The 56,833-nt window shown below is 55.0% G+C and carries 52 protein-coding genes and 1 tRNA gene (2 of these 53 only partly in view); 20 read left to right on the top strand and 33 right to left on the bottom strand.

Translation table 11 applies throughout. The annotated features are described in order from the left end of the window. The 6 genes in view from JT718_RS13555 to JT718_RS13530 are tightly spaced (at most 30 nt apart) and all read right to left on the bottom strand, a layout consistent with a single transcriptional unit that may run on beyond the window. On the bottom strand, positions 1-743 hold the 5' portion of the coding sequence (locus JT718_RS13555; RefSeq protein ID WP_205503246.1) for a DUF1972 domain-containing protein. 367 nt of this gene lie to the left of the window's left edge; the window shows 743 of its 1,110 coding nt (coding positions 1-743); the start codon lies at positions 741-743; the stop codon falls past the left edge of the window. Continuing rightward, positions 740-1,822 (bottom strand): glycosyltransferase family 4 protein, encoded by a 1,083-nt coding sequence (locus tag JT718_RS13550; protein WP_205503245.1) that lies wholly within the window; start codon positions 1,820-1,822, stop codon positions 740-742. The genes JT718_RS13555 and JT718_RS13550 overlap by 4 nt, the downstream gene beginning before the upstream one ends. Beyond that, entirely contained in the window at positions 1,822-3,039 is a 1,218-nt protein-coding gene (locus JT718_RS13545) for a YniB family protein (protein ID WP_205503244.1), read from the bottom strand. The genes JT718_RS13550 and JT718_RS13545 overlap by 1 nt, the downstream gene beginning before the upstream one ends. Next, entirely contained in the window at positions 3,036-4,031 is a 996-nt protein-coding gene (locus JT718_RS13540; RefSeq protein WP_205503243.1) for a glycosyltransferase family 2 protein, read from the bottom strand. The genes JT718_RS13545 and JT718_RS13540 overlap by 4 nt, the downstream gene beginning before the upstream one ends. Before the next feature lie 2 nt (positions 4,032-4,033). Further along, on the bottom strand, positions 4,034-4,909 hold the full coding sequence (locus tag JT718_RS13535) for a glycosyltransferase family 2 protein (protein ID WP_205503242.1): 876 nt from the start codon (positions 4,907-4,909) through the stop codon (positions 4,034-4,036). A 30-nt stretch (positions 4,910-4,939) separates the two neighbouring features. Further along, positions 4,940-6,220 carry an oligosaccharide flippase family protein gene (locus tag JT718_RS13530; protein ID WP_205503241.1) on the bottom strand — a complete coding sequence of 427 codons (1,281 nt, stop codon included), beginning with the start codon at positions 6,218-6,220 and terminating at the stop codon, positions 4,940-4,942. A gap of 225 nt (positions 6,221-6,445) precedes the next feature. Here JT718_RS13530 and JT718_RS13525 point away from each other — a divergent pair, with 225 nt between their 5' ends. Further along, the gene (locus JT718_RS13525) at positions 6,446-7,333 is read left to right on the top strand and encodes a chain length determinant protein (protein ID WP_205503240.1); all 888 of its coding nucleotides are present in this window, start codon (positions 6,446-6,448) and stop codon (positions 7,331-7,333) included. A 95-nt stretch (positions 7,334-7,428) separates the two neighbouring features. Here JT718_RS13525 and JT718_RS13520 read toward each other — a convergent pair whose 3' ends face one another. From JT718_RS13520 to JT718_RS13470, 11 genes are all read right to left on the bottom strand, one after another. Then, on the bottom strand, positions 7,429-8,982 hold the full coding sequence (locus JT718_RS13520; RefSeq protein WP_205503239.1) for a bifunctional GNAT family N-acetyltransferase/carbon-nitrogen hydrolase family protein: 1,554 nt from the start codon (positions 8,980-8,982) through the stop codon (positions 7,429-7,431). Between the two features lie 244 nt (positions 8,983-9,226). Further along, on the bottom strand, positions 9,227-9,880 hold the full coding sequence (locus JT718_RS13515) for a CoA transferase subunit B (protein ID WP_205503238.1): 654 nt from the start codon (positions 9,878-9,880) through the stop codon (positions 9,227-9,229). 30 nt (positions 9,881-9,910) lie between these two features. Next, positions 9,911-10,270, bottom strand: coding sequence for a four helix bundle protein (locus tag JT718_RS13510; protein ID WP_205503237.1), 360 nt, complete (start codon positions 10,268-10,270; stop codon positions 9,911-9,913). Between the two features lie 83 nt (positions 10,271-10,353). Beyond that, a complete protein-coding gene (locus JT718_RS13505; RefSeq protein ID WP_205503236.1) occupies positions 10,354-11,046 on the bottom strand; it encodes a CoA transferase subunit A in 693 nt (230 codons plus the stop codon). Between the two features lie 107 nt (positions 11,047-11,153). Further along, positions 11,154-11,558 (bottom strand): hypothetical protein, encoded by a 405-nt coding sequence (locus tag JT718_RS13500; protein ID WP_205503235.1) that lies wholly within the window; start codon positions 11,556-11,558, stop codon positions 11,154-11,156. Positions 11,559-11,653: 95 nt separating this feature from the next. Continuing rightward, on the bottom strand, positions 11,654-12,580 hold the full coding sequence (locus JT718_RS13495) for a bifunctional riboflavin kinase/FAD synthetase (RefSeq protein ID WP_205503234.1): 927 nt from the start codon (positions 12,578-12,580) through the stop codon (positions 11,654-11,656). Continuing rightward, positions 12,558-13,268, bottom strand: a complete 711-nt coding sequence (gene truB, locus JT718_RS13490; RefSeq protein ID WP_205503233.1) for a tRNA pseudouridine(55) synthase TruB — start codon at positions 13,266-13,268, stop codon at positions 12,558-12,560. Before truB ends, JT718_RS13495 begins: the two co-directional genes overlap by 23 nt. Continuing rightward, positions 13,268-14,110 (bottom strand): undecaprenyl-diphosphate phosphatase, encoded by an 843-nt coding sequence (locus tag JT718_RS13485; RefSeq protein ID WP_205503232.1) that lies wholly within the window; start codon positions 14,108-14,110, stop codon positions 13,268-13,270. The genes truB and JT718_RS13485 overlap by 1 nt, the downstream gene beginning before the upstream one ends. Next, a complete protein-coding gene (locus JT718_RS13480; RefSeq protein WP_205503231.1) occupies positions 14,111-14,332 on the bottom strand; it encodes a DUF3098 domain-containing protein in 222 nt (73 codons plus the stop codon). 12 nt (positions 14,333-14,344) lie between these two features. Further along, on the bottom strand, positions 14,345-15,244 hold the full coding sequence (locus JT718_RS13475) for a cell division protein FtsX (protein ID WP_205503230.1): 900 nt from the start codon (positions 15,242-15,244) through the stop codon (positions 14,345-14,347). A 213-nt stretch (positions 15,245-15,457) separates the two neighbouring features. Continuing rightward, positions 15,458-20,053 carry a translocation/assembly module TamB domain-containing protein gene (locus JT718_RS13470; RefSeq protein WP_445380963.1) on the bottom strand — a complete coding sequence of 1,532 codons (4,596 nt, stop codon included), beginning with the start codon at positions 20,051-20,053 and terminating at the stop codon, positions 15,458-15,460. A gap of 6 nt (positions 20,054-20,059) precedes the next feature. Between JT718_RS13470 and tsaD the strand changes: the two genes are divergently transcribed. The 7 genes from tsaD to JT718_RS13435 all read left to right on the top strand — a co-directional run bounded on the left by tsaD (position 20,060) and on the right by JT718_RS13435 (position 28,082). Continuing rightward, the gene (gene tsaD, locus JT718_RS13465) at positions 20,060-21,064 is read left to right on the top strand and encodes a tRNA (adenosine(37)-N6)-threonylcarbamoyltransferase complex transferase subunit TsaD (protein WP_205503228.1); all 1,005 of its coding nucleotides are present in this window, start codon (positions 20,060-20,062) and stop codon (positions 21,062-21,064) included. A gap of 370 nt (positions 21,065-21,434) precedes the next feature. Next, a complete protein-coding gene (locus JT718_RS13460; protein WP_205503227.1) occupies positions 21,435-22,934 on the top strand; it encodes a M14 family metallopeptidase in 1,500 nt (499 codons plus the stop codon). Between the two features lie 96 nt (positions 22,935-23,030). Next, entirely contained in the window at positions 23,031-24,104 is a 1,074-nt protein-coding gene (locus JT718_RS13455; protein ID WP_205503226.1) for an N-acetyltransferase DgcN family protein, read from the top strand. Next, on the top strand, positions 24,101-25,168 hold the full coding sequence (locus JT718_RS13450; protein ID WP_205503225.1) for a mandelate racemase/muconate lactonizing enzyme family protein: 1,068 nt from the start codon (positions 24,101-24,103) through the stop codon (positions 25,166-25,168). Before JT718_RS13455 ends, JT718_RS13450 begins: the two co-directional genes overlap by 4 nt. A gap of 106 nt (positions 25,169-25,274) precedes the next feature. Beyond that, positions 25,275-26,507 carry a spore maturation protein gene (locus JT718_RS13445; RefSeq protein WP_205503224.1) on the top strand — a complete coding sequence of 411 codons (1,233 nt, stop codon included), beginning with the start codon at positions 25,275-25,277 and terminating at the stop codon, positions 26,505-26,507. Positions 26,508-26,689: 182 nt separating this feature from the next. After that, positions 26,690-27,679, top strand: coding sequence for an MBL fold metallo-hydrolase (locus JT718_RS13440; protein WP_205503223.1), 990 nt, complete (start codon positions 26,690-26,692; stop codon positions 27,677-27,679). A gap of 163 nt (positions 27,680-27,842) precedes the next feature. Beyond that, entirely contained in the window at positions 27,843-28,082 is a 240-nt protein-coding gene (locus tag JT718_RS13435) for a hypothetical protein (protein WP_205503222.1), read from the top strand. Between the two features lie 63 nt (positions 28,083-28,145). Here the strand turns inward: JT718_RS13435 and JT718_RS13430 are convergent, their stop codons facing one another. Further along, the gene (locus JT718_RS13430) at positions 28,146-29,414 is read right to left on the bottom strand and encodes a serine hydrolase (RefSeq protein WP_205503221.1); all 1,269 of its coding nucleotides are present in this window, start codon (positions 29,412-29,414) and stop codon (positions 28,146-28,148) included. A 76-nt stretch (positions 29,415-29,490) separates the two neighbouring features. On the opposite strand from JT718_RS13430, the gene JT718_RS13425 reads away from it, so the two are divergent. From JT718_RS13425 to JT718_RS13410, 4 genes are all read left to right on the top strand, one after another. Further along, a complete protein-coding gene (locus JT718_RS13425; RefSeq protein WP_205503220.1) occupies positions 29,491-29,886 on the top strand; it encodes a thioesterase family protein in 396 nt (131 codons plus the stop codon). Next, a complete protein-coding gene (gene smpB / locus JT718_RS13420) occupies positions 29,887-30,360 on the top strand; it encodes an SsrA-binding protein SmpB (protein ID WP_205503219.1) in 474 nt (157 codons plus the stop codon). 137 nt (positions 30,361-30,497) lie between these two features. Beyond that, positions 30,498-31,274, top strand: coding sequence for a C40 family peptidase (locus JT718_RS13415; protein ID WP_240337088.1), 777 nt, complete (start codon positions 30,498-30,500; stop codon positions 31,272-31,274). Positions 31,275-31,373: 99 nt separating this feature from the next. Beyond that, positions 31,374-31,892, top strand: a complete 519-nt coding sequence (locus JT718_RS13410) for an HNH endonuclease (protein WP_205503218.1) — start codon at positions 31,374-31,376, stop codon at positions 31,890-31,892. Between the two features lie 105 nt (positions 31,893-31,997). Here JT718_RS13410 and JT718_RS13405 read toward each other — a convergent pair whose 3' ends face one another. The 3 genes from JT718_RS13405 to JT718_RS13395 all read right to left on the bottom strand — a co-directional run bounded on the left by JT718_RS13405 (position 31,998) and on the right by JT718_RS13395 (position 36,007). Further along, positions 31,998-33,320, bottom strand: coding sequence for a hypothetical protein (locus tag JT718_RS13405; protein WP_240337087.1), 1,323 nt, complete (start codon positions 33,318-33,320; stop codon positions 31,998-32,000). Positions 33,321-33,327: 7 nt separating this feature from the next. Next, on the bottom strand, positions 33,328-34,482 hold the full coding sequence (locus JT718_RS13400) for a serine hydrolase domain-containing protein (RefSeq protein WP_205503217.1): 1,155 nt from the start codon (positions 34,480-34,482) through the stop codon (positions 33,328-33,330). A gap of 319 nt (positions 34,483-34,801) precedes the next feature. Continuing rightward, complete coding sequence (locus tag JT718_RS13395; protein ID WP_205503216.1) at positions 34,802-36,007, bottom strand: C45 family autoproteolytic acyltransferase/hydrolase; 1,206 nt, start codon at positions 36,005-36,007, stop codon at positions 34,802-34,804. A 291-nt stretch (positions 36,008-36,298) separates the two neighbouring features. Here JT718_RS13395 and JT718_RS13390 point away from each other — a divergent pair, with 291 nt between their 5' ends. From JT718_RS13390 to cphA, 5 genes are all read left to right on the top strand, one after another. After that, the gene (locus JT718_RS13390) at positions 36,299-37,231 is read left to right on the top strand and encodes a helix-turn-helix domain-containing protein (protein WP_205503215.1); all 933 of its coding nucleotides are present in this window, start codon (positions 36,299-36,301) and stop codon (positions 37,229-37,231) included. Positions 37,232-37,548: 317 nt separating this feature from the next. Then, positions 37,549-39,435 (top strand): 30S ribosomal protein S1, encoded by a 1,887-nt coding sequence (rpsA, locus tag JT718_RS13385; protein WP_205503214.1) that lies wholly within the window; start codon positions 37,549-37,551, stop codon positions 39,433-39,435. A 297-nt stretch (positions 39,436-39,732) separates the two neighbouring features. Next, positions 39,733-39,803 (top strand) — tRNA-Cys (locus tag JT718_RS13380). 679 nt (positions 39,804-40,482) lie between these two features. Next, on the top strand, positions 40,483-41,382 hold the full coding sequence (locus JT718_RS13375; RefSeq protein WP_205503213.1) for a cyanophycinase: 900 nt from the start codon (positions 40,483-40,485) through the stop codon (positions 41,380-41,382). Positions 41,383-41,421: 39 nt separating this feature from the next. After that, complete coding sequence (gene cphA, locus JT718_RS13370; protein WP_205503212.1) at positions 41,422-44,052, top strand: cyanophycin synthetase; 2,631 nt, start codon at positions 41,422-41,424, stop codon at positions 44,050-44,052. Between the two features lie 198 nt (positions 44,053-44,250). On the opposite strand, the gene JT718_RS13365 is transcribed toward cphA, so the two are convergent. Beyond that, entirely contained in the window at positions 44,251-45,192 is a 942-nt protein-coding gene (locus tag JT718_RS13365; protein WP_205503211.1) for a DUF8428 domain-containing protein, read from the bottom strand. A gap of 107 nt (positions 45,193-45,299) precedes the next feature. Between JT718_RS13365 and JT718_RS13360 the strand changes: the two genes are divergently transcribed. Both JT718_RS13360 and kdsA read left to right on the top strand, forming a co-directional pair. Then, positions 45,300-45,917 (top strand): methyltransferase domain-containing protein, encoded by a 618-nt coding sequence (locus JT718_RS13360; protein WP_205503210.1) that lies wholly within the window; start codon positions 45,300-45,302, stop codon positions 45,915-45,917. Positions 45,918-46,104: 187 nt separating this feature from the next. Beyond that, a complete protein-coding gene (gene kdsA, locus JT718_RS13355; RefSeq protein WP_205503259.1) occupies positions 46,105-46,917 on the top strand; it encodes a 3-deoxy-8-phosphooctulonate synthase in 813 nt (270 codons plus the stop codon). 77 nt (positions 46,918-46,994) lie between these two features. On the opposite strand, the gene JT718_RS13350 is transcribed toward kdsA, so the two are convergent. Together JT718_RS13350 and apaG are read right to left on the bottom strand one after the other, a co-directional pair. Then, positions 46,995-47,780 (bottom strand): O-methyltransferase, encoded by a 786-nt coding sequence (locus JT718_RS13350; RefSeq protein ID WP_317195511.1) that lies wholly within the window; start codon positions 47,778-47,780, stop codon positions 46,995-46,997. Between the two features lie 13 nt (positions 47,781-47,793). Then, positions 47,794-48,180, bottom strand: a complete 387-nt coding sequence (gene apaG / locus JT718_RS13345) for a Co2+/Mg2+ efflux facilitator ApaG/CorD (RefSeq protein WP_205503209.1) — start codon at positions 48,178-48,180, stop codon at positions 47,794-47,796. Positions 48,181-48,287: 107 nt separating this feature from the next. Here apaG and ung point away from each other — a divergent pair, with 107 nt between their 5' ends. Beyond that, positions 48,288-48,950, top strand: coding sequence for a uracil-DNA glycosylase (gene ung, locus JT718_RS13340; protein WP_205503208.1), 663 nt, complete (start codon positions 48,288-48,290; stop codon positions 48,948-48,950). A gap of 125 nt (positions 48,951-49,075) precedes the next feature. Here the strand turns inward: ung and JT718_RS13335 are convergent, their stop codons facing one another. The 9 genes from JT718_RS13335 to JT718_RS13300 form a co-directional block, all read right to left on the bottom strand. Beyond that, positions 49,076-49,798, bottom strand: a complete 723-nt coding sequence (locus JT718_RS13335; protein ID WP_205503207.1) for a class I SAM-dependent methyltransferase — start codon at positions 49,796-49,798, stop codon at positions 49,076-49,078. A gap of 118 nt (positions 49,799-49,916) precedes the next feature. Further along, complete coding sequence (locus JT718_RS20545) at positions 49,917-50,558, bottom strand: polysaccharide deacetylase family protein (protein WP_374729169.1); 642 nt, start codon at positions 50,556-50,558, stop codon at positions 49,917-49,919. Positions 50,559-50,614: 56 nt separating this feature from the next. Then, positions 50,615-52,438 carry a glycoside hydrolase family 9 protein gene (locus JT718_RS13330; protein WP_240337086.1) on the bottom strand — a complete coding sequence of 608 codons (1,824 nt, stop codon included), beginning with the start codon at positions 52,436-52,438 and terminating at the stop codon, positions 50,615-50,617. Positions 52,439-52,589: 151 nt separating this feature from the next. Beyond that, positions 52,590-53,696 carry a signal peptidase I gene (gene lepB, locus JT718_RS13325; protein ID WP_205503206.1) on the bottom strand — a complete coding sequence of 369 codons (1,107 nt, stop codon included), beginning with the start codon at positions 53,694-53,696 and terminating at the stop codon, positions 52,590-52,592. Between the two features lie 10 nt (positions 53,697-53,706). Continuing rightward, positions 53,707-54,423, bottom strand: coding sequence for a 4-hydroxy-tetrahydrodipicolinate reductase (dapB, locus tag JT718_RS13320; protein WP_205503205.1), 717 nt, complete (start codon positions 54,421-54,423; stop codon positions 53,707-53,709). 4 nt (positions 54,424-54,427) lie between these two features. Beyond that, positions 54,428-55,084, bottom strand: coding sequence for a DUF5683 domain-containing protein (locus JT718_RS13315; protein ID WP_205503204.1), 657 nt, complete (start codon positions 55,082-55,084; stop codon positions 54,428-54,430). 1 nt (position 55,085) lies between these two features. Next, on the bottom strand, positions 55,086-56,012 hold the full coding sequence (locus tag JT718_RS13310) for a ParB/RepB/Spo0J family partition protein (protein WP_205503203.1): 927 nt from the start codon (positions 56,010-56,012) through the stop codon (positions 55,086-55,088). 23 nt (positions 56,013-56,035) lie between these two features. After that, a complete protein-coding gene (locus tag JT718_RS13305; RefSeq protein WP_205503202.1) occupies positions 56,036-56,815 on the bottom strand; it encodes a ParA family protein in 780 nt (259 codons plus the stop codon). Between the two features lie 8 nt (positions 56,816-56,823). Further along, on the bottom strand, positions 56,824-56,833 hold the 3' end of the coding sequence (locus JT718_RS13300; RefSeq protein ID WP_205503201.1) for a metal-dependent hydrolase. It continues 671 nt past the right edge of the window; the window shows 10 of its 681 coding nt (coding positions 672-681); its start codon lies beyond the right edge, outside the window — the gene reads right to left on this strand; its stop codon occupies positions 56,824-56,826.

Raw genomic sequence — 56,833 nt, 5'->3', positions numbered from 1 at the left:
AACTTGATCCGCTTGTCGGGGAATCTGGCTTGCAGGGTTTTGCCCAGCCTGGTGTTCAACCCGCCAATGACCAGCAAAGGCCTGGTGGAGGTGCTGCGGGTAAGCCCTTCCAGAATGGTTTCAATGCTGTTCTCGGGCTCCAGGCGCGCAATCAAAAGATCATACCCGTAGGGCGTTACCCCATAGGGTTGCAGGGCGCTGGGGTTCTTTTCATTGAAGAGCGTGGCGCCGTAGGCAATGTAGTAGGAGGGAACCCCGTACTTTGCCTGCAGGTACTTCTCAATGCCCTTGGAATCAGAAACCAGCACATCGCTTTTGGCCACCGCCAGTTTTTCGGCTATTTTCAGAAACTGTTTGGTAAACCGGCCATACTTTGACCTTTTCCACTCCAGGCCGTCCATGTTGGTCACTACCAGCGAATGGCCAGGGAACAAGTCGCTCCAGATGGAGCTGCTGGTGTAGCCCAACTGCAGGATAATATCAAACCGCTGGGTTCTGGAGTGCCGGATGCAGTTGAGGTCATAGAAAAACTGGCCAGCCGTGCCCAGCTTGTGCTCCGGGTCATACTGGTGCACAATGGTCACGCCTTTCCACTGGGGCTGCTGGTACGGGTGGGAATGGGAGTTGTACACCGTGACCTGGTGCCCTCTTTCCACCAGGCCCAGAGAGAGGTATTCTGCCAATTGCTCAAAACCACCGTAGTGGTTGGGAACGCCCCGCGTGCCTAAGATTGCAATGTTCATTGCTGTAATGCTAGTTTATAAGCCTCCAATGTTTTAGCGGCGGTAATCTCCCAGGTATAGTTGTTCAGGATCTTTTGCCGCAAGCCCTCGGTAAAGGGAGCCGCCATGGCCTGGTCAATCGCTGCCCTGATTGAGGCCGGATCTTCTGGGTTGCAGTAGAAGGCGTAGTCTTCAAAGTATTCCTCCGTGTCGCCTTTGTCGGTGATGACCACGTTGCAGCCCATCACGGCCGCCTCCAGGCTCGCCAGCCCGGTGGTCTCAAAGAAGGAAGGCAGCACGTGCACCTTCGCGGAGTTGAACATCTGGTAGAGTTCCTCCTCAGACACCCGGCTCACAAACTTCACGTTGGCCGTTGCCTCTGCCTTGCACCGGTTGTAGTAGCCAATGTTGTTGGGCGATGGCAAGCCCAGGATGACCAGCTGGTAAGGAGCGTCTTTCATGGCCCGCACCAGGTTTAGCTGGTTCTTGCGGCCCTCAATTCTGGCCACGCAGATAACGGTGTCTTTGTACTCTTCCAGCACCTTGGTGGTGCTGTAATACATAGCAGGGTCAATGGCGTTGGGAATAACCATGCAGGTGTTCTCCATGCGGTACTTGTCTACCAGCCGCCGGTACTCGTTCAAAGAATTGGGCAGCAGGACCTTGGCCTGCCTGATCAAGCGCTTCACCGATTTCCTATGGCCGTGCCACAGGTAGCTGGGGCTGATGATTTTCTCGCCGTTTTTCAGAAAACGGGCAATAACCTTTAGGTACTCAATAGAGTCCTCAGAGAAAAAGGTGTTTAAGAACCGGCCCAGGCCTTCGCGGTTTTTCTTCTCGTAGCCGCCGTAATCCAGGAAAATGGTGGAGATGACAAAGGGCTTGCCCGATGCCTCGGCGTGGTGCAGGAGGTCGGCAGGCCTGATGATGTTGAAGAAATGCAGCAGGTCATACTGCTGGTAGTCAACGGGCTCATTGCTTAGCTTAATGTCTACCTGCACGCCTAACTGGCGCATGTAGTGCGCCGTTAACTCAATTTGTTTGGTATCGCCGCCCGGCGAGGAAAACAGGGTGGATCTGGAAATATAGGCAACTTTCATTAGGACACGGTGGAAGGGGAGGCCGGAAGTTTCTTTCTCTCAAACTGGTCAAAGCAAGGCACAAAGGCCAGCACCCAAATGGTGTATTCGGCCACGTTGGTGACGTAACTTCCGGTAAACTGGTAAATAAACATGTAAATGAACAGCATGGAGCGGAAGGTGCTGTCATAGGTTCTGGTCTTGTAGAAGAAGTAGAACAGCAGGAAAAACCTGAGCCCAAACCCCAGAAACCCAAAGATAGCAATGGTTTCGGCCGCCGCGCAGGGAATGTACACGATGGGCACGTCTTCGCGGGTGTAGTTGTAGTGGTTTCTGATCACAGGGTCTCCCACCACTTTTATCTGGCCTTGCCCCACCCCAAACGCAAGGCTTTTGAGCTCGGCAATCTTGTAGGAAAGCAGAAAGGCCTCGTAGGTTCTTCCCTTCCCAGAGGCATCCCTGCCTTCAATAAAATTCTCGATGCGTAGGAACAACGGATTTTTGGGGAAGAAGATAAAGGCAAACAGGGCACCAAGAAGCGCCACCGAGGCCATAGTACCGGTAATCCTCAGGAAGTTCTTTTTTAGGATATAGTGCCTTAGCTTGAAGAGGAAAAAGAAAAAAACACTCAGGGCCAGGCAGATCCAGATGCCCAGGGAAAAGGCCAGCCCCACGGAAAGCAGGAGTGTCAGGAGCAGGTACAGGTACTTTTTCCGGGGGCTATGAACCAACGAGGCCACATAGTACAGCACCAGCGGAACCAGCAGGGTGGAGTAGTACGAGGGCTCATAGGTAAACATGGCCAGGCGCCTGTAGCCGTCCATCTTGTCTGAGATGTTGCTGATGCTCCAGAAGGTCCTTAGATAGGGCGTATTGAAGTACGCTAAGGCTATAAGGGTCAGGGCAAAGTTGATGAGGGTGAGCCGGTCAAAGAGCGCGTTCAACCCTTGCTTCTTCTCCAGGTAGGTTTTGAGGGCATACGTGTAGATATAGCACGAAAGCAGCAACACCGTGGAGAGCGCGTAGTACTTGAGCACCACGCCGTTTATAAGGTGGATTACCGCAAAAGGGGCTAAAAACAGCAGAAACCTGACAATGACGTATTTCTTTTGGTTTAGCAGAAGCCATACATAGAACAGGGGCGACAGAATGCCGGTAAAGAGCAACCCGTACGGCAGCCAGGTGCTATTTATGAAGAAATAGATGTAGGCGAAAGGACGGTATTTGTTGATTTTCATGGACGCGCTACCCCCGGTTTACCATTGAACAAAAAGTCTCTGGTGGCCATCACTACCGCCTTGGCCCGGTCAAACTTGAAAAGCGCCGTCCGTTTGGCCACCCTGATCAGGTTAGAGGCAACCACAAAGGGTACCTTTCCCCTCAGATTTCTATGGGTGAACCGCAAAGCGTTAAGGGTGTAGTAATACTCCGCCAGGTATCCCCGGCCAATAGACGTACTTATTTTATCATAGACCACGGCATCCTCGCAAACCTGTAACCTGTATCCCTGCCGCTTGGCGCGGTAACACCACTCGGTCTCTTCCCAGTACAGAAAAAAGCTTTCCTCCATTAGGCCCAGGTCCCTGAAGCTGGCAGCGGACGTGAAAAGCGCCCCACCCGAGATATAGTCAATCTCTGCCTGCTCAGAAGCGGAGTGTACCATAGAAACCGTACCCGTGTAGGAGTTGATCTTGCCGGCCCCCAGGTTCAGGGTGTGGGTAGGCGCCTCGTAGCTTTTTACCCGCGAGCCCAGGATAACCTTTGCGGGCTGGTGTTGGGCACAGGCAACCAGATGACGCAGGGTGTCTTCCTCCACCACCATGTCGGGGTTCAGCATCCAGACGTAACTTTCGGTTGTCAGGAGCTTTTTAAGAAACAGGTTATTGCCCGCGGCAAAGCCATGGTTATTTCTGGCCTGCACAAGGGTGAGCAGGGGGGCAGGTGCTGATACATCAACGGCCTCCAATTCTTCCTCGGTCAGGGTGCAAAAGGTAAGCTCCTGTTTGCGAGGAGAAGAGAAGAGGTGCTGCAACCGGGGGTTAGGGCAGGTAAACGCCTGCTTGCCGGCTGCCCAGTCCGCCAGGTGTTGCACAGAGTTGTTCTGGGAGTCGTTGTCAATGACCACCACCCTGAAATGCGAGTAGGTGCTTCTCAGCAGGCTTTCCAGACACTCCATAGTATCTGTCCACCGCTTGTAATTGACAATAACAATATAGACCAGGGAAGACATGGCTATTTACTGGTTAATGGAAAAAAAGCACCTGCTCTGTAATCTTGGTATCCCTTCAGGATAAACTTCAATTTCTGGCCTTTATTTTCCTCAAAGAGCAAAATGCGGGCGAAATCTACCAGAAGGTGCTTCCATTCTGCTTTGTAGTACTCCGGAAACTGCTTTCTGTACTTGTGCATCACATACAGCCGGTTACGGGTAATGTAGTACCTTCTCTCCGGCGAATGATGGGTGGTGGCTACCTGCACGTGCAGCAGCCGGTGCACCTTCACCGCCCCTAAGTTATGGTAAAGGATGCTTTTGTTTGACTGCAGGACCTTGTACCCCTGGCTTTGTAGCCTAAGGCAGTATTCATGGTCTATGTAGTCAATGAACAGCTTGGTCTCAAAGGGGCCCACTTTCTGGTAAGCCTGCAAGTTAAGCAGGTTCCCGGAGGTCATAGCAATTTTTGTTTCGGTAACGGCGGCCTGGGGTACTGAGGTAAGGGCGGCGTGCTTGTCTACGTGCACCGGCGAGACAAGCCCAATGGGGGCAGCGGCGTGTTCCCGAATGGCTTCCTGCATGGTTGCCAGCATAGTTGGGGCGGCTTTGCTGTCCTGGTCCATGGTCAAAAGCCAGCGGTAGCCCGTGGCTAGTGCCTTCCCGGCTCCCTGGTTCAGGGCAAAGGCAAGTCCTTTGTTTTGTCGGTTTTCCAGCAGGGTTACCTTGGGCTGTGCTTTTAGAAACGTATACAGCGGGTCTGGTACGTGGGCTGAGTTCAGCACCACAAACAGCTCGGCCACGGCATCCAGGTAGGAGAGGATGTTCTCCTTTACTTCTGGGCTGGGGTTGTACAAAACCACTACGCCGGCCGTGTTCTCAGGTGTGCTTAGTTCCATGGTGGATGCTGAATGTGGGCCTAAAATTACTTACCGCAGGTGGGGTTTTGCTCTAAGCAGCGCAACAATAATCCCGGCGGTGATGAATACCTCGGTGACCAGGACCGTTACGGCGGTGCCGTACGCCAGAAAGTGCCTGCTTAGCAAAAGGTTGAGCCCCACGTTAAGCACAGAGCCCGTCACCATCACAGCGCTGTACAGTTTCTTAAGCCCATAGGCCAGGAGCAATTGGTTGGCCCATATGTTCAAAGATACAATAAAGGGTACAACGCTTAAAATGCGCAGCAGGTCCATAATGGCAGGATCATAGGTGTCAGTGAAGTAGAAGACAATAGGCCCGGCAAAGGCGAAAGTACCCACGCAGGCCACCAGGATCATGAGACTGAAGGGAAGGTACAATCGTTTGACAAACCTTTTCAACTCTTCAACCGATTTGGTTGCCATGCCGCACAAGGCGGGATACGTGACCTGGTAAAAGATCACCAGCAACTGCCTGATGGAATTCACCACCTTCTCGGCCACCCCGTAGATTCCCACGGCTACTTCGTTGCCGGTGTATCCCAAAATTACAATGTTGGAGCTGATGTACAGGTTCACGGTAAGGTTAGAAAGAAAAATCTGCCAGCCTTCCTTCAACTGGTGCACCACACTGCCCGGAGTACTGAGGCTGAAGTGGAGGGCATCCCTTTTAGAGGCAATCAGGATGCCGATAACCCCGATCAGGATGGCCCCCAAACCGTAGATCAGGTTAATGTAGAGGTAATCCTCCTCGGTTTTCAGGACCAGCAGAATCAGGATCACCGAAACCACTTTGGACAGTAAATTGAAGTAGGAGAGCACCTTGATGTTCTCAATGCCCTGGAAATACCAGATGGGCAACAAGGCCTGCCCAATGACCAAGGTGTACGTGAGCAGGTAGAGTTTCAGCAGGGCAGGGTCGCCGTGCCAGAGCAACCCCGCTAGCAGCAGCACAAAACCGGCCATGGTGAGAAAGGCCTTGGTGGTGAAAACGGTACTGAAGATGGCCTGCAGTTGGGCTTTGTCTTCGCGGTGCACCGAGATATCACGGGTAGCGGTCAGGTTAAACCCGTAATCGGTGAAAATGATAAAGTAATTGATGACAATCTGCGCCACCGTGATCACCCCAAACTTTTCAATCCCTATTTTCTTGATGATGTAGGGGGTGAGGAGAATAGGAATGAGGAAATTGATCAGCTGTACAGACCCTAAGGACAGAAAATTCTTGGCTATTCTGCGTTCAGACAGGTTGAAACTGTTTAACTTAAGCAGGCTGCTTTTAAGAAAATCCATTGAGGTTGGATAAGCAAAGTCTAAGGGGTGACGAACGCAGGTGCCGCGGGGCAGTTGCTTTAACGTACAAATATAGCCTCTTTCCTGCTAACCTCACCAGTATTCCTGCACGGGAGGGGCCGCTCAGCCCCGGGGCACTGACCTGTACAAAGGCTTAAATAGACTTCTGCCTTTGTAAGTATTCCTGTTTTCCATAGTTTTGTCAGGCAGTAAGTGATGTACCAAATGCGTGAGACTGATAAAATGAGCAGAAAAGTAAGCGAAGACGAGATTGACTTAGATGTCCTGTTTGGCAGGATGAATCGCTTCTTCAGCAGACTTTACGGAGGGATAAAAAGTGTTTTCCGGTTTCTTAGAAGGAAGGCGCTGACGCTCCTGCTTTTCACGCTGGTGGGCCTGGCGGCGGCCTTCGGACTGCATACAGTCTCGCGGCCGTACTACTCTTCTGATATGACCATGGTGCTGCCCGAGGTGAGAAATGAGTACGTAGAGGACCTGGTCTCTAACCTGAACCTGATGGTGAAGGAAAAGAACAGCAAGCAGGTCTCCAAACACCTGGGCATCAGCGAGCAGACGGCCCTCGACCTTAAAGGGGTGACCTATCAAACCCTGGATCAGGGCATTCCCCAGGACAGCGTACTGGAAGGCGGGCCTTTTATAGTCACCGTGGAGGTGTACAACAACCAGGTGTTCGACTCGCTGCAGACTGGCATTGCCCGTTACCTGGGCAACAACCACTACTTCAACAAGCAAAGACAGATCAAACAGGAGCATCTGGGCCGCCTGGTAGACAAGCTGAAAGAAGACATCGCCTCACTGGACAGCGTAAAACGGAAAGCCATAGAGTTGAACGGCCCCGCCAACGGGCTTGTCTACGGCGAAGCGCTTGACCCCTCACAGCTGTACCGCGAAAGCCTGAGTTTCTATGAAAAACAGACGGGCATAGAAGCCGAGATCAAGCGTTTAAATAACATTGAGGTGGTGGTAGGGTTTATTCCGCGCCTTGCCCCGTCGGGCCCCAGCCTGGTGAAATACCTGCTGGTGGGTGCCTTGAGTGCTTTTCTTCTGGGCTGCCTGGTGGCCCTGTATGCAGATAAAAGGAGGGTGGCCTAAGCCCCACCGTTTTGGGCCGCTTTCTCAAAAAACAGCCCTGAAACAAAAAAAGCCGGTAATGGATACCGGCTTTTTTTGTTTCAGGGCTGTTTTGTTTAAATCTCGGTTAAATCGTCTTCCTTCTGGTGCAGCCAGCTCAGGTTGTACAGGTCTTTGCGGCGGTCTCTGAGGTTGCGCACGCTACCCGTGGTGTTCAGGTCCTTGAGCAGGTCCAGGTCCAGGTCGGCGATGAGGGTCATCTCGGTGTTGGGGGTGGCTTCGGCAATGATGGCGTCATGCGGGAAAGCCACGTCTGAGGGCGAGAACACCGCCGACTGCGAGTACTGGATGTCCATGTTCTCTACGCGGGGCAGGTTGCCCACGCTGCCGGTAATGGCCACGTAGCACTCGTTCTCAATGGCCCGGGCCTGGGCGCAGTGCCGCACCCGCAGGTAAGCATTCTTGGTATCGGTCTGGTAGGGCACGAAGAGGATCTTCATGTCCTGGTCTGAGAGCATACGGGCCAACTCGGGGAACTCCACGTCATAGCAGATGAGGAGGCCAATCTTCCCGAAATCGGTATCAAACACGTTGAGCTTGTTGCCCCCGCGCATGCCCCAGTACTGCGACTCGTCGGGGGTCACGTGCAGTTTGTACTGCTTGTCGTAGGTGCCATCGCGGCGGCAGAGGTAGCTTACATTGTGCAGTTTGTTGTCAATGTACTCGGGCATGCTGCCGGCAATGATGTTGATGTTGTAGGAAAGCGCCAGGTGAATCAGGCGCTCCCGGATGCCGTCGGTGTACTCAGCCAGCTTCCGGATGGCGGCCGATGGGGTGGACTCGTCAGACAAGGCCATGAGGGGCGCGTTGAAGAACTCGGGGAACATGACCATGTCTGCCTTGTAGGAGCTCACGGTGTCCACAAAGAACTCTACCTGCTGCTCAAAGTCTTCCAGCGAGGTCATCTGCCGCATCTGCCATTGGATCACGCCAATGCGCACCACGCGCTTGGTACCGCCCACCAGCTTCTCTTTTTCCTCATAGTACACGTTGATCCACTCCAGCAGGGAGGCATAGGCCTTGGACTCCGCATCCTGCGGCATGTAGCCCCTGATGATCTTTCTTACGTGAAAGCCGTTGCTGAGCTGGAACGTGAGAATTGGGTCATAGATCTCTTTGTTTCGCACCTGCTCAATGTACTTGCCGGGCGTCATGCGGTCGGCAAATTCGCGGTAGCCGGGAATGCGGCCGCCCAGGATGATGCCGCGCAGGTTCAGGTTCTCGCAGAGTTCCTTGCGGGCGTCGTACAGACGGCGGCCCAGGCGCAGGTTGCGGTACTCGGGGTGCACGAACACGTCTACGCCGTACAGCGTGTCGCCCTCGGGGTCATGCGTGTCAAACTTACCGCCGCCCACAATCTGCTCGTAGGTGTGTTTGTCGCCAAACTCAGAATAATCCACGATGATGCTGAGGGCGGCGGCCACCACGCGGCCTTTGTCCTCAATACACAGCTGGCCCTCTGGGAAGCGCTTGAGAAGGGTAGAGAATTCTTTTTGGGTCCAGGAGCCGCCCAGGTTGGTGTAGACCAGCTCCATGATCTGTTTCACCTCTTTGTAATCAGAAGTGGTAAGCTGACGCAGGATTAACTTATGCTCGGTATTTTCACTCATGTTTTTAAATCGGTTAGCAAACGCCTATGCCTGGCCTGGAGGAAGCACCTGCCGGCCGGGCAAGTGCTTTTCCTGAAGGTTGCCAACACGGCATAGTTCAAAGGTACAAAAGCAACGCTAGGCATTCAAGCCCGAGGTCCTGGTGAGGGTATACGGCCTTTTAGGCACGATTATCGAAAAAAGGCCCAAAAACAGCCAAAGACCCGGACAAGCGGAGCCGGTTGCCTGACCTGAACAAACTTGGTTAAATATTAATTTCAGGAATCTCGCCCTCAATGATGAGTTTTCCCTGAGTGGCGGCGGCTATCTGCTCCACCGTTACGCCGGGCGCCCGCTCCAGCAGCCGGAAGCCCTCTGGCGTCACTTCCAGCACGGCCAGGTCGGTGACAATCTTCTTCACGCAGGCCAGGCCGGTGATGGGCAGGGTGCAGTCTTTGAGCAACTTAGACTGTCCGTCTTTGGAGGTGTGCTGCATGGCCACGATGATGTTTTTGGCCGAGGCTACCAGGTCCATGGCCCCGCCCATTCCCTTCACCATCTTGCCGGGTATTTTCCAGTTGGCAATGTCGCCCCGCTCCGAGACTTCCATGGCCCCCAGGATGGTGAGGTGCACGTGCTCGCCCCGGATCATGGCAAAGCTGTCGGCGGAGCTGAAAATGGAGGAGCCCGGCAGGGTGGTCACCGTTTGCTTACCGGCGTTGATCAGGTCGGGGTCTACCTCGTCCTCGGTGGGGAAGGGCCCCATGCCCAGCAGGCCGTTCTCACTCTGCAGCACCACGTCTATGCCCTGGGGAATGTAGTTGGCCACCAAGGTGGGAATGCCAATGCCCAGGTTCACGTAATACCCGTCTTGCAGTTCTTTTGCTATTCTTTTGGCAATGCCGTGTTTATCTAACATAATGTGCTAATGTCTTAATGTGCTGATGTGCTATTTCTGCTTGGTGGAGGAAATGATTTTAGTCAAGAGTTTCTGGAGTTCCAGTAGCATCTCCAGTCTGTCATCTATGGCAGGATACTGCTGACTGTGCTTGCAGAGCAACAGCCAATATTCTGTTTCGGTGGCTTCTTTGGCGGCAATCTTGAGTTTATGGATGAAATCGGCGCGGCTTTCCGCGTGCTGGGCCTCCCAGACGTTGGCCCCAATGGAGGTGCCGCTTTTCAGGAGTTGGTTGGCCACCACAAACTTGCGCAGTTGCTCCAATGCCTCGGTGTATTGAATGATGGATAGGGCAAAATCAAAAGACTTTGCCACAATGGCGTTCCCTTTTTTTACAGATCCATTTTCCATGAGTTTAACCATCAAAATAGGTGCAATCTTATGGCAAGTGCAAATGGCTCATTAGCACATGAGCACATTAAACAATTAGCACATTACCGAGTAGTTCGCTGCTCAATCCGTTTCTCGTAGTCTTTGCCCTGGTAAATGCGCTGCACGTAGATGCCGGGGGTGTGGATTAGGTTGGGGTCCAGTTCGCCTACGGGAACCAGTTCCTCCACCTCGGCAATGGTGATGGTGCCGGCGGTGGCCATCATGGGGTTGAAGTTGCGGGCCGTGCCTTTGTAGATGAGGTTGCCGGCGGTGTCGCCCTTCCAGGCTTTCACCAGTGCGAAATCGGCTTTGAGCCAGGTCTCCATCAGGTACATCTTGCCGTTGAACTCGCGGCTTTCCTTGCCTTCGCCCACCTCGGTGCCGTAGCCCGCCGGGGTGAAAAAAGCCGGAATGCCCGCGCCGCCGGCCCGGATGCGCTCGGCCAGGGTGCCCTGCGGAATCAGTTCCACTTCCAATTCTCCCGAGAGCAGCTGCCGCTCAAACTCGGCGTTCTCGCCCACGTAGCTGGAGATCATCTTTTTTACCTGGCGCTTCTGCAGCATCAGGCCAATGCCGAAATCATCAACCCCCGCGTTGTTGGAAATGCAGGTCAGGTCTTTGATGCCTTTGCGCAGGATTTCCTTGATGGAGTTTTCCGGAATGCCGCACAGCCCAAAGCCGCCCAGCATTAAGGTGGCCCCGTCTGGAATATCCTGGCAGGCGGCGGCGGCATCTTGTACCACTTTATTTATCATAAGAATCTACTGATGAAGGTGGAGTATACATTAGAATCGTGAATCTGGGAGGGGAGAGGCAGGGACTGTTTCAGGTCTGTTTTCCGCAAAACAGCCCTGAAACAGCCCTAGGGCATACGCTTGGCCGACATTGTTCCGCCGAAGTACGCCATGGGCAGAAAAAGGAGCACTGCCGCTACCGTAAACCAGACCGGGTGCGGCAAGGCTACCAGGTTGGCAATACCGGCCGCCAGCAGCAAAATGCCCACTAACAAGGCGTGCAGAACGGGTCTGTGAACGGCGTACCGGGCGGCCACCATGCCCCCGAAGAAGGAGCCCAGTGCGTAGGCCAGCAGTACTAACAGCAAGGCAGGGGTTGGGGCGTTGGCCAGGGCAGCGGAGGCGGCCTCCAGGTCTTCCGGGTCCAGGTTGGCGGGTACCGGATACAATTGGTGGCTGAGGTATTGTACCAGGCTAATGGTGAATACGCCTACGGCGGCTCCGCCTAAAACAGAGAGAATGCTTCTGAACATGCTGCAGTCTTGTGTACGTGAACAAACCAGAACCGGGCTTGCTTCCCTCTGTCTCTATCGTGAAAGCCCAGGGTGAAGTTACGGTTTTCTCTGGTTTATCCTAACACTTGTAAGGCTGCCAGCTTGTCTTGGTGCAGTTGTTGGGTGAGTTCCTCCAGCCCGGAGAATTTCTCCTCGGGGCGCAGGTACGCAATGAAAAGGAGGGTGATCTCCTGGCCGTACAGGTCGGCGTCAAAGTCAAACAGGTTCACCTCAATGGTTTGGCGGTCGCCCTGCACAGTGGGGTTGGTGCCGATGCTCAGCATGCCCTTGTAGGGGCCCGCCGGGGTTTGCACCCGCACGGCATAGATGCCCTGGGCGGGCACCAGCTTGAGTTTTTCCCGGGGCTCCAGATTGGCAGTGGGGTAGCCCAGGGTGCGGCCCAGTTGCTTGCCCTGCACCACGGTGCCGGTAAGGGAATACGGCCGGCCCAGGTAACGGGCGGCAGTGTCCACGTCGCCGCGCTCCAGCGCGGTCCTGATCTTGCTGGAGCTTACGCCCACGGCGTCCACATCCTGGCGCGGTATTTCTTCCACCTCAAAGCCGTAGCGCTGGGCGTTGGCCTGCAGGTAGTCAAAGCCGCCCTCGCGGTTCTTCCCGAACCGGTGGTCGTAGCCAATCACCAGCTTTTTTGTCCGGATGGTGTTGATCAGGATCTTCTGGATGTACTCCTCTGACGAAAGCTGGGCAAATTCTTTGGTGAACGGCAGCAGCAGCAGGTAATCTACCCCGTACTGCCGAAGGGCCTCAATGCGCTCTTCAATGGTGGACAGCAGCCGCAGGGAGTCGTCGTTGGGGTTAAGGACGGTGCGCGGGTGCGGCCAATAGGTAATCACCACGCTCTGCCCGTTGTTCTGGCGGGCGGCCTCCGTCAGTTTGGATAGGATTTTCTGGTGCCCCACGTGAACGCCGTCAAACGTGCCCGAGGTGACCACGGCATGCGACAGCGCCGGGAATTGGCTAAGCTCCTGGATGACGATCATGGTGCGTCCCTTGTTTTTCGCGGAGTTCCTGCAGTTGGTCTAAAGTCATGGCATCTTCCAGGCGGTACTCCCCAATGCGGGTGCGCACCAGTTTAGACAGGTAGGCCCCACACCCCAGTTTGGCGCCAAAGTCGCGGGCTAGGCTGCGGATGTAGGTTCCCTTGGAGCATACTACCCTAAACCCCACTTGGTTGTCCTCCACAGACGTAATCTCAAACTGCTTGATGGTGATGCGCTTGGATTTGATCTCGGCGGCTTCGCCCCGGCGAGCCAGGGAGTAGGCGCGTTCGCCGTTCACCTTTACCGCCGAGTAAATGGGCGGCGTCTGGTCAATCTCGCCCAGGAAAGAATCCGCCGCTTCGCGCAGCATGTCCCCGGTGAGGTGGTCGGTGGGGGCGGTGCTGTCTATCTCGGTTTCCAGGTCAAACGACGGCGTGGTATGGCCCAGCACAAAGGTGCCGGTGTATTCCTTCTCCTGCGCCTGAATTTCCTCAATGCGCTTGGTGAACTTACCGGTGCACAGAATGAGCAAACCGGTGGCCAAGGGATCAAGGGTGCCGGCGTGGCCGATCTTCTTGATGCGCAGGGCAAACTTGGTTTTCTTCACCACGTCAAAAGAAGTCCAGGTGAGGGGTTTGTCCATCAACAGGATGGCCCCGGCCTCAAAATCATAGGGAGCTTCTTGCATTACAGTAACTGGATATCTACGCCTAAACCTAACAACAACAGCAGCACCAGGCCTACCACCAGGCGGTAGTAGCCAAACAGTTTGAAGCCGTATTTGGTCAAAAAGCCTACAAAGAACTTGATGGCCGCCATGGCCACCAGGAAAGCCACCATGTTGCCCACGGCCAGCACCTGCCATTCCTGCGCAGTAATGGCGTTGAAGCCCGCCTGGATCTTGGGCAGGTTGAAGGTGAGCACATCAGAGATCTCCAGGTGCAGCAGGTCTTTGATCACGCTGTAGGTGGTGGCGGCCAGCATGGTGGGCACCGCCATGAAAAAGGAAAACTCGGCCGCCGATTTGCGGGTCATGCGCTGGGTAAGCCCCCCAATGATGGAAGACGCCGAACGGGAAACTCCCGGAATCATGGCGATGCACTGGAACAAGCCAATGATAAAGGCGTTGCGGTAGCTGGGCGTAGTTACCGGGTGCTCTTTCTCGGTGAACAAACGGTCCACGTAGATCAGGAACAAACCACCTAGCAACAGGCTGATGGCCACAATCTCCACGCGCTCCAGCATGGCATAGACCAGGTCTTTGAGCAGGAAGCCAATGGCCAGGGCGGGGATCACCGCCGTCAATAATTTCTTATAGAAATCAACTGAATTGATAAAACGCTTCCAGTACAGCACCACCACCGAGAGGATAGCCCCAAATTGAATGGAAACGGTAAACATCTTAGTGAACTCAAAGGAACTGATGCCCATCAGGCTGGAGGCAATCACCATGTGTCCGGTGGAGGAAACCGGTAAGAACTCTGTCAATCCTTCTACAATGGCTAAGATGATAGCTTGCCAAATACTCATTTAAACGTTTTTGCGGGGTTTTGCCAGAATGGCGAAGAATTGAATCAGGAAACCGATGACCAGGATGATGGGACCCAGGGTGAGACCCAGGAAGCCGTAGCCGTAGGGTTCAGCGTCCAGGGCCATGATGATAAAGCCAATGGCCATGACCAGCAGGCCCACCAGCATGATCTGGTAGTTCCTCCGGCCAAACGCGAAGGGGGAAGGATTTTTGTTTTCCATAAAGGATATTGCTTAGTATAAATCGTCTAACGAAGAGCGCAGGTACTTCTTTACCGCCCGGTAAGAACTGAAGAAGCCCAGCACGCCGCCCAGGAGCAGCAAAGCGGCCATTAAGATGAGCATTTGCTCCTGGTCGCGCAGCAGGTACAGCTCGCTGATTTCGTGGTAGGCGTACTGCATCAGGCCAAAGAGCAGGGCAGAGGCAATGGCGCCGCTCATGAGGCCCTGGAACGTGGCCCGGTTCAGGAACGGACGCTGGATGAAGAACGACGTGGCTCCCACCAGCTGCATGCTCCTGATGAGGAAGCGCTGCGAGAAAAGGGCCAGCTTAATGGTGTTGTTGATGAGGATGATGACCACCACCACCAGAATGCCCGCAAAGGCCAGCAGCACAATGCTCACCCGCCGCAGGTTGTGGTTGATGGAGTCAATGAGGCTTTCCACGTAATCTACCTCGTACACGCCGGTGGTGTTCTGCAGATCATTCTTGATCTGCTTGAGCTGTTCTGAGGTGGCAAAGTCCGGGTTGATGCGCAGGATATAGGCGTCGCGCAAGGGGTTTTCGCCCAGGAACGTAAGGAAATCCTCGCCGCTTTCGTCAATGAACTCGCGGGCACCCTCTTCCTTTGACAGGAACTCCACCTGCGGCTTGTTCTCCTCGTAGGCAATGTACTCCTTGCGGGCCAGCGTTTTCCTGAGCTTCTCCAGCTCCAGCGGCGTGAGTTCCCGGTCCAGGTACACCTGCACCTCAATGTTCTGTTTTACCAGGTTAGAGAGCTTTCCGGCGTGGATGAGCAAGAGGCCAAACAAGCCAATCACAAACAAGGCCAGCGTGATGCTGAAGATCACCATGGTATGCGGGTAATTGCCTAGTTTCTTCTTGCGGGTATGTTTAAGCGGTTTTGCAGCCATAGGTACGTGTGCCGGCAAAATTAAGTAATTATTTAGAAGATGAACGGGGCGGGAGGGGTTTTTCGCCTGTTTTCTGAAAAAGAGGCCCTAAACGGCGGCTGGGGCTCTCCTTGCATGAAGTTGCGTGCGGTTTCAATTGCCAGAGGCTAAGGCGACAAGAAACGCCTGTTTAGGGCCTGTTTTGGCAGAAACAGCCCCTAAACAGGCGTTGCCCTAAAGGTTGCTGCGGGGGGTGGGCGTGTCGTCTTGCAGGCGGATCATGCGCTCGCGCTCGGCGGCGCGCTGGGCCCGTTTGCTCAGGCGGCGGCGCCGGAACAGTTCGCCAAAGCGGTCAAAGTTGGCCTGGTGCAGGATACTTACCGTCTGGCGGCTGGCGGTGGCGTTGGCCTCAAAGTCGCGGGGGGTGGTTTCATAGGTGGCCCTCAGGCGCAGCTGGCCGCTCTTGCTCAGGTAGTACTCCACCGACCAGTCGCCGGCGGCGGTGGAGCGGTTGTTCCCGAAGCGGTTGTTGTTCACGCTGCCCTCGCGGGTTACTTTCAGACGACCTTCCAGGAAGGTGTAGCTCAGCCTGAGTTGCACATCATCCAGCACCTGGTCGGCGTAGCCGCTCACCCCAATGTCCACCTCCAGGTTGGAGTCAATCTGCGAGAGCCAGTAGCTGAGCTGGTTGGAGAAGAGCTCGCCCACGCTGCTGCCCAGGTCGCCCACGCCCAGGCCCACCTGCAATTCATCCTGCGCCGACAAGCGCTTGAAGGCCAGCAGCGAAAACACCTGGCGGTTCAGTTCCTGCTCATCATTTCTTAAGTTGTTCAGGTAGCGGGTTATCTGGGCTTCCAGCAGGCTGGGCGGGTCATTAAACTCCAGGTTGAGCCTGATTTGCGGGGTGGTGAGCGGGCCGTCCAGCTCCATTACGGCGGTAACCGGGTAGCGCGAGCGGGCCGCCGCCGATTGGCGTTCTTCCTGGCTCAAGTCGCCCAGGATAGGGGCTAGCGACACGCGTTGGGTGTACGTGGCGGTGAGTTTCAGGAGGCCTTCCAGCGGATCGCCGTTCCAGGTCACGGTGCCGCCCGGCCGTACGTTGAATTCTTTGTTGATCACGCCCAGCAGGGTGAAGTTGTAGCGACCCTGCACAATTTCGTAGTTGCCGTACATGGAGAACTCGCCTCGGGTGTCAATCTCCATGCGGATGTTGCCCCGGCCCCGGCCCCGGATAATGTCACCGGTGCGCTCGTCAAAGATCAGCTCTATGTAGGCGTTCTCGTTCACGTCCAGGTTGAAGTTGAGCCGGATGCCGCTCAGGTCCACGCCCTGCCGCACCACGGCGGCGGTGTCCTGCACGGTGGTGTCGCGCACGGCCGGGTTGTTGTTCACAAACGTCACAAAGTTCTGGCGCTCCAGGGCGGTGGTGTTGTCCAGCGGAATGGCAATGCTGGTGTTGTTCTCGCTGCGGGCCGTGATATTCACCTGCAGGTTAGAGGTAGAGCCCAGCGCGGTGACCTCGCCGGTGGCGAAGGCCGTGCCGTAGTACAGCGGGTTGTCTGACCGGGTGGTGTTCAGGACCATGAACCGGTTAAAGCGGGCCCTAAGGTCCAGCACCATGTTCTGGAAGCCGTCATGGTAAATGCCCCCGTTCAGGACCGCCACGTTGTTGTAGATGTCCCGGATGCGCACATTCTGGAACGAGATGTCGTTCTCGGTGAAGAACACCCGGTCAGCGAAGGTGTAGCGCGTGTTGAGGTAATTGAACACGAAGGAGCCATCGGTGACCATCACGGAGCCCTTCAGAACGGGGGCGGTCAGGCGGCCCGAGATGCGCACGCGGCCGTCCATGGTGCCGCCCAGGTCAGACATGATGGTGTTGAGCACCGGCTCCACAATCTTGAGCTGGGCATCGTCCAGCACAGCCAGTAAATCAAGCTCCTGCTGTCCGCCGTTGGGGTCATAGGAACCCGTGAGCGACAGCACTTTTTTGGCGTCGCGGCTAATGCCCAGGTCCACGTCCATGCGCTTCTGGCGGTTGTCCCAGTTGGTGGTGCCGGCCACGTTGCCAATCAGCTGCTGGTCAATCAGGAAGGTGTCTACGGTGATGCGCGAGGTTAAATTCACTTCCTTGTACAGGTCGCGCAATTGCAGTTCTCCGTTCAGGCGGCCATCAATCGGGTCGGGCAGGAGTGGGTTCAGGTTTTCCAGCCGGAAATCGGTGAGGCTCACGGTAAGCAAATCCTGCGGATTTCTGGAAAGCGCCCCAAAAATGTTCACGCTCTGCGGACCGTTAGACAAAGTGATGTTCTCAAACCTCACCACTCCGTTCTCAAAGACAATGGTGTTCTGGGGCGAGATGCTCCAGAGTTTGTCCAGCACGTTGATGTTGGAGCGGTTGAACACTACCTGAATCTGGTCTTGCTCAAAGGAAACGTTGCCGCTGATGTTGGCCCGGTTGGTAGTGCCCGTCTGGGCGATGTTGCTGGAGAAACTGATGAGGCGCTCGTTCCAGACGCCCTCTACGTACAGTCTCTCCGTGTCGCCGGCCCAGCCCAGATTCTGGCGCTCAGACGTGACAATGGCGTTGGCCAGCACGTCTGGGTTGTTCCAGAGCTTGGAAGACGTCACCTCCACGTTGTTCTGGTAAAACTCAAACTTGCCGTACCGGATGGTGTCCATCTGCCCCACCAGGGTGAGCACCGAGGTGGGCCCGTTGCGGAAAGTGCCCTCCAGGGTAGAGAACCGGGAAATGGAAACGCTGGGCACAAAGGCCTGTAGCACCGGGTCAATGTGGCGCAGGTGCACGTCCAGGTCTACTTCATAGGAGGCGGGCGGGGCCGCGGGTTTGCGGCGGTAGTAGTTGGCAATCTTCACCGGGTTGTTCTCCAGGTTCAGGCGGTATTCGTGCACCAGGGTCTGCAGGTCGGCGAAGAAGCGCGAGTACAGGAAGTTGCCCCCGGCGCGCAGGGCCAGCACCTCAGAGCCCACGTGCAATTCGCGGATGCCGTCATGAAAGTGCGACTCAATGGTGAGCGAGTCAATGGCCACGGTTCTGCCCCCGTAGGTGAGGCTGGTGTTTTTGAAATCGGCGAGGCCGGCAATCTCATCCAGTTGAATTCCGGTGAAGTCCACGTCGGCCTGGGTGGCCAGCACAATGCCCTGGTCCGTAAAGCCCAGGGCCCGCAGGTCGGCCCGCTCCACATCGGCCCGCAGGTCAAACACCTGTTGCTGGTTCTGCAGGTTGATCTGCCCGGAGGCTGCCATGCGCAGGTTGGGGTCCTTGATGCTGAGGTCCCCGTTAAAAGTCTGGCGGCTCAGGTCGGCGTTGACCACAATGTTCCGGAAGTTATAGTTGTTCACGTTGATGGCGTTCACGGTGGCGTCTACGTTGAGGTGCGCCGTCTCCAGACTGAAGCCGCTGCCCTGCACGCGGCCGTCCATGGCCACGGTTTTGAGCACGCTCCGGTCGCCCAGCAGGCCGCCCACGTCAAAGCCAGGCGTCTTGAGGTAGCCACGGTAGGCCGAGCGTTCAATGTTGTTTTTGTCAAATTTGAGATTGATGTCAGATACCACGTTCCCCAGCGCGCTCTGGAAGGCCCCGTTCGCCACAAAGTCATTGTAGAAACCGGTGAATTCGCCCTGCAGCTTTACCGTTCCGGCCCGGGCCGCCATGTTATAGGCTTTTTTAGGCAGGAAATGGCGGATATCGCGTGCATTGATAGAACTGGGCCCCAGCACCAAGTCGGCGAAGGTGTTCCGGAAGTTGGGCAGACCGTCGGCGGAGATATCGCCGGTGATGTGGGTGTACTGGCCGTAGCGGATGTCCACGTCCTGCGCCCGGAAATTCTTCACCTTGCCCTTCACCTTGCCCGAGAGCAGCACTTTTTCGTTCCAGTCTTTGAGCACCGGCGCAAACAGCGCAATATCATCTGAAGTGACGTAAGTGCTGTCAAACGAGGCGGTTACGTTCATGCTGTCATTGAAGTCCTTGAAGTTCCAGAACACGCGATAATCAAAGCGCACGTAGTTGGCCAGATGGCTGTTGTTCACGCGCAGGTTCAGCTTGTCCCATTCCCAGAACGTGGGCGCAAAGGTCATGCGCGTATCCAGGTCCTTGAGGTACGTCCTGGACTTTTTGTCAATGGTGGTGAGGCTGGTGATGAGCGTGTGGATGGTATCGCCTTTGATCTGGATATCAGAGAACTTACCGCTGATGCGCTCCAGGTCCAGGTGCTGGTAATCCAGGCCGTAGGGGATGAACGGATCGTTGTAGTTGTGGTACGTGAAGTGCCCGTTTTTGAGCACGATTTCGTCAATCTTGAAGTCAAACGGCTTGCTGGCCTTGGTGGTGTCTTTGGTGATGAGGTTGGCCAGCGACGAGATGAACGTGCTCATGTTCAGCGTGTCGGAGCCTTTGTATTTGATCAGGTTGGCCTCGGGCTCCGTTAAGGTAAGCGACGCGATGTGCAGCCGGTCGGGCTTGAAGAGGTTGAAGAAACTGATATCGGCATCGGCTTCGCCAATGTAGAAAAGGGTTTTCTTCTGGCGGTCCAGCACGCGCACGTTCTGCAGCAGCACGCTCTTAAAAGGCCTGATGTCTACCCGGCCTACGGTCACCTGGTGGTTGATGGTCTTGGAGAGGATGCTGGCCGCTTTCTGGGCTACTTTGGTCTGAACGGCCGGAAAACGCAAAGCCAGGGTGAGGGCTCCCACCAGCACCACCACTACTATAACCAAGCCCAGGATTATTTTTAACAGAGCTTTTGCTATAACTTGCGGGTAGTTTTTCTTTTTTTCTAGCTTCTCTTCTTGGTCTTGCGTCTCCAACGGATTATGAACCCTACAATTTTAGCAATAGAATCTTCCTGTGATGAAACCTCGGCTTCCGTCATTCAGAACGGCCGCGTGCTGTCAAACATTGTAGCTACGCAGGCAATCCATGAGCAATACGGGGGAGTAGTGCCTGAGTTAGCATCAAGGGCGCACCAGCAAAACATTATACCCGTGGTTTCGCAGGCGCTCCAAAAAGCAAATATAGCAAAAAGCCAATTAGATGCGGTGGCTTTCACCCGCGGTCCGGGACTTTTGGGTGCCCTGCTGGTGGGCAGCGCCTTCGCCAAATCCTTCGCGCTGGGGTTGAATCTGCCGCTCATTGAGGTGAACCACATGCAGGCCCACATCCTGGCCCATTTCATTGAAGACCCCAAACCCAACTTCCCGTTCCTGTGCCTCACGGTGAGCGGCGGCCACACCCAGATTGTGCTGGTGCGCAGCCACCTGGACATGGAAGTGCTGGGCCAAACCACCGATGACGCCGTGGGCGAAGCCTTCGATAAATCAGCCAAACTGCTGGGCTTGCCGTACCCCGGCGGACCCATGCTGGACAAACTGGCTGCCACCGGAGATCCCAACCGCTTTCAGTTCCCCATCGTGAACCTGGACGGCTATGACTATTCTTTCAGCGGCATTAAAACGTCCATCCTGAACTTCGTGAAGAAGAACACCGCCGCGGAGCCTGACTTTGTGCAAAACAACCTCGCGGATATCTGCGCCAGCATCCAGCATGCGTTGATCCAGACGCTGATGAAGAAACTGGTGTTGGCGGCCAAGGAGCAGGGCATCAAGGAAATTGCCATTGCGGGCGGGGTATCGGCCAACTCAGGTTTAAGGGCTACTTTACAGGAATTTGCCCAGAAACGAGGCTGGAACGTGTACATCCCGGCTTTTGAGTACTGCACCGACAATGCCGCCATGATTGCCATGGCCGCCCACTTCAAGTACCTGGCCGGCGAGTTCACCACCCAATACGCCAGCCCAGACCCAAGGCTTAAAGTCTGATTTGGGGACGTTTTTCTGTAAAGAGGCTTGAAACAGCTTGGTTCTTGTTGCAGTGACTTTGCACCAGCGTAAGGACTTTCGCTGAAAGAGGGAAGGGCAAGCCCCCACCTTTGCTTCTCTGTGGCGTTGGACGGTTCTGGCGAAAAGAGCCTAATTTTCTCATTTTAGCGCCAAAACACATGAAAGCCATCTGATTAGATGCCACTGGAGCGGCTTAAGTTTGTATAAATGTTGAATCTGGAGGCAGAAAGCAATTTCTGCCTTTTTCTTTTCCGTAACCCGAATTTCGTCCTTACATTGACCGCATGAACCTGCCGAAACGCTTTCTCAGGAGAGAATTTTGGCATCTACAGCTTAAAACTGTGGTCCAATGCGCAGACTTGTAATTACTGTTTATTTCTTCATGACACTTCTTGGGGCTTATAGCCAGAACAGTCCTATCCCTAAAAGTCCGGATGCTTCGGTTAAAATAGCGAAGCAGTTTTTCGATCAGCACGCCACCTACCGGGAGGCCGCCATCAAGCATCGCAGGTTCAAGCACCAGGACATTGTTCCGCTTTTGGAAAAACTGAAGCAGAATCCGCTGTTCCAGGTGCAGGTAGCGGGCAAGTCAGTGGAAGGACGGGACATTTACCTGGTGAAAGCCGGAACCGGACCCAAAAAGATCATGCTGTGGTCGCAGATGCACGGCGATGAGCCCACGGCCACCATGGCGCTTTTTGATATCTTCAACTACCTGCAGGGTTCAGATGCCACGGACTCGGTGCGCCAGGAAATTCTGAAGAACAACACGCTCTACTTTATTCCCATGCTCAACCCCGATGGAGCGGAGAAATACAAGCGCCGGAACGATCTGGACATTGACCTCAACCGCGATGCCCTGCGCCTGCAAAGCCCGGAGGCCCGCCTTCTCAAAAGCCTGCGGGACAGCATTAAGCCCGAGTTCGGGTTCAACCTGCACGACCAGAGCCGGTACTACACTGTGGGCAGCACGGAGAAGCCGGCGACCATTTCGTTTCTGGCCCCGGCCTACGACTACAAGCAATCGGTGAACGAGGTGCGCGAGCGGGCCATGAAAACCATTGTGGGTTTGAACGAGAGCGTGCAGCAGTTCATTCCGGGGCAGGTGGCCAAGTACTCAGACGAGCACGAGCCCCGCGCCTTCGGGGACAACATCCAGAAGTGGGGCACCAGCCTGATCCTGATCGAGTCGGGCGGCTTCCCCGGCGATCCCGAGAAACAGTACATCCGCCAGATCAACTTCGCCGCCATCTTATCGGCTCTGCAGATCATTGGCGAGGAGGGGTATACCCATTACGAGGTGAAAGACTACTTCAGAATTCCGCAGAACCAGCGAAACCTCTATGATCTGGTGTTGAAAGACGTGCGGTACAAACAAAAGGGCCGCGATACCCTCCTGGATATAGGAATCAACCGGAACGAAGCCACCAACAATTCGCCCCTGGGGTATTACAGCCGCAGCTCAGTAGAGGAGATAGGCGACATGCGCGTGTTCTACGGCTATGAAGAGGTGAACGGCGAAGGCCTCACGCTGGTGCCCGGCAAAGTGTATGAAACCCCTCTGGCCGGTCTGGAGGCACTTACCCCGGAGCGGGTGCAGGAATTACTAGCGGCCGGTTACACCACCGTGCGGCTGCAGAAAATGCCCGACAATTCTGTGAACCCCATGTATATTCCCTTGAACGTAGTTTCTACGGTGGGCCGAGTGAACCATGAATTAGGCTTGGGCAGGGGAGCGAACTTCACCCTCAAAACTTCCGATGGCCAGGTGAAATACGCCATCGTCAACGGTTATCTGTACGATCTGAGCAAAACCAAACCCGACCTGCTGCACGGGCTGGTGCTGTAAATAACAACCGTTTCGGGGCTGGTTTCTGGAAATCGGCCCCAATACGATTCCTTTATTTTCTATTCTATTCACCTTCTCCCAAACTCATTCAAAACAATGGACGGAAATGCCATTATTCTCACCGATGGTCTGCTGAACCAGTACCCCGCCAAAACGGCGCATGGCCTCATCAGGGGCACCGAACGATTTAATATTATTGGAGTCATTGATACCGTGTCGGCGGGGAAGGACGCCGGGGAAGTGGTAGACGGTAAAACCCGCAACATTCAGGTGTACGCAGATCTGGCCCAGTTTCTGGAAAACAGCCCCGAAAAGGCCCAATACTGCCTGGTGGGCATCGCCCCGAAGGGCGGGAAACTGCCGGTTTCCATGAAGGAGACCATCTCTGAGGCCATCAAGCAAGGCATGAACATCGTCAGCGGCCTGCACGAATATCTAAGCGATATGCCTGACTTGGCGGCTTTGGCCCAGGAACACGGCGTGCAATTGATTGACGTGCGCAAACCCAAACCCAAAAGCGAGCTCCATTTCTGGACCGGAAAAATCAAGGACATCCCGGCGCCGCGCGTAGCCGTGCTGGGCACCGATGTACGCATGGGCAAGCGCACCACCACCCGTCTGCTCACCCAAGCCGCCGAACGCGCCGGCCTTAAAGCCCAGATGATCTTCACCGGTCAGACCGGCTGGATGCAGGGCCGCGGCAAAGGCTTTATCCTGGACTCTACCTATAACGACTTCGTATCCGGCGAACTGGAGCACGCCATCTTGGAAAGCTACGCAGAGCACAAACCCGATGTCTTCTTTGTGGAAGGCCAGGCCGCCCTGCGCAACCCCAGCGGTCCGTGTGGTTCTGAATATCTGGTGTCGGGGCAGATGAAGTACGTGGTACTGCAGCACGCCCCCGCCCGCGTGTATTATGACGACAACGAGGAACTCGGCTTCAAGATACCGCCCATCTCCACCGAGATAGAATTGATCAGGCTCTACGGCTCCAAAGTGATTGCCGTGACCTTGAACACCGCCGGCTTAACCCTTGAGGAGGCCAGAACTTACCAGCAGCAATACCAGCAGGAACTAGGTTTGCCCGTGATTCTTCCCTTGGAGGATGGGGTAGACCAAATTATTGAACTGGTAAAGCAGGAACTAGCGCACGAGACCGCCACCGTATGAAGATCAGAGAAATAAACGTCTGGAAAGAGAATTTAGAGTTAACCCGTCCTTATACCATCGCTTTCAAAACCGTTTCGGCGGTGGAGAACGTCATCGTGGAAATTGTCGCGGAGAACGGCCTCACCGGAATTGGTTCTGGTAACCCCAGCGCTGAAGTAGTAGGAGAGAAGCTCTCTGATACACTGGCCGCCCTGCAACCCGAGAACCTGGAATGGCTCCTCGGCCGCGATCTCCGCAGCTTCCAATTGTTGTGCGAGGAACTGGCCCTACGGTTGCCCCGCAACCCCGCCGCCCGGGCCGCCCTGGACATCGCCCTGCATGACTTATTCGCCAAGTACCTGGATGTACCTTTGGTCACGTTCCTGGGCCAGCGCCTAGATGCCTTGCCTACTTCCATCACCATCGGGATTAAATCGGTAGCGGAAACCCTGGCTGAGGCCGAAGAATACGTGGGCCGCGGCTTCACGCACCTGAAGGTGAAAGTGGGAGAGACCGTAGAGCAGGACCTGGAGCGCTTGATCAAACTCCGCGAAGCCCACGGGAACAACGTCACCATTCGGATTGATGCGAACCAAGGCTGGACCACTTATGACCTGGCTAATTTCTGTACTCAGGCGCAAGCACTGGATATAGAACTGATTGAACAGCCCCTTCCGGCACCCGTGGTAGATGACCTGCGGGAACTGCCTGATGCCGTTAAAGACCTGGTGGCCGCTGATGAATCGCTGTTGTCTCCGGTGGATGCCTTCAAACTGGCACAATCGCCCAGGGCTTGCGGCATCTACAACATTAAGCTTATGAAGTGCGGCGGCGTCTACGCTGGTCGGCAGATTGGGACCGTAGCCCGCCAAGCTGGAATCGACCTGATGTGGGGCTGCAATGACGAGAGCATCGTGAGTATCACGGCAGCGCTGCACGCGGCGTTTTCCTGCCCCAATACCAAATACATTGACCTGGACGGCAGCCTGGACCTAGCCAAAGACGTGGTCTCCGGCGGGTTTATCCTGGAGAACGGCATCATGCGGCCCAACGGCAAACCCGGTTTGGGGGTGGTACGCCTGTAAAAATAATTCTATCTAAAACCGCCGGTCTCACCCCAGAGATCGGCGGTTTTTTTATTCCGGCTGTGTAACTTACCGGCTCGTTCTATACCAGACTAACCCTTTTTACATGGTTTTAAATTATTTGTGGGCGGCTTTCTTCATTATTGCCTTCTGCATTGCACTCTTCAAGCTCATCTTTTTTCAGGACGTTGAGATCTTCCAAAAGCTGGTGGCCAGCACCTTTGACAATGCCAAAACCGGTTTTGAAATCTCCCTGGGCTTAACCGGGGTAATGACACTATGGTTGGGCCTTATGAAAGTAGGTGAGCGCGGAGGCATTATTGCCTTGTTCGCCAAAGCTGTTGGCCCTTTTTTCAATCGGCTTTTTCCTGAGATTCCTAAAAATCACCCAGTTTTCGGGTCTATTCTCATGAACTTCTCGGCCAACATGCTAGGCTTGGACAATGCTGCTACTCCGTTAGGCTTGAAGGCCATGAAAGAGATGCAGGAACTGAACCCCGAAAAAGAGACTGCTTCTAATGCCCAAATTATGTTCCTGGTACTGAATGCCTCGGGGTTAACTATCATCCCTATCAGCATCATGGTGTTCAGGGCACAGATGGGTGCCGCTGATCCTTCTGATATCTTTATTCCCATTCTGCTGGCCACCTTCTTTTCTACGTTGGCCGGTTTGGTATCTGTGGCCATATACCAGCGCATCAACCTTTTTGACAAAGTGGTAATTGCCTACCTGGGCACCCTGATTGCCTTGATTGCGGCGCTCATCTATTATTTCTCCACCATCTCTCAGGAGCAGATTGGGACTATCTCTACCGTGGCCAGCAATGTGATCCTTTTTACCATTATTGTTTCCTTTATTGGGTTGGCACTCATCAGGAAAGTCAATGTGTATGAGGCATTCATTGAAGGAGCCAAGGAAGGATTCTCGGTGGCCATCACCATCATTCCTTATTTAGTGGCAATTCTGGTGGCCGTAGGGGTGTTCCGGGTGTCTGGAGCCCTGGATATTATTGTTAACGGAATTGGCCAGTTCTTTGCGCTGTTAGGTGTGAACACAGACTTTGTCCCAGCTCTACCGGTTGCCTTTATGAAACCGTTGAGCGGTAGCGGAGCCAGGGGCCTGATGGTGGAGGCCATGCAGACCTATGGGGCCGACTCATTTGTGGCAAGAGTAGCCTCTACAATCCAGGGGTCCACCGAAACCACTTTCTACATCCTGGCCGTGTACTTTGGTTCAGTGGGTATACGCAGGACCCGTTACGCGCTGGTGTGTGGACTGCTGGCAGATTTGGCCGGGGTCATTGCGGCAATCACGCTGGCTTATCTGTTCTTCCATTGAGCAGACTTGAAAATAGGCCTCTTTGATAAAACTGGCCTTAAAACAGAATCAAGCAAAAAGCCCGGCTCTTTGGTCGGGCTTTTTCGTTTGTAACTTTTAGGCCAACTTCCCGACCTATTCTTTAGTTTACGATTCTACAACTTCAACCCTGACTCCCGCAGCGCGCCTGTGCGTTACCTCCTATGGCAGACGAGAAATTAAGCAATCCAGAGCTTCCCATCATTAAACCCGGTTGGCAGGGCAACGCCTTTGCCCAGGGCAAGTTCAAAAACGAGTTCCAGGACCCCAACAGATCCCTCCTGATTGCCCTGCGCTGGATGGTGACTCCTAACCCGCAGAAAGAAGAAAAGAAGCAGGATGCCTGGTTGCCACATGTGATAGACCCGAGGCCGTTTCTGCAAAGCAAACAAGACGGCCTGGTGTGGCTGGGGCACGCCACGTTTTTCATCAGACTGGGCGGCGTTACGTTCCTCACCGATCCACTGTTCTACAACGTGTCGTTGAAAAAGCGGAAAGTGCCGTTCCCGGTGAAGCCCGAGGAACTGCCATACATTGACTATGTGCTGCTCTCGCACGGGCATTTTGACCATTGTGACAAAAACAGCCTCAAAACGCTTCGGGAAAGCCATTCCTTTACGGTGCTTACCTCCCTGAAAATGGCAACGCTCATCAAGCCCTGGCTGCCCAATACGCCCATCTACGAAGCCGGTTGGTACCAGCAATACAAGTTACCGGAGCACCAGCTAAAGGTAACGTACCTGCCTACCCTGCACTGGCACAAGCGCGGCATGAACGACAATGACACAATCCTGTGGGGCAGTTTTATGCTGCAAACGCCAGAGCACACGCTCTACTTTGGAGCCGACTCGGGGTACGATCAGCATTACAAAGAGATTAGCCAATTGTTCCCGAAAATAGACACCTGCATTCTGGGCATCGGGGCCTACAGTCCGGCTTTCATCATGCAGCCCAGCCACACCAATCCAGCCGAGGCGGTACAGGCTTTCCATGACCTGGGCGGAAAAACCCTGGTGCCCATGCACTACGGCACCTTCGATTTGTCTGATGAGCCTTTGGGAGAACCGCTCCGTTGGATAAAACAACTGGAAGCAGAGGGGAAAATAGGAGGGAAGCTTAGCGCCCTGGGCATAGGGGAACCGCTCTCCTTTTAATAAGAATCAGTAACCTGTTTTAAGGACGATTCTCCAATAATTAGCCGAAAACGGGTTTGGTCTTTATTAGGTGAAATGCTTGTCGGGAGCAAAAGCATATCCGTTCGCAGGTCTTTCCCGTATTCTTAGAGGTAAACAGTTTTTTCAACTAAGCACTACTGAGATGGAGAACGAAAAAAATCCGAACCTGGACAATAAACAGAATACCGTGAGCAACCAGGCAGAACCTGGCCGTACCCCACAAGCAGTGGGCAAGCTGCCGTTGCCTACCGATGTGAACGATAACCCCAATGATGCGATCAAAGACAATCCGGGCATTATCACCGGCGGAAGCGGCCGCAGAGGCAACACCAGCGTGGAAGATGGCGGCGATGTGGACGGTGCCTCTACCGGTAGCCACTAAGTAAATTCCCTAATAAAGCAGAAGCCCCGCCTGATTTTCTTCAGGCGGGGCTTCTGCTTTTTCTCAGTTTAGAGCTGGTTTGTCATACGTGAGCTTAAAACGGGTAAGGTCGGGTTGGTGCTTCCGTTTGCGTTTCAGTTCATGGTCATACACCACCTGGCCCAAGTCCCGCAGGAACGGGAACCCGAGGGTGTCATACTCATACACGCCGTCGTTGTAGATCTCGTCTTCGTTCACGTGCACGGTGGCGGTGAGCAGGAATTCCACGTTGTTCTTGAAGTCCACCACATAGGCATTGTCCGTCAGGAACCCGAACGATTGGCCTATCTTGTTGAAGATGCGGATATGTTCCGGAATTCGCTCTTTGCGCGTAGGTCCGCCGAAGAGCAGGTATTTCACAAAGGCATCGGGGTATTCTTTTTCGTCATAGGCCGGGTAAGATGTTTCTCTTGGCAATTGAGACATGTACTGGTACAGGAAGCGGTAATCCTCCGGGGTGAGTTTGAACCGGTTTTTTGCCGGCACGCTTTCCGGGAACAGCACTGCGCGTAGCATCAGGTGTTGGTCTTCCAGCGCAAACGTGTTGGAGAAGGCAAAATCGCGGGGCTCCATCACCAGTTTGTCGTCATTGGTCATGTTGCCTTTGCCCATGAGAATAGGCGTGGGGTTCTTGTAGTCTTTGTTGCTTTTCACCAGGCCTTGCTGGTATAACACCTTTTCGCTTTGCAGGAACCGCACCGGGTTGGTGTACTGGTCCAGCTCAATAGGCAGGAAACGGGACAGCCTGATAGGCAGGCGTACGCTGCGGTAGCCTTTCGCTTTCAGGCCTTCGTTCAAAGGTTCCTGCCCGATGAACTCATACAGGCGGTTGTAGGCGTCATTATCGCTGGTGACCAGGATCTTTTTGATGTAATGCGCAATGGAAGGAAAGCCGTTGGCCGAGGTGGGGTCTTTCAGCACTTTGGTTTGGCCCTGGTAGGCGCTGTCGGTGAGCATGACCGTTTCTTTGGTGAGGCCCGGAATTTGAAGCGTATTGATTTTCTCCAGCGCCATGAGGGAGGCGGGCAGTTTCACCGTGCTGGCCGGGTTAAAGTAATTGGCCGCGTTAACCTGATAGAGGTAGGTCTTAAACGAAGGCTTGTTGTTCTTGTCCCGATCAATCTGCGTGTACAGAATCTGGATCTTGTACTTCTCCGGATGCTCCAGAAAGGTTTTGAATTTCTCAGGATGCTGTTGCAGCAGTTGGGCCAGGAACTTGTCGGTTTTGGTTTGGCCGGAGGCGAAGCCGATGCCCAGGAGCGCAAAGGCCAGACACAGGAGGGGCGTTTTCATAGAATGGTGAGAGGAATGGACCGAAAGCCTGAATATCCGTAGAAATTCCTAATCTTGGTGCTCTAACCTATTTTTTATGCAGAACCCTTTCAAAGCAGGAGACACCAAGGTTTACCGTAAAACCATTACCGAAGCAGATTTCGCGCAGTTTGAAGTCGGTTTGGTGCACCCGGTATGTTCCACCTTCGCGCTGGCGCAGGCCATGGAATGGGCTTCGCGGCTGTTTGTGCTGGAGATGAAGGACCCGGACGAGGAAGGCATTGGTACCATGGTGCACATTGACCACCTGAGCCCCGCTTTTCTGGGAGAAACATTGGAAGTGGAGGCGTCTTTCAAATCCCTGACGGGCAATGCGCTGCACTGTGACATAACCGTAAAGGCCGAAGAACGCGTGGTTGCGACCGGCCAAACCGGCCAAAAAATTTTGAAAAAAGAGAAGATCAACCGACTTTTGAAGAACAGTAGAAACTAAATGGCGAAATCAAAAGAGAAAGACAGGCTGCAGAAAACGGTGAATATCTCAAACCGGCGGGCCTCCTATGAGTATCAGTTTCTAGTGAAATACACCGCCGGCATCATGCTGCGCGGCACCGAGATCAAATCCATCCGGGAAGGGAACGTGAACCTCTCAGACGGCTACTGCACCTTTCACGGGAACGAGTTGTTTTTGCACCAGGTCACCATCTCCAAATACTCTGAGGGCACCTACAACAACCACGAGCCCACCCGCGACCGCAAACTGCTCCTGAACAAACGCGAACTCAAGCAACTGCGGGATAAAGCCCAGGAGCAAGGCGTTACCATCATCCCCACGCGCCTCTTCATTAATGACCGCGGCTTCGCCAAAGTGGAGATTGCCCTGGCCAAAGGGAAAAAGCTCTATGACAAGCGCGAAGACATCAAAGAGCGCGACGTTAAACGCGAAATGGCCCGCGAACGGTATTAATCAATTAGGAATTAAGAATTAGGAATTAAGAATGGGTGGATCACCATTCCATTTTAATCTCCTAACTCTATTCCTGTTTCCAGCAGCGTGCTGATATTCCAAATTCTTAATTCTCAATTCTTAATTCCTAATTACCCTTGAACTTCGGGATTTGCAAACTGAGCCTGGTGCCTGTGCGCCGCGAACCGTCTGATAGAAGCGAACAGATCACCCAGCTGATCTTTGGGGAGTGCTATGCGGTGCTGCAGACCCAGGAAAAATGGATTCAGATCAAGAACGCGCCCGATGATTACGAAGGCTGGATTGACCTGAAGCAGCATTTTCCCGTTTCTGATGCCTATTTCCAGGAATGGAAGGAAACCAGACACGCCCGTTCCATGGACATTGTGCAGACCGTGAGCAGCGCCAATTGCGTGACGCCTATTGGTTTGGGCAGTGTGTTGCCGTTCTTTGACGGCATGAGTATACGGGTAGGAGAGGAGCGCATGCTGTACAACGGTAGGGCTACCAATCCGGCCTTGCCGTACCGCGAGAATTTCCTGCAGAAAATTGCCATGCAGTTCATGCGGGCTCCGTACTTGTGGGGCGGCAAATCCATCTTCGGGATTGACTGCTCTGGGTTTGTGCAGCAGGTGTACGGCCTGTGCGGTTACCAGCTCTGGCGCGATGCCTACCAGCAGGTGGAGCACGGCCAGGAGGTGCATTTCGTGAGCCAGACCCGTCCCGGCGATGTGGCCTTTTTTGACAACGAGGAAGGCCGGATCATTCACGTGGGCATTGTGCTGGAAGACCAGAAAATCATCCATGCTTCCGGCGAGGTGCGCATAGACCAACTAGACCACCACGGCATCTACAACCGCGAGCGCAAACGCTATTCCCACAAACTAAGAATCATCAAAAGAATCCTTCCCTAGACCTTCTCGTGTAACACGAAGTCCTGAAAATCAGTTAGTAAATCTATTGTAAGAGAAAATTACGTATCTTACTTGGGGATCTAACGAGCAGGAAATCGTATGAATGAGAAAGTGCTTCTACTAAATCAAGATTACACCGCTATAGCTACATGCAGCCTGCACAAGGCCTTCGTTTTGCTGTACCTGGAGAAAGCGGAAATGATTGCGCAGGATCAGTTGAACCTGCTCCGAACGGTTCGGCAGGCGTATCCCAGGCCGCTGGTGATCCGGCTGCATAGGTACGTGCGTGTACCCTACAAAGGAATCTCGCTTACGCGGCAAAACATCATGCGCCGCGACCGCAACCGCTGCCAGTACTGCGGCACCAGCAAGAACCTGACATTAGATCATCTGCTGCCGCGGTCAAGGGGTGGGCAGAGCACCTGGTACAACCTCATTACCGCCTGCGCCCGCTGCAACTCCCGTAAAGGCGACCGCACCCCCGAGGAAGTAGCCATGAAACCTCTCCGCAAACCTTTCAAACCCTCGCTTATCTCTTTCCTGCGCGACAGCATTGAAGACGCCCAGCACGCCTGGATGCCTTACCTGGGCGAGCGGGTGCGGGGCTACGCGGAATGAGGGGTTGTTTCACCTAGCAAGAAGTACTTATAGCGTATCTTAAAAACAGAAACGAGCCGCAGTTTTGATTGCGGCTCGTTTCTGTTTTTACAGGGTAATTGCCTTTTACTGCTGCAGCATGGAGGCGGTATACGGGTTTGAAAGTAACTCCCGGAACACCTCCCAGCGCTTCTCTGGCTGGTCAGCCGTGCCGCCCAGCGCTTCCACATGCCTGCGTACCAGTTCCTGGCCCAAGTTGTAATTGATGACGTAGCTGCGGTAGCGGTCCATAAACCGGGTGCGCTGCAGGGCTTTGTCTTGCTGGTAAAAGTTGTATTTCACCAGCAGATTGGCAGCTTGCTCCCGGGAGATCTGGCCGTTCAGGTACTGGCGGGCAACCTCGTTCCCGGCAAAAGCTAGCTTGCCTATTTTCTCCAGAATGGCGTAGTAACGCTCGGCCTCGGCGGGGTTAAGACCGGCCAACGGAAACAGCACCTCTTTCTCAAACTTGATTCGCTCCTGCGCCGGGAACGCCACCTGTATGCCGTAGTTGGCGCTTCCCTCGGCAATGAGGGACTGCGGGCTGAAGAGCGGATAGATGGAGAACTCTTTCCAGCCGCGTTTCTTCACCAGTTCCTGTTCCAGCAAGGCGTTGAACACGTGGTGGCCAGGATACCCCTCGTGGCAGGCCAGGTCAATGGCGCGCTCAATCTGGATAGGAAAATCGGTGTTGATCTGGATAAGGCTGTAGCCGTTCCCCTTGAAATAGTTGTACCCCGACCACGGTTTGTCGGTCACGTACTCCACGGTGAAATTCTCCTGGGCGGGCAGTGGATAGTGGGCGAGGGTGCGCTGGCGGGCCTCATGGATTGCCGCCTTGAAAACCGCATCCAGTTTTTCCCTGGGAATCACGAACTGCTTCTGGTACGTGGCCCACCGTTGCGCCAGGTCTCCCTGGCCGGGAAGTTCCTGGTCCAGTGAAAGCAGCAGGGAGTCAAAATGGGAGAAGGCGTACTTTGGGGGAGTGGCGTCATACAACAACTGGGCCTCTTCGTCAAACGGGAGCTTTTTGCCCTGCATCATCTCCACTTTGGTAATGGCCGCCACCACCTGCTTCTGGAACATGGTCCAACGTTTTCTGTCCGGATCTGAGAACGCGTGGGTGTTCAGTTGCCCCAACGCCTGATAGATTTCTTGGAACTCCCGCAGAAACTGGGCCACCGGCAAGGTATCTTGCCTGGGCTGCGTGGGCTTCCATTCCTCGGGACCGTAGTAGGCGTCCACAATGTCGGCATCGTACTGGCCCAACCGGAGCAGGGCTTTGACATAGCGCTCGGCCAGATTGTCCATGGTTGGTTTGGCGGGTGATTCTTGTCTGGCGGTACTGCAGGCGACCAGGAACATGAGGCAGAGCAGAAGAGAGAGAATTCGATTAGAAGTGGAAAACATGGGTGGTTTACAGTTGCTGCACAATGAGTTGGGTCAGTTCCAGCAGGTACGCGTGCGTGGATTTCTTCAGGAGCCTGAGGTCATCGGTGTTGAACTGAATGCCCAGGGCCAGGTCAAGATCGGGAAAATATTCGCCATCTGAAATATAGCCCGGAAACCAACCGCTGTGCCCGTAGCCAAAACCAAAGCCAGGGCTGGGCCTGATTTGCATGCCCAAGCCGTACAGGTGGTCTTTGCCGGTGTTGGCTTTCACGCCTTGCCGCATCTGGGCGCGTATGTCCTCAGAAACAGGTTTAAAGTGGTAGAAGCCTTTGGCCCAGGTGGCCAGATCTGCGGCATTGGACACAAAGCCGCCGCCTACCCACTCAAACTGAGGATTGAACACCAGCTTTCCGTTCTGCACCATGGCGCCCGAGAACGGGAACGGCCCGCCCGCCCGGCTGTACCCCACCGCCAGATCCCAGAAGCTCTGCTTTATTGAAGGTTCGGTTTTGGTCAGTTGATACGGTTTGATGATCTGCTCCCGCGCTACGTCATAGAGCTTCTTTCCGCTGATCTTTTCCAGAATGTAGCCCAGCAACAGGTAATTGGTGTCGGCGTAGCCGAAGCTGGTGCCCGCCGGGAAAAGCGGTTTGCGGTCGAACAGGTAGGAGAAGCATTCCAGGGGAGTGAAGGTGCGGGCGGGGTTTTGTTTCACTTTCTGCATAAAATCGCCCAGTTCATAGTATTCCTCCAGACCCGAGGTATGGTTCATGAGCTGGCGCAAGGTGATGGTGCGGGCATTGGGGAGGCGCGAAAACCAGGGCTCCGTGGCCAGGTATTGCTCAATTTTGTCGTCTAGCCGGAAAACGCCCTGCTTTTCCAAAATCAGAGCCGAAGCGAGGAACAGCGTTTTGCCGTTACTGCCCGAAAGCATGCGGTGCCCGGGTTTCATAGGCTCTTTTCGGACCGAATCTGCCAGACCGGCCGCCAGTTGGATCATTTCGCCGCTGGGCAACACCGCCGCGAACGTCACGCCCGGAAATCCGTTGGCTTTCTGCAGCGAATCTAACCGGGCCTGCAGGCGCTGCTTAAGAAAGGTGGTTTTAGCGGTGGTCTGCGCCTCCACGGCGAGGGTACCCCACAGAAAAAACAGGAGCAAGCCCCAATAAAATCGTTTCATAGAGAATGGGTAAGGTGTACTATTGATAAGGGTAGTATTGTTGCTCGCCCCAGAAGGGGCCTTTAATTTAGGGCCGATTTCCTCAAAACAAGGCCAAAACAGATTTCTTAAATTAAGTATCTGGCGAAATAATTACATAACCCTCCTGTCATCCTGGAAGGATCTTGTGGGCGAACTAGAAAACCTTTGCTTAAGGGCCACTGCCGTTCGCTACCTAGATCCTTTCAGGATGACAAAGAGAAGAGCATCAGTCTATTTATCAAAAAAACCGCTTGCGACAGTTTGAATAAACGTGATGCCTGCACCTGTTCTGCAGCGACTATTTCTTGGCGGTAAAGAAATGCTCCTGGTACTCAGACTGGTCTGGTGAACCGTGGGTGACCTGCACCGAGGGCTTCTTCCCGAAGGTGAACAGCACGGAGCTGAACGTGAAACCTGCGGCGTCTTTGTTGTACGTCACGCACACCGGGAACTTGTCATGGTCCTTAGACCGGAGCGTGGCTTTGACCAGGGCAGGGGAGAGCGGTTGTTGGGCCAGCTTCAGTCTTTGCTCCAACGCCGCAAACCGGGTCTGGCTGTTGGTTTTAGGTCCGGTGCCGGTGAGCATCCGCTGGTGGTACTGCTGCATCCAGGGTTTCACGTCGTGGTTGGCCAGGGCATGGTTGGTGTGGTAGACCAGCTTCTTATCTTCCGCCGGGAAGAAGGGCACCACCTGGTTGGCCGAGGCTTCCAGGTTGTGCACGGCGGTTTCGGTGCCCAGAATGTAGTTCTGCCCGGTAGCGTGCGGCACGGTTTGCAGAAATGCCAGCGCCTCCTTCCCCGATTTTTTGCTGAGCAGCCCCCGCGTGACAAACGTGACCGGCAGCCCATCTACGCGGTTGCGCAGATCCGTGAGCGCATTGATGACCACCCCCACGCCCTGGTTGTTCATGCCCACAAACCCGATAAAGCCCGCACAGGTAAGAATGTACTGCTCTGGCGTGGTAGGCGTTTGGTTGATATGCAGCAGCACCTGGTAGCCGTGCATGAAGGTGTCAATGTCCACGTTCTGGGCAATATAGGTGGGCTGCCCGGTGTGGGCCGCCACGCCCACGGCGCTGCAGTGGTCTTTGTCCACGGAGCCGTGCTTGAGCCGGTCCAGGTAGCCCCAGTACTCATCAATGAGCTGAAAGGCGAACACGTCGTCCAGTTTCTGGCCCGAACCGGCCGCCATGCCTTCTATTTCCTGCCACAACTCCGGCGTCCATTGCTGGATGGCGGCTTTGTAGTTGGAGGTGCTCAGGAAATGGGCGATGACCGAGTCTGGGTGGCGGTTGGTTTCCAGGCGCACGGAGGCTTTCCATTTCTGGTAGACCTCGGCAATGGGTTGCCTCAGTTGTTGGCCGTGCTGCAGGCCGCGCTCGTACGCACTGCCTTTCAGTTCCACCACGGGCACCCGGGGGACCTTTCCAGCGTTGGACCGCGCCCAGGCAGGTTGCAGGAAAAAGCTGAGGAGCGTGAGCAGGAGGAGAAATTTCTGTTTCATATTCTAAATAGGAGTAAGGTTGCCAGAAAAAGACATGGGCCTATGGGCGGATAGATGTTCCCACCGCTTTATTTCCTTTGGTTGTGATGCATAGGCTTCTTCAAAATAACCGTGCATTTTTAAAGGAGCACCTGTAATTTCCTGCCCTTTTTGCCTACCTATGCGCAGAACGCGCAAGAAACCCCTCCATTTTGGGCCTGTTTCCCTGAAATGGGGCTTAAAACGGAAGCCGGTTCAAGATCATCATAGGCACCAACCTGCGTTAGCTAACGAATTCCCTGAAAAGAGATAATGGCGGACCATGCTCAACTTTCCACCTCCCAAAGTCTGTACAGCGGCAGCTGTGAGATGCTGCATGTAAACAGCCAGAACTACAATACCCTGAAGCAGGCCCGCTCCCCGAACCGGATCATGAGCTCCTGTTTCCATGCGTTCGATGCCACCATCCGCCCGCGCGGACTGGCCTTAAAATACGTGGCGCAAGGGCAGGAAACCTTCTGGGTGCAGCGCAAACGCCACCAGATTACCAAGGGCACCTATTTGCTGGTGAACGAAACCATTCCTACGGTAGACACAGTGATCAAAGACGCCAACACCTGGAGCGTTTGCGTGGACTTTGATGTGGCCTTGGTGAATGAGGTGTTGCAGCACGCCATCAACCCCAATGATTTGGACAGCCACCACCACCTGAGCGCTTTTCTATTGACGCCAGACTTGTTCGTGCAGGAAGCCGTGGCCGGCGCCCCGCTTCAGAGACTGCTCAACAGCTACATCCCGCTGGCCATGCAACCCGCTCAGGAAGTTCCGGCCGTGGAGCTGCTGTATGACCTGGCGGCTTTGCTTCTAAGGGAGCAACTGGCGGTAGCTACGCCGTACTATAAGCTGCAAACCGCCAAATCCTCCACCAGAAAAGAGCTCTTCCGCCGGCTATGGCGCGGGAAAGAATTGCTGCAAGACAGCGTGGGCCGGCGGGTAACCATGCAGCAGGTGGCACAGGAATGCTGCTTGTCTGAGTTTCGGTTTTACCGGTTGTTCAGGCAGTGTTTCGGGGTGAGTCCTTTCCAGTTCCTGCACGCCCGAAGAATTGAGAAAAGCCTGGAACTGAGGCAGCAGGGGCTGGACTGGACAGAGATTGCCTTCCAGCTCAACTTCACCGATGGGGCCGCGTTCAGCAAGGCGTTCAAGAAAATGAAAGGGGTGGCCCCGTCTAAGTTCCCCCTGTAAAAGGGCCCGCTGGGTTTCAGGCCTGCTTTTCTGAAAACAGGCCTGAAACAGGGAAGGATTTGGGCCTGGCGTAGGGCCAACTTCCGGAAAAACAGCCCGTAAACGCATGGGAGCGGGGTCCATAAGGTTGAGACTCAAGGAGAAATAAGCAGACCGGCGAGATTTGGCTGGGTTTCTACGGGATTATTTTGTACCTTCGCGCCGCATTCAGGGTGAATGCTCCTGTTTCCGGTAGGCCGCAGGATTTGTAAAATTAGCTACGCGCAGCCAAGTGGTTCTGTGGTTGGGCGTTAGATTTTGTGAACCAACATAGCAATATGGCAAATGTACAAGATTTTGACTGGGACAAATTTGAGTCTCAGGGTTTCGGTGGGGGCTACTCAGCTGCTGAGCGTGCCGAAATGGAACAAATGTATGCCGACACCCTGAACACCGTTCAGGAAGAGGAAGTGATCAAAGGTACCGTAGTTGGTATCACCGATCGCGACGTGATCCTGAACATCGGCTTTAAGTCTGATGGTCTGGTACCGGTTTCAGAATTCCGCGACATGCCGGACCTGAAAATCGGGGACGAGGTGGAGGTATTCATTGAGGACCAGGAAGACCCTAACGGCCAATTGATCCTGTCCCGCAAGAAAGCCAAAATCGTGAAAGCGTGGGAAATGATCTACGGCGCCCTGGAGAACGACACTGTGCTGGAAGGCGTGGTGAAGCGCAGAACCAAAGGTGGTCTGATCGTTGACCTGTACGGCGTAGAAGCCTTCTTACCAGGTTCACAGATTGATGTGAAGCCAATCCGCGACTTCGACATCTATGTGGGTAAGAAAATGGAAGTGAAAGTTGTGAAAATCAACGCCGCTTTTGACAACGTAGTAGTATCGCACAAAGTCCTGATCGAGAAAGATCTGGAGCAGCAGCGTGCCGCTATCCTCAACAACCTGGAAAAAGGCCAGGTGTTGGAAGGTGTGATCAAGAACATGACCAACTTCGGGGTGTTCATCGACCTGGGTGGCGTAGACGGTCTGTTGCACATCACCGATATTTCATGGGGCCGCATCAACCACCCGCAAGAGGTGTTGGAGCTGGACCAGAAAGTAAACGTGGTGGTTCTGGACTTCGACGACGACAAGAAGCGTATTTCTCTGGGCATGAAGCAGCTGACTGCTCACCCATGGGATGCTCTTCCTGCCGAAGTGGAAGTTGGTTCACGCGTGCGCGGCAGAATTGTGAACGTAGCCGATTACGGTGCGTTCCTGGAGCTGATGCCAGGCGTAGAAGGCCTGATCCACGTGTCAGAAATGTCATGGTCGCAGCACCTGCGCAACCCACAAGACTTCATCAAACAAGGTGACGAGATTGAGGCCGTTGTGTTGACCATGGACCGCAACGAGCGCAAAATGTCTCTGGGCATTAAGCAGCTCACCGAAGATCCTTGGACCAAGGAAGATGTATTGACCAAATATGCCGTTGGCACTACCCACACGGGTGTGGTGAGAAACCTGACCAACTTTGGTCTGTTCATTGAGCTGGAAGAAGGCGTTGACGGTCTGGTTCACGTATCTGACCTGTCTTGGACTAAGAAAATCAAACACCCATCTGAGTTCGTGAAAGTTGGTGACAGATTAGACGTAGTGGTGCTGGAGCTTGATGCTGCTGCCCGTCGTCTGGCCCTGGGTCACAAACAACTGGAAGAGAACCCATGGGATACGTTCGCTACCGTATTCACAGTAGGTTCAGTGCACAAAGCAACCGTGTTGGAGAAATCTGACCGTGGTGCTACCCTGGAGCTGCCGTACGGTATTGAAGGATTCTCTTTCCCTAAAGGTCTGGTGAAAGAAGACGGTTCTGCGGTAGAGGCTGGTGAGCAACTTGAGTTCAAAGTAACTGAGTTCTCTAAAGACGACCGTAAGATCATCTTGTCGCACACGGCGGTGCACACGGCACCTGCGGCTGATGAGGCCAAGAAAGCCAAATTCGCGAAGAAAGACGCTCCTGCGGCCGGCGCTCCTAAAGCTGCCGCCCCAGCTGCTCCTAAGAAAGAAGAAGTACGTTCTACCTTAGGTGACCTGGATGCCCTTTCTGCCCTGAAAGACCAGATGATGGAAAGCGAGAAAGAAGCCGGAGAGCGTAAATTAGCCGCAGCTGCCAAAGCCCGTGCTGAAAGAAACGCTGAGTCTTCTGACAACGCTGAGTCTGCTGAGTAATCAATCCCGGTTTTAAGCCGGTTTTCATAAAAAGAGCCCCAAACCCTTGGGGCTCTTTTTTTATGCAGGCAGCTCTGGTGTAACCTTCTGGAAGGGGAAGAGGCCCGTTTTAGGGCTGATTCTGGCAGAAGGACCAAAAAATATTTTTGCGCGGCAGCCGGCAGGAAAGGGCTCATTACGAAGAGGTTAGGCAAGCCGTGGTTTGCTTTCAGGCCGTTAGAGGCAGGTAGGTCGTGAAAATTTTGCTCTAAAATTGGGATAGTAATAGTTCCTGACTATATTTGCACTCCCAATCACGGTAACGTGGCCGAGTGGCTAGGCAGAGCTCTGCAAAAGCTCGTACAGCGGTTCGAATCCGCTCGTTACCTCTTTCTTGAAAAGCCTGTCCAGCCTTGGACAGGCTTTTTTGTTGCTCCGCCTCCAACCCATCCTTTTCAGGCCCCGGCAGTTCCCATACAGCGCGCCGCACATGAAAGCGGAACGGGCCCAACTACGTTTTTCCCTTGTTTTCAGCGAAACGGGCCCAAAAAGGAAATAGCCTACCTGGCTTTCCCTACCGGGCTTCTATCTTCTTTCCTCTATACTTTGAATAGTCTTATTCAGGGCGGAGCCGTGCCGTTCCCAGGCTTGGACGGCTGAAGCAGGAGAGTAGAGCTGGGAAAAGGCACCCCATAACCCTATCCAAATTCCCCAAACCTGGGTAAACCAACTGGTACTTAGAAGCTTACCAATTAGTAACTTATTAACATAAAATAGAGTATAGCTATATAGATTTAGGGACTCATAATTTATGGATGAAATTTTAGGATTATCGTACCCAGGCCGCCAGTGCGAAAGGCAGGTCAGTACTTAGCGCAGCGCGGCTACGGTTAATCCTGTAAATACAGAATCCCTAATCTTTTGGCCCCTAGTTGCGTATTGCGGGACATCCGTCAGAAGCATGAACCAGGTAGCAGCTCCTCCTTTTTTTACTAAAAAGTACCCATCACAGGGAGCCTGAAACCCACATGCCTCTGATCATCAGTGACTCTCAGCAATAACAGAGAAATGAGCAAAACCAAGACAGCTAAAAACCACAAACCCGTAAACACAGTAAGGCATGCTGTTGAGTACAAGACTCCCAAGGGAACCCTCATTGCCATTGGCGGACGTGAAAACAAAGGAGATGACCCAGAGGAAGGCTCAGTGAGTGCAGATAACCTTAGTTTCGTGAAGAACGAGATACTGGAGCGCTTCGTAGCGGAGTTGAAGGGATCAAACCCCCTGGTGCTGGTGGTGCCTACCGCCTCCTCGGTGCCCGAGGAAGTGGCGAAAGATTACCTGGAGGTGTTCAAGAAACTGGGCCTCACCAACGTGGAGGTGCTGGACATCCGCTCGCGGGAAGATACCGCCAAAGAGGAGTACATGAAGCTGGTGAAAAAGGCGGCCGGTATCATGTTCACCGGCGGAGACCAACTGAAGCTGACCTCCATCCTGGGCGGAACAGAACTCATGCGCCTCATCAAGGAGCGTTACTATACAGATCCCCTGGTCATTGCCGGAACCAGTGCCGGCGCGGCCGCCATGTCTACGCAGATGATGTACCAGGGCGTGAGTCAAGGAGGGTACATCAAGGGCTCGGTAAGCATTACGGCCGGGCTGGAACTGCTCAACGATGCCGCCATTGATACCCATTTCATTAAGCGCGGGCGTATAGTTAGAATGGTACAGATGATTGCCACCAACCCCACCTTCATTGGCATTGGGTTGGAAGAAGACACCGGTATTGTGGTAAAAAAAGGAAACGAGATTGAAGTAATAGGCAGCGGACTGGTGGTCATAGTGGACGGCCGGGAAAGCACGCGTTCCAATATATACGAGGTGGAGGAGGGAGTTCCTGTCACCATCAGAGACCTGAAGGTGCACCTTCTGGGCAAAGGAGATACATACACGCTGGAAATCGTTTAAACCTTTCATACCTGTATCCTTGATTGGATCATAAATTCTATGAAAATCGCAGAAATACGCATCATGCGTGGACCTAACTTCTGGTCTGTGAAACACCCAAAGATTGTAGTGCTGAAATTAGACATGGGCGAGTTTGACGGGGTGCTGACCACCCATCTCCCCGGCTTTGCCCAACGGTTAGAGGAAATGTTTCCGGGCATGATAGAGCACCGGAGCACCGAGGGGCAGGAAGGAGGCTACCTCCGCAGGGTGCGGGAAGAAGGCGTTCCGTTGAGCAACGTGGTGGAGCACGTGGCCCTGGAGCTGCAGACCCTGGGCGGCATGAACTCTGGCTTTGGGCGCACCTACCCGGCCCCGCAGCCCGGCTTTGAGTACGTGGTGTTCTCTTACCAGGAGGAAAAAGCCGGCGAGTACGCCGCTGAGGCGGCCATCAGGGTCACCACGGCCCTGGCCAAAAACCAACCCTATGACATTGCCCCCGATGTGGAGGAACTGCACGAGATCAGGGAAGATGAGCACATCGGGCCCAGTACGTACTCCATCGTGTCAGAAGCGGTGGCGCGGGGCATCCCGTACATCCGCCTCGACAAAAACTCCCTGATCCAACTGGGCTACGGGGTGCACCAGAAACGCATCCAGGCCACCATGACCTGCCGCACGGCCGCCTTTGCCGTAGAGATTGCCGGCGACAAGAGCGCCACCAAAGACATGCTGCGCGAGGCCGGGGTGCCGGTGCCCGAGGGCGAGATTGTGTACACCCTGGACGAGCTGAAAGAGGCGGTCCAGTACCTGGGCTACCCCATAGTGACCAAACCCCTGGACGGCAACCACGGCAAAGGTGCCGGTATTAACCTGAAGTCCTGGCCCGAGGCGGTGGCCGGCTTTGAAATGGCCCAGAAGTACTCAGAGGCGGTAATTGTGGAGCAGTTCATTGAAGGGTTTGACTTCCGCCTGCTGGTAGTGAATAAGAAATTTGTGGCCGCCGCCAAGCGCACACCCGCCATGGTGGTGGGCGACGGCATTTCTTCGGTGCAGCAGCTGATTGACACCGTGAACAGCGACCCCCGGCGCGGGGTAGGGCACGAGAAAGTCCTCACCAAAATCACCGTTGACAAAGACACCACCGGCATTCTGGACAAGAAAGGCTACACCCTGGACACCGTGCTGGCCGAAGGGGAGGAGCTCTACCTGAAAAGCACCGCCAACCTGTCTACCGGCGGTACCGCCACGGACGTCACCGACCTGATTGACCCCTACAACATCCTGATGGCCGAGCGGATTGCCGGCACCATTGGCCTGGACATCTGCGGCATTGACGTGGTCACCTCAGACATTGCCATTCCGTTGCCCGAGGCCCGCGGGGCCGTAATTGAGGTGAATGCCGCCCCCGGTTTCCGGATGCACATCTCGCCCACCGAGGGCTTGCCCCGCAACGTGGCCGACCCCGTGATTGAGATGCTGTTCCCGGGCAACTGCCCTTCCCGCATTCCTATCATCGCGGTGACCGGTACCAACGGCAAAACCACCACCACCCGCCTCATTGCGCACATGGTAAAATCAAAGGGGTACCAGGTTGGCTACACCACCACCGACGGTATCTACATTCAGGACAAGATGCTGGAGAAAGGCGACACCACCGGCTCCCGAAGTGCCGAGTTTGTCCTGCGCGACCCTACCGTGAACTTTGCCGTGCTGGAGTGCGCCCGGGGCGGCATTCTGCGCTCGGGCCTGGGTTTCCAGCAGTGCGACATTGGCATTGTGACCAACGTGGCCGAGGACCACATGGGCCTGCGCGATATTTACACCCTCGAAGACATGGCCCGCGTAAAATCGGTGGTGCCCAAGAGTGTGAGCAAAACCGGGTACGCCATCCTCAACGCCGACGATGACAACGTGTACAACATGGCCAAGGAGGTGGAAAGCAAGGTGGCGTTCTTCAGCATGGATGAGAACAACCCCAGAATCCTGAAGCACGTGGCGCAGGGCGGCCTGGCGGCCGTGTTTGAGAACGGGTTTATCTCTATTTTCAAAAATACCTACAAAATACGGGTAGACCGCGTGGCTGACATTCCGCTGACCTTCGGGGGGCGGGCGCGCTTCAACATTGAGAACGTACTGGCCGCCACCCTGGCCGGTTACATCTCGCACTTTGAGATCTCTGAGATCAAGACTGCCCTGCGCACATTTGTGCCGTCGGCCAGCAAGACCCCGGGAAGGATGAACCTGTTCAAGTTCCCTACCTTTGAGGTGCTGGTAGATTACGCGCACAATCCCGCCGGCATGAAGGGCATCGCCGATTTCCTGAAGAACGTAGACGCCCGCAAGCGGGTGGGCGTGGTGGCCGGCGTGGGCGACCGCCGCGAGGAAGACATGGTGGAGTTGGGGAAACTGGCCGCCCAGATGTTTGACGAGGTGATCATCCGCTCAGACAAAGACCCGCGCGGCCGCTCCCCCGAGGAGATCAACCGGCGCGTGATTGAGGGCATCCAGCAGGTAGACCCTACCAAGGAGTACAAAGTGATTCCGCAGGAAATGGTGGCCATCGCCTACGCCCTGGAGCACGCCGAGCGCAACTCCTTCATCACCATCTTCTCCGAGGACATCCCCGAAGCCATCAAGATGATCGAAAATTTCAAGGTAATCCAGGACCGCCGCGTGATGGTGGACTAGGTTACCTAATTTGGAGATGAGGAGATTTGTAAGTTTGAAAATGGAATAATTTGAAAATATAATATCATTAACCATCTCCAAATCTTCTCATTCTCAAATTTCCTCATCTCCAAATCTCCTCATCTTCAAATCACAAAAAAGCGCCCCGAAACAGAATCCTGTTTCGGGGCGCTTTTTTGGAAAAGGGGCGGTAAACGCTTATTTCAGGGTGAAGGAAGTGGTCCCGATCAGGAAGCCGCCGGCGTAAAGCTCCACAATGTGCTTACCCGTTTTGTAGGGGGTGCCTTTGGAGTAGATGAAGGTGACCTGCTGTTGGGTATTGTCAAACACAATGTCGCGCTTGGCGGTGTAGAACTGCTCCTTGCCCTCGTACTCAAAGGTGCCCGAGCCGGTGGCCAGGTTATACAGCGCAGACCCGTCTGGCTCAATCAGGCGCATCAGGATCTCCTTGTTCTCTTTGGGGGCCACCTCGTTTTTACCCAGCCTGAAGGTAAGCTTGATGCGGTCTACGCGCTTGGCTTTGTATTCTTCCTCGGTGTCGGCTTTCTCTTTGCCTTTATCATTAATTATAGAAACCGTGATGTTCTGGGCCTCCAGTTTTGAGGCCAGGTTTACCTTTTCCTCCAGGGCTTTCTTGTCGGTGGCCAGGGTGGTGATGGAGTCGGTGAGTTTGTTCTGGGTGGTCTTGAGGCCGGTTACCTCGGTGAACAGTTCTTCGTTGTCGTCCTTGAGCTTGGCCAGTTCCTCGTCTTTCCGCCGCAAGGCCAGTTCCAGGTTCTGGGCCCGCTGCTGGAAACGTTTCTGGTCGGCCACGGTGAAGGAGCTGTTTCTGAAGGCCCGCAGTTGCGCCAGGTCAGCGTTGATGGCCGCAATCCTGGACTCCAGGGAATCATTGGTCAGCCCCATGGCGCTCAGTTCAGCACTTTGGCGCTCGTAATCGGCTTTAAGGGTTTCGTACACCTTGATCTGGTTTTCCAGCTCGGTGCTCTTCACCTTGATGATTTCTTTCTGCTCCTCGTTCTCCTGCGTCTTCTGCTGCTGCATGTAAATAAGGATACCGTTAATGCTGAGCAGCACAATGATAAGTCCTACTACTAGCAGTTTCCGGTTGCTATCCTTTTCTGGGGTTTCGTTCGCCATAGCGGATTCTAGGGTGTTTTAATGGTTTTAGGACAATACCTATCCTTACAAAAATACGGTTCTCTCTATCCTTTGCAAATAAAGGGGTAAAATACTTACTTCAGCCCATGAGACATGAAAACAGCCTTGACCAGGACTATTGGGAGCAGCGCTACCACCAGGACCAGACCCAGTGGGACGTGGGAGCGATCACTCCGCCCCTGAAAGCCTACCTGGATCAGGTGGAGGATCTTTCCCTGGGCATTCTGGTACCGGGCGGCGGCAACGGGCACGAGGCCGAGTACCTGCACCAAAAAGGGTTCACCAACGTGTACCTGCTGGACTTTGCCGCTTCGGCGCTGCAGAACTTCCGGCGGCGGGTGCCCACCTTTCCACAAGACCACCTGTTGCAGCAAGATTTCTTTAGCCTAACGCCGGGGCAGTATAATCTGGTATTGGAGCAGACCTTCTTTTGCGCCCTGGCCAGGGAGCTGCGGCCGCAGTACGCCCGGCAGATGTTTGAGATCCTGAAGCCCGGCGGAAAACTGGTGGGCCTGCTGTTCTCTGAGGAGTTCCAGAGCCCCGGCCCACCCTTCGGCGGAACCGCCTGGGAGTACCAGGCCTATTTTGAGCCGTACTTTACGTTCAAACACTTTGCGCCCTGCTACAACTCGGTGCCGCCGCGCCAGGGCCGCGAGCTGTTTATGGTGCTGCAACGGCGCGACCGGCCACAGTTTATCGCGTAGAATTCTGTACTTTTGGCGCAGCTAAAACTTACCCCAATTGCTTTCCATTACAGTAGCGCAGGGGAAGGGACGCTCGTATTGGGCCTGTTTTCCTGGAAAGGGGGCCAAAACAGAGAGGCTGTAGCAAACCCTGACATACATGCAAAAACCGCCTGGCTCGCCGGGCGCAAACCACTAGACAATTATGATGATTAACATTCCAAAACTGCAGCATACGGCTTCGGGCAACTTCTTTCTGATGGCGGGTCCTTGCGCCATTGAGGGCGAGGAAATGGCCCTGGGCATTGCCGAAGAGCTGGTGAAAATCTCAGACAAGCTGCAGATTCCCCTGATCTTCAAAGGCTCTTACCGCAAGGCCAACCGCTCGCGCCGGGATTCGTTCACCGGCATTGGCGATGAAAAGGCCCTCAAGATCCTGGCCAAGGTGAGCGAGACGTTCAACATCCCCACCGTGACCGACATCCACGAAACCCACGAGGCCGCCATGGCCGCCGAGTACGTAGACGTGCTGCAGATCCCCGCGTTCCTGTGCCGCCAGACCGACCTGTTGATTGCCGCCGCCCAGACCGGCAAAGTGGTGAACATCAAGAAAGGGCAGTTTTTGTCCGGCGAGTCCATGAAGTTTGCGGTGGAAAAAGTCAAAGACTCGGGCAACGACAACGTGATCCTGACCGACCGTGGCAACTCGTTCGGGTACTCAGACCTGGTGGTGGATTTCCGTAACCTGCCCATCATGCGCGAGAACCAGGTACCGGTGGTCATGGACGTGACCCACTCGCTGCAGCAGCCCAACCAGTCATCTGGGGTGACGGGCGGCCGCCCGGCCCTTATTGAGACCATCGCCAAAGCGGCCATCGCCGTAGGCGCCGACGGCTTGTTCATTGAGACCCACCCAGACCCCTCCAGCGCCCGCTCAGACGGAGCCAACATGCTGCCCCTGGCCCAGCTGGAAGGCCTCATGCGTCGCCTCATCAGAATCAGACAGGCCGTTCAAGGCTAAGCGTTAGTTTATTAAAAAAGGCCTGTTTTCTGGAAAACAGGCCTTTTTTGGTTTTTAGGGTTCATGAGAGCCGCAGCCTAGAACCTCAGCGAAAAGTGTTGCTTGGGTTGGTTGGTTCTGAAGAAGACCAACCCCAGGTAGAACAGGTCAATGGTAAGCAGTACCCGCGGGTGCTCCTTTATCTGTTTCCAGGCCTGGGCCATCTCAGCAGACCAGTAAATATCATCAAAGACAAACACTGAGCCCTCGTGGGCTTTGGTCAGGCATTGCTCAAAGTACCGCAGCGTGGGCTTCAGGCGGTGGTTGCCGTCAAAGAAGACAAAATCCACCTGGTCCAGCCCGGCTAGCGTAGGGGCCAGGGTGTGGTCCAGGTTGCCTTCCACCAACGTAACGTTCTCCAGCCCCAGCTTCCTGAAATTCCTGCGCGCCTGCGCGGCGATGGCCGGGCAACCCTCAAACGTGTACAGCGCCGCAGAAGTGCGGGCCAGGCCCAGGTAGCCGGTGGTGAGGCCCAGGGAAGTGCCCAGTTCCAGGATGGTGGCGGGCTTGAAATGGTTGGCCAGTCTGAACAGCAGTTGCCCCAGCCGGGCCGGTTTGGCGGCGGTACGGGCAATGTCAGAAATCTTTCTTTTTCGGGTAGCCCCGGCGTGGGAGCCAGCCCCAAAGTCGGTTACTTCCAGCACTCGGTGGTCCTGCAACAGCTCCTCCCGCAGGTTTTCCACGGCGTCGTAGGCCAGGAAGTGCCCCTCATGGTGGATGATGAAACAGTACAGGTTAAAAACAAAAGGGGAATGCAACCCATGGGCATTCCCTGACCGCCACCAGAAGGAGGCGTACCGGTAGAGCATAGCAGCGTGCTGCAAAATAGAAGCGGGATTAGTTGAGTTTGTAAGGGATAATGAGCGTGAACTCCGGAATCACCACGTGGAATTGCCGGCCGTCTACCAGGCGCTCCATCAGGTAAGTGCCAGACATCTTGCCAATGCTGGTTTTTAAGTTACAGCCAGAGACGTACTGGTGGCTTTCGCCCGGCTCCAGTACGGGTTGCTGGCCCACTACGCCTTCGCCCTCTACTTCCCTTACTTCGTTGTTGGAGTCAAAAATGTGCCAGTGGCGGCGTAATAACTTTACCGTAAATTCGCTGTTGTTCCGGATGGTGATCTTGTACGCGAAGACAAAGTGCTGCTGGGCCGGACTGGAATAGTCAGGGAGGTAATTTGTCGTGACATTGACAGTGACTCCTTGGGTTGTTTTCGTATCCATGCGTGCCTTAATTTGGTATATTGGGAACAGGCTATCTGGCATTTTAGTTTTGCCAGCCGGATTCTAGAGTAAAAATACGCGAAAAACCTTAAACAACTACCTCTTCTATGCAGGTAAAAATTGAGCCGAGCTGGCAACAAGTACTCCAGGACGAGTTTGAAAAGCCTTATTTCCAGGACTTAATCCAGTTTGTGAAGGCCGAATACGCCACCTCCCAGGTGTACCCGCCGGGCAAGCAGATCTTCCACGCCTTTGACGAGTGCCCCTTTGACCGGGTGCGCGTGGTCATTCTGGGGCAGGACCCTTACCACGGGCCCGGGCAGGCCAACGGCCTGGCTTTCTCCGTGAGCGAGGGCCTCAGAACGCCACCCTCGTTGCAGAACATCTTCAAGGAAATCCAGGCCGATCTGGGCAAACCCATCCCCAAATCGGGGAACCTGGAGCGCTGGGCCGAGCAGGGTGTTCTGCTCCTGAACGCCACCCTCACCGTGCGGGCGCACCAGGCCGGCTCACACCAGAAGAAAGGCTGGGAGGAGTTCACCGATGCCGTCATCAAGAAAGTGTCTGACCTGAAGGAGCACGTGGTGTTCCTGCTCTGGGGCGCCTACGCCCAGAAAAAGGGCCTGATCATTGACGAGCAGAAGCACCTGGTCCTGAAAGCCGCCCACCCGTCCCCCTTCGCCGCCGACAAAGGCTTCTTCGGGAGCCGGCACTTCAGCAAGACCAACGCCTACCTGCGCGAGCACGGGCTGCCGGAGGTAGACTGGTAAGCCACCTTGTTTAGGGGCTGTTTTCCTGAAAACAGCCCCTAAACAAGGTGGTAAAGGAACCCAGGCAGTAAGCCGATTCCTTCGTTTTTGGGCAGTTTTCTGGAGAAATGCCTTAAAACAGGCCCTTACTTGATGGCCCCAAAAGCCGCGAAGCAGGCATTCTTGTGCAGGAGTTCCACCTGCCTGAACCCTACTTGCCGCAGCAGGTCCAGCTGAAACGTCACCGACCTGGGCGAGTCTTCCTTTTCAATGTAGGCCAGCACGTGGTCTTTGTAATCCTCGCCGCCCACTTGGGTCAGGTAATCGGCGTACCGCTGCCAGAAAAGTTGGTTGATCTGCGGGGCATCATGCGCCACCAGGTCAGAGATCCAGAGGGAGCCACCCGGCCTGAGCGACCGATACAGTTTCTCAAACACCAGCCGCCATTCCGCCTCCTCGCGCAGATGGTGCAGCACGGCGCCCGCCAGGATAATGTCAAAATGGTTCTGGGGGAATTCTATCTGCCTGATGTCGCCTTGCAGCAGCTCAACGGTGCCCGTGGTTTCTGCCCGTACCCGTTCCTGCGCCCGCTCCAGCATGGGGCGGCTCAGGTCCAGCAGGGTGCACGCCAGGTCCGGCAGTTTGGAGAGCATCTTGAGGGAGAAATTGCCGGCCCCGCAGCCCACGTCCAGCAGGCGGCTGGCCTGCGGCGAAGCGGCCCGGGCGGCCTCGGTGATCAGTTCCAGGCACAGCGGCGCATCAATGGTGGACAGCTGGCCCGTCTCTACGTTGGCGAAACGCTCCACGTCTTTGTCAAAACGTTCCTCTATTTCCCGTACGGTTGATTTTTGGTCTAAGGTGATAGCCATGGCTTTTGGGTTTACCCAGCTTTAGGGCGCTGGCAGAGCAAAGTAGCGTTTCTGCGGTAGAAATGAAATTGGCGCCGCTGTTTAGCGCCTGTTTTCTGGAAAATCGGCCCGAAACGGATTAGCGCAGCAGCGCTTCCAGGGGAACAAACTGGTAGCCGCGCAGTTTGAGCTCGGTCAGGAGGGCATCCAGGTGGTGGTAAAACTTGTCGGTACGGGCCGGGTCGGTGCCGATGTGCAGGAGCAGGAGGAACCCGTTTAAGCCGTGCGGGGCGTTCTGTTCGTGGTCCAGGATAGAGCGGAGGATCACCTCGCTGGTACGGTACTGTTTGCCCAGGGCGGGGAAGGTGTAATCTGCGTGGGAGAGGGTGCCGGGCGTGTAGTTGATGAGGGTAAGGCCCAGGTCTGAGGTCCAGTCGGCGATGGTTTGGTTGTACCACTCGTAAGGCGGCAGAAAGAAGAGCGCTTCCTCTTTCTTGATACCGAACCGGGCCATCTGGGCGTAGTTGGCCAGCAGGTCGGCGGTAAACGCTTCTTTGCTCACCAGCAGCGAGTCCCGTTTGGCCCAGTCGGCGTAGAGCAGGTGCCGGTCTGAGTGGGCTCCCAGGTAATGGCCGGCTTTCCTGAGCTTCCTGATCTCGCGGGCAAAGGCCGGGTTCCGGTAAAAGTCGCCGGTCAGGAAAAAGGCCGCCTTCACCCGGTGCCGGTCCAGCGCCTTCCTGATGGTGGAGGCGCCGTCGGCGAACTCGTGGCCCGTGAACAGCAGGGTGAGTTGTTTCCTGCTGGTATCACCCCGGGTGATGGCTCCCTGAAATGTGCTTACTTTTTTTTTGCGGCTTTGGGGGCTGCCTTGCCTTCCAGCTGCAGGGCCGAAAGCAGGTAACTCAGGCTGGCCGTGCCGTCCATGGTAGGCTCGTTGGTGGAGTAATCGCCGAAGTCATCGTGGTACACCACCAGGCCCGACTGAAACGGGGCAAACTCGTCTTCCTTCACCAGCTGGATGCCTTTGAGGTTGCGGAAGATGCTGCCGTACACCGGGCCGTCTACCAGGCCCCCATCCAGCTTGTACTGGTGCAGCACGGTGAGCGACGAATGCGGCTCTTTGGGGTACACCCCCTGGTCTGGCAAACCAATGACCATGCTGGTACCCCAGGGATTGGCCCCGAACAACCAGTCGCGCAGCGAGGCTTCCATCTGGGCAAAGCGCTGGTCGCCGGTGAGCTGACGGTACAGCATGGCCTGGGTGGCTAGGCCGGTGATCAGGTTGTTAGAGCACCAGATGAACGGTACACCCATGAGAAACGCATTGTCTTTGCCTCGTTCCTGCACCGCCTCCAGGCCCTGGCGCAGGTTCTGGAGGAACTCTGCTTTGATGGTGGCGTCTTGGGAGGCGCCCAGGTAATAGTGGCCCACGTTGATGAACGGGTACCACTGGTAGTGGCGGGCGGTGTCTTTGCCCATCCAGGGCGTGATGGGCTCCTGGCGGCCAAACTCGGCGGCTTTGCGCAGGAACTCGTCCTGGCCGGTGAGGCGGTGCAGTTGCACGGCGGCCAGTTCCATGTCATCTACCCAGTTGTCTTCCTCATAGAAGTAAGGGGCCTTGCCGGGAGCCGTCTGACTCACCCCGGGGCGGGCCAACCCGAAGGCGTACGCCTGCTGGGCCTTGGTCTGCAGTTGCTGCGCGTACGCCGGGAAGTGCTGGGCCAGCACCTGCGCGCCCAACCCAAACGCCGAGGCGAACTTGCCGGCCGTGGAAGCCACCCCTGTAGAGCGGTTCTTGTACTTAAAGGAGCCCTGCGGCTTGTCGCTTACCACGTACACCGGTCTGCCGGCGCCGGGGCCTTTGCCGTAGTCTACTTTGTCCTGGTTGGGCAGGCGGTAGCCCGCGTGGTCGCGGTCATCGGCTATCTGGTTGAACATCAGGTCGGCCTGCGGGTACATCTTCAGGAGCCAGTCCAGGCCCCACTTGGCTTCATCCAGAATGTCGGGGATGCCGTTGGCGCCCGCCAAGCCGTTGGCCTGGTGCTCGTCTTTGAAGGCGCCGGGGTTCTGCTGGTACGCAAACAGAAGCTGGAACGTGGCGTTGGCCGAGGTGGTCACGTACTGCAGGTAATCAGAGGCATCGTGCCAGCCGCCGGTGGCGTCAACAAAAGTAGAGTCTTTGCCCGGCGTGGGGTGGAAGACCATGAAGCCGTCTTTGGTGTGGCAGGAATCTTTCAGGAAAGGGTTGAAGCCGCAGCGCTGCTGGCGCATGTAACGCAGGACAAAATCGGCGGTGTGGTCATACACCTGGCTCCCAATGGTGAACACCGGCGACTTTACCCCGTTGGCGCTGAGGTAATAGGTGCCCGGCTTATTGAAGTCTGTGAAATCCAGGCGGTAGGTGGTGGTGAAGGCGGTGTAAGCCCCAAAGCCTTTCACCTTTTTGCTCTTGAGCACCCGTTTGTGGGTCTGGGCGTCGTGCAGGGTAAAGGAGGTGATTTTCTGGTCTTGTTTGGCCCCGTACACGGCGGCTTTGGGAGAGGAAGGAAGGTAGCCTAGTTGGTTGATCCTGATCCAGGCTGAAGGTGCCGCGGGGGATTGGGCTTGTGTTGGGCTGCAGAAGAAAGTAACGACAAAGAGTAGTAGGAGTAAGGGGCGCATAGGGGACGGGAATGGTTTATCCGGCCAATATAACCCTTCTTTTTGCTTTGGCGAAAGCCTACACCAAAAACGCCGGCTTAGGGCCGGCGTTCGGTAAAGGTACGGGGTGTTTTAGGCCTGTTTTGGAAGATTTGGCCCTAAAACGGCTGTGTTATTCAATTCCTTTGAAGATACGGCTCCAGCGGATTTTGTTGAACAGGCTCTCCGTAGGGTCTGCCGACATCCAGATCAGGACCGCCTTGCCTACAATGTGGTCTTCGGGCACAAACCCCCAGTAGCGCGAGTCTTCTGAGTTGTGGCGGTTGTCGCCCATCATCCAGTAGTAGTTTTGCTTGAAGGTATACTGTTTGATCTCCTGGCCGTTGATCAGGATTTTGTCTTCCTGCACCACTACTGCCTCGGGCGCATAGCCTTCGTACTTCCGGATGGCCATCTCGTAGAGCGGAATGGTCAGGGGGTTGATGTCCACGGTCATGCCTTCCTTGGGGATGATGAACGGCCCGAAGTTGTCTTTGTTGTAAGGATAAACAGAAGGCTTGAACGGGAACACATCGGCCCGCACAGAGCCTACGCTGTCTTTGTACAGCACCACTTCTTTGATGAAGTCAAAGCCCTTGAGCTTTTCGGCCGTGGCCGGGGTAGTGTTGATCACGTAGCCAATGCCGCCAAACGCTTCCTGCACATCGGTAATGTCGTTGTCTTTGAAGAACTTGCTGTTGATGGGCGTGGTGGTGAGCAGGCCGTAGGCGTACTGTACGCGCTCGGGCTCCGGCACCAGTTTGTCGTTGATGTACACCTGCATGTCCTTCATCTGAATCTTGTCGCCGGCAATGCCAATGCAGCGTTTGATATAATTCATTCTAAGGTCAGTGGGGTGGGCTACATCGGCGGGCCAGTTGAAGACCACCACATCATTGTTCTTCACGGAAGAAAAACCCGGCAGGCGGTAAGACTTGAGCTGGATGGCATCTGAGTAGGACGGGATGTTGGTGCCCCAGATGGTCTGGTGCGTGAGCGGCACCTGCAGCGGCGTGATGGGCGTGCGCGGGCCGTAGTGCAGCTTGCTCACAAACAGGTAATCGCCTACCAGCAAGGATTTCTCCATGGAAGGCGTGGGAATGGTGTACGCCTCAAACGTGGCCCATCTAATGAGGGTAGCCGCTACAACAGCAAAGAGAATGGCATCTCCCCATTCTCTGAAAAAGCCTTTTTTCTTTTTAGGCTTGGTTTCCTTTTTGGTCCAAAAACGGATGCTCATGCAATCAGAGTTAGAGTTGTAGCAGATCAGTCATGCCAAAGATTCCCTGGCGGCCCGGCAGCCATTCGGCGGCCAGCAGGGCACCAGAGGCAAAGCCTTCTCTGCTGTGTGCTATGTGGTGTAGCTCAAAGGTATCGTTTTCTGAGGTGTATTGCACAATGTGGGTGCCCACAACTTCGCCCTCGCGCTCAGAAACCACGCCCAGCAGGTCGGGTTCCTGGGTCACGTCATTGATCCAGCCCTGTTTCTGCGGATAGTGCCTGAGAATGCCGTCGGCAATGGAGAGGGCGGTGCCGCTGGGTTGGTCCAGCTTGTGCACGTGGTGAATTTCCTTCACCTGCACGCCGTACTCGGGGTACTGCTGCATCTTCCGGGCCACGTACTCATTAAAGTGGAAGAACAGGTTCACGCCCACGCTGAAGTTAGAGGCATAGAAAAGCGTGCCCTGCAGTTCCTGGCATTTCTCTTTGATGGTGGGCAGGTGCTGCAGCCAGCCCGTGGTGCCCACCACCACCGGAATTTTATTCCTGAAGCAGGTAAGGATATTGCCCACCGCCGCGTCTGGGCTAGTGAACTCAATGGCCACGTCTACCTGGTCGGCCGTGAAGTTGGCCAGCTGGTCGGCCTCGTGTACGGTGAGGCGGCCCACAATCTGGTGGCCTTTGGCAAGGGCCAGCCGCTCAATGGTCTGGCCCATTTTGCCGTACCCAATCAGTAATATGCGCATAGTTTTATTTCAAGGTAAGTTGCAGGGACAGACCCGCCGAGTAAGAAGGCGTGGGAACCCCGGTCAGGGGCAACAGGTTGGGTTTTACCTGCAGGGAAAGGTCTTCGCTTACGTCAAACGCTTTGAGGTGGGCGTCTACGTGCGCCTCCATCACGTTGAGGCCCCAGGCCAGCACGCCCAGAATGATGTCCAGGTCACGGTACTTGCGGAAGAAGTCGCGTGAGGAGCGCAGGTTAATGCTTCCCTGGTCATTGGGCCGGCCTACCCCGTACACGTTGTCTTCGGCGTAGGCGTCAATGGTGGAAGGATCTCCGTCAAACCGGATTCTGATGGCTCTGGAGAAATCCTGGTACTTGCGGTTATTGTCGTAGATGAAGAAGCCAATGACGGCCCCGGTGGCGTACACCAGCGGAATCTTCCAGTAGCTCTTGTTGTAGGCCTGGCCCAGCCCCGGCAGTACCGCCGAGTAGAAGGCGGCCTTGGCGGGCCGGCTCCAGTGCTTGAAGCCCTTTTGCTGGGTAGTGTCCAGGGCCTGCGCAGCGGGCGGGGGAGTAGCCACCCGCGCAGAGTCTGCGCCAGTGGTTACTACCTGTGCCGTGCCGCCGAAATGGATGCCCAGTGAACCAACAAAAAAGAAGCACAGGGCCGCGAACTGCCGCATGTTAGGCGTAGTTTAAGATTTCCAGGATTCGGTTCAGCTCGTCTACCGACACAAACGGGATTTTGATTTCCCCCTTGCCCTCGGCAGAGGCCTTTACGTGAATGCGGGTACCAAAATAAGAAGAAAGCCTTGACTCTACCCGCTTCACTTCATTCTCAAACGGATGAAGGTCTAGTTTGGTCTGTGGGTCGGGCTTTTTATTGGCCAGGTTGATGTTACGCACCAGTTCCTCCACCTTGCGCACCGACAGTTCCTCGTTCACAATCTTGCGGTACACTTCCAGCTGCTTCTCCACGTCGTCAATGTTGATGACCGCGCGGGCGTGGCCCATGGAGATGAGGTTGTCCCTGATCCCGATCTGAATGTCGGGCGGTAATTTGAGCAGGCGCAGGTAGTTGGTGACGGTGGTGCGTTTCTTGCCCACGCGCTCGCCCAGTTCCTCTTGCTTCAGGTTACACTCAGAAAGGAGCCGCTGGTAACTCAGGGCAATCTCAATGGCGTTGAGGTTTTCGCGCTGAATGTTCTCAATCAGGGCCATCTCCAGCATCTGCTGGTCATCGGCCTTGCGGATGTAGGCGGGAATGGTCTCCAGTCCGGCCAGCTTGGCCGCCTGGAAACGGCGCTCACCCGAGATGAGCTGGTACGCCTCGGCGTTTAGCTGCCGGACCGTGATAGGCTGGATGATGCCCTGTACACGGATAGACTCAGCCAATTCTTCCAGCGCCACCTGGTCAAAGTGGGTACGTGGCTGGAAAGGGTTGGTCTCAATCTGGGTTAATTTAATATCTGCGATGGTATTGACAGCGCTAAGGGTGGATGATGCTTCTTCTGGGGTAGAGGGGGCTTTCCGGTCATAACTGCCCGCAATTAAGGCGTTGAGGCCTCTTCCAAGGCCTCCGGGTTTCTTCTTTGCTGAATTATCAGACATGTAGGTAATTTATTCTAAAGATACTACTGGGCAACCGCCACTCCGTTCTTCTCTACAATCTCGCGGGCAAGGTTCAGGTAGCTGATGGCGCCTTTGCTTTCCGCGTCATGCAAGATGGCCGGTACTCCAAAGCTTGGAGATTCACTCAACTTCACGTTTCTGGGGATAATGGTGTCAAACACCATCTGCTGGAAGTGCATCTTCACTTCCTCCACCACCTGGTTAGACAGGCGCAGGCGCACGTCATACATGGTCAGGAGCAGGCCTTCAATCTCCAGGTCGGGGTTGAGGCGAGACTGGATGATTTTGATGGTGTTCAGGAGCTTGCCCAAACCTTCCAGGGCGAAGTACTCGCACTGCACCGGAATGATCACCGAGTCTGCCGCGGTGAGCGAGTTCACCGTGATGAGACCCAAAGAAGGAGAGCAGTCAATGATGATAAAGTCGTACTTCTCCTTGAGCGGCACCAGCACCTGCTTCATCTTCTCCTCGCGGTTGGGCAGGTTGATCATCTCCACCTCGGCCCCCACCAGGTCAATGTGCGACGGGATCAGGTCCAGGTAATCGATGGAAGAAGACATGATGATGTCCTCGGTGCGCACGCTGTCTACCATGCACTCGTAGATGCTGTTCTCTATGTCTTTCGGGTCAAACCCGATGCCGGAGGTGGCATTGGCCTGCGGGTCAGCATCTACCAGCAAGGTCTTGTATTCTAAAGCGGCTAAGCTGGCTGCCAGGTTAATGGCCGAAGTGGTTTTTCCCACCCCGCCTTTCTGGTTGGCAACGGCAATTATCTTTCCCATTCTACAGGTTACAGTTCT

Source organism: Rufibacter psychrotolerans, from assembly GCF_016924645.1.
GTDB classification, from domain to species: domain Bacteria; phylum Bacteroidota; class Bacteroidia; order Cytophagales; family Hymenobacteraceae; genus Nibribacter; species Nibribacter psychrotolerans.
Note: the sequence above shows the minus strand (reverse complement) of the source record. Positions and strands in the feature narration are given on the sequence as shown.

Bases quoted from the DNA above. Each gene is read 5' to 3' on its own strand.
- JT718_RS13390 (WP_205503215.1), top strand. From the start codon at position 36,299: ATGGCGGACCATGCTCAACTTTCCACCTCCCAAAGTCTGTACAGCGGC.
- JT718_RS13410 (WP_205503218.1), top strand. From the start codon at position 31,374: ATGAATGAGAAAGTGCTTCTACTAAATCAAGATTACACCGCTATAGCT.
- JT718_RS13530 (WP_205503241.1), bottom strand. From the start codon at position 6,220: ATGGATTTTCTTAAAAGCAGCCTGCTTAAGTTAAACAGTTTCAACCTG.
- smpB (WP_205503219.1), top strand. From the start codon at position 29,887: ATGGCGAAATCAAAAGAGAAAGACAGGCTGCAGAAAACGGTGAATATC.
- apaG (WP_205503209.1), bottom strand. From the start codon at position 48,180: ATGGATACGAAAACAACCCAAGGAGTCACTGTCAATGTCACGACAAAT.
- rpsA (WP_205503214.1), top strand. From the start codon at position 37,549: ATGGCAAATGTACAAGATTTTGACTGGGACAAATTTGAGTCTCAGGGT.
- JT718_RS13395 (WP_205503216.1), bottom strand. From the start codon at position 36,007: ATGAAACAGAAATTTCTCCTCCTGCTCACGCTCCTCAGCTTTTTCCTG.
- JT718_RS13485 (WP_205503232.1), bottom strand. From the start codon at position 14,110: ATGAGTATTTGGCAAGCTATCATCTTAGCCATTGTAGAAGGATTGACA.
- JT718_RS13435 (WP_205503222.1), top strand. From the start codon at position 27,843: ATGGAGAACGAAAAAAATCCGAACCTGGACAATAAACAGAATACCGTG.
- JT718_RS13405 (WP_240337087.1), bottom strand. From the start codon at position 33,320: ATGTTTTCCACTTCTAATCGAATTCTCTCTCTTCTGCTCTGCCTCATG.
- JT718_RS13460 (WP_205503227.1), top strand. From the start codon at position 21,435: ATGCGCAGACTTGTAATTACTGTTTATTTCTTCATGACACTTCTTGGG.
- JT718_RS13550 (WP_205503245.1), bottom strand. From the start codon at position 1,822: ATGAAAGTTGCCTATATTTCCAGATCCACCCTGTTTTCCTCGCCGGGC.
- JT718_RS13365 (WP_205503211.1), bottom strand. From the start codon at position 45,192: ATGGCGAACGAAACCCCAGAAAAGGATAGCAACCGGAAACTGCTAGTA.
- JT718_RS13330 (WP_240337086.1), bottom strand. From the start codon at position 52,438: ATGCGCCCCTTACTCCTACTACTCTTTGTCGTTACTTTCTTCTGCAGC.
- JT718_RS13500 (WP_205503235.1), bottom strand. From the start codon at position 11,558: ATGTTCAGAAGCATTCTCTCTGTTTTAGGCGGAGCCGCCGTAGGCGTA.
- JT718_RS13540 (WP_205503243.1), bottom strand. From the start codon at position 4,031: ATGTCTTCCCTGGTCTATATTGTTATTGTCAATTACAAGCGGTGGACA.
- truB (WP_205503233.1), bottom strand. From the start codon at position 13,268: ATGCAAGAAGCTCCCTATGATTTTGAGGCCGGGGCCATCCTGTTGATG.
- JT718_RS13440 (WP_205503223.1), top strand. From the start codon at position 26,690: ATGGCAGACGAGAAATTAAGCAATCCAGAGCTTCCCATCATTAAACCC.
- JT718_RS13455 (WP_205503226.1), top strand. From the start codon at position 23,031: ATGGACGGAAATGCCATTATTCTCACCGATGGTCTGCTGAACCAGTAC.
- ung (WP_205503208.1), top strand. From the start codon at position 48,288: ATGCAGGTAAAAATTGAGCCGAGCTGGCAACAAGTACTCCAGGACGAG.
- JT718_RS13520 (WP_205503239.1), bottom strand. From the start codon at position 8,982: ATGAGTGAAAATACCGAGCATAAGTTAATCCTGCGTCAGCTTACCACT.
- cphA (WP_205503212.1), top strand. From the start codon at position 41,422: ATGAAAATCGCAGAAATACGCATCATGCGTGGACCTAACTTCTGGTCT.
- JT718_RS13310 (WP_205503203.1), bottom strand. From the start codon at position 56,012: ATGTCTGATAATTCAGCAAAGAAGAAACCCGGAGGCCTTGGAAGAGGC.
- JT718_RS13515 (WP_205503238.1), bottom strand. From the start codon at position 9,880: ATGTTAGATAAACACGGCATTGCCAAAAGAATAGCAAAAGAACTGCAA.
- JT718_RS13510 (WP_205503237.1), bottom strand. From the start codon at position 10,270: ATGGAAAATGGATCTGTAAAAAAAGGGAACGCCATTGTGGCAAAGTCT.
- JT718_RS13450 (WP_205503225.1), top strand. From the start codon at position 24,101: ATGAAGATCAGAGAAATAAACGTCTGGAAAGAGAATTTAGAGTTAACC.
- JT718_RS13305 (WP_205503202.1), bottom strand. From the start codon at position 56,815: ATGGGAAAGATAATTGCCGTTGCCAACCAGAAAGGCGGGGTGGGAAAA.
- JT718_RS13535 (WP_205503242.1), bottom strand. From the start codon at position 4,909: ATGGAACTAAGCACACCTGAGAACACGGCCGGCGTAGTGGTTTTGTAC.
- JT718_RS13495 (WP_205503234.1), bottom strand. From the start codon at position 12,580: ATGATCGTCATCCAGGAGCTTAGCCAATTCCCGGCGCTGTCGCATGCC.
- JT718_RS13505 (WP_205503236.1), bottom strand. From the start codon at position 11,046: ATGATAAATAAAGTGGTACAAGATGCCGCCGCCGCCTGCCAGGATATT.
- JT718_RS13375 (WP_205503213.1), top strand. From the start codon at position 40,483: ATGAGCAAAACCAAGACAGCTAAAAACCACAAACCCGTAAACACAGTA.
- JT718_RS13480 (WP_205503231.1), bottom strand. From the start codon at position 14,332: ATGGAAAACAAAAATCCTTCCCCCTTCGCGTTTGGCCGGAGGAACTAC.
- JT718_RS13445 (WP_205503224.1), top strand. From the start codon at position 25,275: ATGGTTTTAAATTATTTGTGGGCGGCTTTCTTCATTATTGCCTTCTGC.
- tsaD (WP_205503228.1), top strand. From the start codon at position 20,060: ATGAACCCTACAATTTTAGCAATAGAATCTTCCTGTGATGAAACCTCG.
- dapB (WP_205503205.1), bottom strand. From the start codon at position 54,423: ATGCGCATATTACTGATTGGGTACGGCAAAATGGGCCAGACCATTGAG.
- JT718_RS13335 (WP_205503207.1), bottom strand. From the start codon at position 49,798: ATGGCTATCACCTTAGACCAAAAATCAACCGTACGGGAAATAGAGGAA.
- lepB (WP_205503206.1), bottom strand. From the start codon at position 53,696: ATGAGCATCCGTTTTTGGACCAAAAAGGAAACCAAGCCTAAAAAGAAA.
- JT718_RS13545 (WP_205503244.1), bottom strand. From the start codon at position 3,039: ATGAAAATCAACAAATACCGTCCTTTCGCCTACATCTATTTCTTCATA.
- JT718_RS13360 (WP_205503210.1), top strand. From the start codon at position 45,300: ATGAGACATGAAAACAGCCTTGACCAGGACTATTGGGAGCAGCGCTAC.
- JT718_RS13400 (WP_205503217.1), bottom strand. From the start codon at position 34,482: ATGAAACGATTTTATTGGGGCTTGCTCCTGTTTTTTCTGTGGGGTACC.
- JT718_RS13475 (WP_205503230.1), bottom strand. From the start codon at position 15,244: ATGGCTGCAAAACCGCTTAAACATACCCGCAAGAAGAAACTAGGCAAT.
- JT718_RS13425 (WP_205503220.1), top strand. From the start codon at position 29,491: ATGCAGAACCCTTTCAAAGCAGGAGACACCAAGGTTTACCGTAAAACC.
- JT718_RS13525 (WP_205503240.1), top strand. From the start codon at position 6,446: ATGCGTGAGACTGATAAAATGAGCAGAAAAGTAAGCGAAGACGAGATT.
- JT718_RS13315 (WP_205503204.1), bottom strand. From the start codon at position 55,084: ATGCGGCAGTTCGCGGCCCTGTGCTTCTTTTTTGTTGGTTCACTGGGC.
- kdsA (WP_205503259.1), top strand. From the start codon at position 46,105: ATGATTAACATTCCAAAACTGCAGCATACGGCTTCGGGCAACTTCTTT.
- JT718_RS13430 (WP_205503221.1), bottom strand. From the start codon at position 29,414: ATGAAAACGCCCCTCCTGTGTCTGGCCTTTGCGCTCCTGGGCATCGGC.